This window comes from Priestia sp. FSL H7-0729 (genome assembly GCF_038005685.1).
Classification (GTDB): Bacteria; Bacillota; Bacilli; order Paenibacillales; family Paenibacillaceae; genus Paenibacillus.
In genome coordinates this window covers 230686-287277 of record NZ_JBBOTQ010000002.1, presented here as the reverse complement: position 1 = coordinate 287277, position 56592 = coordinate 230686, and the positions used below count along the sequence as shown (strand labels likewise).

Here is a 56592-nt window from a genome sequence, read left to right as displayed (position 1 = left end):
CGCTCAAATCGTATAGGTAATGTTCCTACATTGGTTTCAATCGTGATTAACTCTTGGTCACCCAACATACCACGCGTCTTCAAACCATACAGTGATGCCATTGTGGCATGACCACACAGATTAATCTCATGGCCCGGTGTAAAATAACGTAATCGGACGTCAGCTATTTCAGAGTTCAACACAAATACTGTCTCATTAAAACCAACCTGATAAGCGATCTGCTGCATCTCCGCCTCACTGAAATGATCAGCATCAAAGACCACTCCCGCCGGGTTACCTTGGCCGGGAACTGTGGTGAAAGCATCATAATGATAGACCTTAATATTACTCATCACTTGACCCACTTTCTCTGTAATCTACGAGACGCACATTTCCATATAACTCTACGCTTTCACCATCAACTACAAGCCCGCCACCATCTTGGCACGCATAGACCGTTGTACGGTTAACGCGCGTATATTCTTTTAATGAATTCAGGGTATCTTCCGAACCATCCCAATGCGGTGCAAACTCAAAATCAACAAGTCCCAGTGCTTTCATATCTTTTAGATCTACATTGTTTTCATCTGCATCTTCCCCATACCCAGCGATCTCTATGGTAGGTGTCGTCAGAATACTGCCTGCGCTGACCCCGATCAGCATGCCGCCACTCTTCACATAGGAATGCAGCAAACCTAGCACATTTCTCTTCTGTAATAGACTTAGAAAATAAAACGTATTTCCGCCGGATAGATGTATCGCATCACACTCGAAAATAGAGCCAAATGTGCTCTCCTCGTACTCCAGATCAAGATCATAATAGTGAATGTTATCTATTCCTATTTGATTATAGTAACGTCTAGTGTGCTCAAAATACCTTCGCTCCGGGTCGGAACATGAAGGAATATAGCCAATGGATGGCTGTTCACTGTGGAATATGCTTCGTATTTTTTGATTCAATTTATCATTAGATTCGAAGACCAAATCACTTAGCAGAACCAACGTAGTCATCTTATTTCCTCCCGTACCAATTAGACTGTCTTAAACTCTCTATCCAAAATTGAGAAAAAATATTGGTCTGTCCACTGATTGTTCCACCATAGTTCTTCCTGGAAGACGGCCTCCCGTGTCATACCCATATGCTGCATCAGTGCTGCTGAGCGGACGTTTTGTGAATTACACATGCCGACAACCTTATGAGCTTGTAACCCTTGAAACGCAAAGTGTAACAAAAGACGTGTAGCCTCGCTCCCATATCCGTTGCCTGCATATTCTGAAAGTACTGCGAATCCAAGTTCCCAGCTTTTTCGGTGATCCACGTAACTCCACATCTGAACAATACCAATGGGTGTATCTTCCGGATCATTCAAACGGCGTATAACAAAATCATAGGCATACGGTTTCTCATCTGCGACAGCAAAATGGCTGCGATATTTCTCACGGACCTTTTCCTCATCCGTCTCAACAGTCTCCTCAAAACTCCATATGCTTGCATCACATTCCAGTTGCCCTATGAAGTCGAGGTCTTGTTCTGTAACTGTTGTTATTTTGATCTTCTGTCCCACAAATTCCATGTGGATTTATCTCCTTTCTTTGGATTATGATCATTGCTTAGGAATCTCCCACTCTGTATGAAGCACCCCTCTACCAATATTCCATTTGGCGAGCAACGCTCTTTGTCTATTTTCCAAATCAAGATAGGGAGCCGCAACACAGGATAACGTGTCAAACATATGGATAAAATGAGGCCCTTCCTTGAACCGTCGAAGCCCGCCGTACTCTTCATCATCCGCTGCCCATACAATCTTTTTAATTCCCGACATTAATATGGTACAGGTACACATAGGACAAGGTTCACAGGTAGTATAGAGTGTCAGATCGTTCTTCGTGTATCTCTTCTTCTCCACATCCAGCAAATGTTGTCCAGCCCGACGAATGGCATCCACTTCAGCATGTGCGGTGGGATCACAAGCAGAGTAGACCCGGTTCCTGCCTTTACTCACGACATTCCCATCTACATCAACGATTATCGCACCAATCGGATACGTTCCTTCAATCAGTGATTGCTCTGCTTCTTCCATAGCCAAAGTTAAATATTCATAATCCGATAACTTCATTGAATATCCCCCCCTAAGTACAGTTATAGTCGCTTATACAGCAGATTGCTTCTCCATAAATTGGTTACATCCGGTTTAGCAAAGTGTTCATACACAACCTTTCGGTCCGCAATGGTTAACTCCCGAAGGTGCAATCGTTCAGTCTCTATACTAGGAAAATAAGTCATGACCGGATCTCCTTCACTCGTTAAACGTTCCTCATTGTGTACTGACCTGCTTCACCAAGAAAATCACTTCTGGTTAATCCTATTTCTCCAAGCAACATCCTGTAGCTTGTAATCGTGCCATCGTGGGAAATGATAAACGTATTGCCGCTATGTTGCCTGCACCATTCCAGAAGATGTTCAGCTAATATCTTGAATCGACATGCATCCATCTGATTAATACTTTCTTCCCAACAATCCAGCCCCAACTCAACCATTCTTATGCCAGGATACTTATGGCTGAGTTCTTCCTTGGAATAGATCTGATCGCAGACAAGAGGAACAAACTCTGGATTCTGAGGAAACATTCTTGGGCCAACCAGCGGGCTGAACATTAGATTGGTATTTTGGGCTAAAAGGAGTGCCGTTTCAATCGTACGTTGGGTTGGACTCACCAAAATGACGTCTTCAGGCGCAACAATCACTTGTTTACGCAATCCTATAACCTGACTTTTTCCCAATTCAGTGAGACCAGGATGCAGGAAATTTAATTGATTAGGGTAATCTACCAAGTGTTCACCGTGACCATGCCGAATAAATGTAATGTCCATAAGCCCTCTATTCCTGAAGATGCTCAACCGATATCATTTTTTTCTAAATACTCATCTTGCTGACCATCCCTCAGACACTCCATCTATAAATCCTGTGACGAATGAAAAAATAACGAGTCCGAGCAATAAAATCAAACTGGCTATACCCCATTTAAGCAATAGTTTCCTTTTGCTTTTTGCACCAATCCCTAACAACAGTACTGTTACAACAATCAATGCTACTTCCAACAAAACCATGCAAATAAACCTCCGTTATGTATTATGCTGAGCAGTTTTCATATATGTTCTGACCTGTTCTGCAAACCGAACTGCTTCCGCCTGCGTTTCAAAAGATCGTTTCGGAATCACATGTGCACTTGCCTTATTAATGAAAATAAAGAAATATTGTTTGGTCTCATTGAAGCTCTCCAATCCTTTCCACTGCGTTGCACCTGAAGTCATATCATTGCTCCAGCGAATTTCCTGCTCTGAGATTTCAAGCTGATGATCACCCAGTATGCCCTTGCTCTCACGTGCCAATTTCTTAATTTTCTTTTTGGTTCGTATGTAGGTCATACCATTGGCAAATATACTGCAAAGCAGCGCAGCAATAATAGCTTGTATCCATGAAAAATCAAGTTGTCTAAATATGATTGCAATAGCCACAGGCAGCACACATACAGCGATCAGCACACCTTTCCCATACAGTTTAAACATCGCAAATTTGTTCATTTGCCAGTAATCTTCTTCTGTCAGCTGAATATGCATCATGTTGCTAACTTCCTCCACTCGTTATAATCTAGTCTGATATTACTCATAAATCTTGCCCATATACATGATCTGGGCACATCTCATCCATGGGTTTTCCGGCTTCTGATAATGGATTAATCCTTCTACCGACGCTTGCCCCCACTCCGCTGCTGCTTCCAAAAATGACGCTATTGAATCATTCTGCCATTCATCTGCAAAATCTTTTCGATCCTTGGCTAATTGATGCAGGAAATCCATAAAGGTCACTTCATCTTCGACTTCATTTACAAGTTCAAATAACGTTTTTTTCATGTTGTTTAGTTCACCTGCTCTCGATGATAATTCTCGCACCGTAAGGTTACTTCAGAATCTTTTCTAGTTTCTGTCTACAAACCTCGCGGTCATATTCCGAGTTATCCAGCCATACCTTATCCACTTGAAGTAAGCCATAGATTTCGGACTCCAACCTCTTTCTTTCCTGCAAAACCTGTACCGTACCCTGAACACCATGATAACCTTGCGCTTGCCCAAAACCCTGATTTGTATAATAGTTAATAAAACCTTCTGACCATTCCTTCGGTCTTTCACGAACTGCCTTATCAAAGGTATAGGATATATCTTTCTGGTCGATATAGATGAGAAGCGGATTCAAAGCATGAATGATACGCCCCAATTCCAATACATACTGCACATTCTGCTCTTTGGATTGATTGCACTTTACGAAACCCATGGTTAGTGGATTCTGGATAAAACAACACTCAAATATCGTGATGCACTCATCCTTCGTGCTTAACACGTTTTGGGCAAAATCTTGCCACTTCGCGGTGATCAGCTTCACATTTTGCTCAAAAGGAATTTCGTAAATATCTCGGCTGAAAATATCCTGTACAATGTGATCGGGAAGCTCTATTCCCCACTGTTCTCTCATCTTACGATAAGGAATCAGCAAACCATCGCCATGGGTAGTCGCATTGCTTACCAGAATTTCTCTATACTCTTCATATTTTTTCAATAAAATTTCAAAGTCTCCAGCATAATAAAAAGATACGCCCTCGTAATCAGCAGGGTGATCCAGATTTCCTTCTTGAAATAGTTGTACCTCTTTGCCTTGCCCCTTTAAAATTTCGGATACCATTTGGGCAACTGTTGACTTGCCTGAACCCGGTAATCCTTCAATCAGTATTAATCGCCTTGTCATCATTACATTCCCCTTTATGATGTGTGAAGATATGGATCTCATATGTGTCAGACACTATGTTATTAATCAATATCTGCAATAACCCATTGCGCAGAATCGCCATCTTCTTTCTTTTTCCAAAACACCATCGTATTGCTATACTCTTCGTCGTTCTCATTTAACTCGTTAATCATCACCACTGCCTGATAGAGCTTCCTTTGCTCCTGTATCGTTATGTCGCTATGGAAGTAACCTTGAAAATTTTGTATCTTCCCATACCCAATATAGGAGATTCAGGATCAATCAGACTCATATATGCTGCTTCATCCTTCTCGTATAAATAACGCATGCGGGCATTCATCAGTTTGACAATTTCCAATTGATCCCCGTTATAGTTTGTTTCATCGAGATACTCTGGTGGAGTGTCTTCCTTCTCTTGGGATGTCGATATTTCTTCATTCTGTTGTGTCTCATTTTCTGTGACATTTAAGGTTGAGGAATCTATTGTTTGCTGTGCATCGTCAGTGTTTCCCTGGTTCTGACAAGCCACCAGAAGTAAAAACAATAATGAAACTAGGATTAACTTTTTCATATTCCGTCCTCCAATCAGCAATCGTCTACATAAGAAGACTTCCTATCTATGTAAAATTTTCTCTCAAGGTACATCATAACCCATAATGTGGGATTTGCGAACGAACGAAATTAGCCATTTCTGCACATAAGGCATCTCACGCCAAATCACGCTTCTCTGCACAAGTTACATCATGCATAGAGCGTGGATATCAGCAGAACTTTTTCCTAACTTTTTAACTATCCATAGTGAATCTAACTATCTATTAAATATCATTTTCATTATGCCAACCGCTTCAATCCGGATTTCTTTTTCTTCATGATCCGAGAAAAGATAACTATACGTTGAAAAGATTCCCATATGGCGTATATGTCCACCTTTGTAATGAAGCCTCTTTTCGTCACCGTCGATTGTCTGCGTAAACGTATTGCCTTCATTCACATTATACGAAGCATGGATGCCATGTTCACTTGATAGCCAGGCAACAAAATCCTCTTCGTTTGGATTGGTCATGACTAGAATAACGATCAGAACAACCAACACAACCATGGCCGTTCTTGGTCCTGCGCCCCTCTTTACGCCATGCTGTGAATATTCACGCCTCATCGAATTCACCCCGTTTCTTGCGACTTAACCCATAGGTTTTCCATTTGGTGAAATTATGCTTCCAATATGTGATGAGCACTTCATTATGATTTTGATATCTTCAAAAACAAATGGATAACTCATGAAATATGAACAGTCTACAATCTACAGATTGCTCATTGACTTTTCAACTAACGTTTCCCGTTAATTAAGAAGAGTCAAACTTTATGGTTCTGTATAGTTCCTTTAGAAAAAAGAAAAGTTACCTCTAAATCATTATCCCCTCTAATTTCATCTATAGTTTTTGAAATCATATGGGAGTACCTTTGATATAACCAGTCTGTGGTAAACTGATCTTGACCTGAAATAATGAGGGTGTTGTCAATTTGAATTGCTTTAGTATCTGTAAACCACCTATCAAAGCTTGGCTGAGAGATTTGGTCTTTTATTTTTTCTAGAACTGATTTCCAAATGTCGTCCTTGTTATTAAGTATGTTCTTTCTACTTGTATGAGCATCATTCTCTTCTTGAGTTAGGAAATAATCGACTGTATTATTAAATATCTTGGCTAATTGAACTAATATATCAATATCAGGTAAACATTCACCTCTCTCCCACTTTGAAACAGCCTGATGACTAACTTTTAAAACCTCACCAAGTTGTGTTTGCGTCATGGATAACTCTTTACGGTTCCTTGCTATGATCTCCCCGACCCGCTTAATATTTATCATTGTTTCACCTCCTAAAATGAATAGTAATTCAGGAACTTATTTATGTATATCAAATTGTGGTTGAAAATACTCTTCAAATTGCAACTCATAGTTTCATTAAACTAACCTGCCAGTTAGTTTAATAAAAAAGACAGCCGATTACCTGCAGACTGTCTAAATTTAATTAAGTCGTCCTAATGAGGACTCAAGGCCAACTTATGCTTCCAAATACATTGAAAACACCAACTTAATATAATGTTGTCAGGCAAACTTGGCATAATCCTCTCCTTCCAGTAAGCTGTTTAACTCGTTTATTCTCAGACACCGTAATATCGTTTGTAGTCCAAGACCCATTCTTGAGAAATTAACAAAATCATACGGCTCGCATTGTCTAAGGCACAGCAACTCCTTGTTCGCCTGTTCCCCGTCCATCTTTTCCAGATAAAACAAGGTCTCCTTATATCCTGCACCACATAATAACTGCACATCAATATAACTGCTCGTATCCTGATTCTTTTGTTTGGCCTGCCAGATCAGCGTAGTGTCCTCTACATTCCCAATACAGAACAACATAATGCACAACAGTTTCAGAACTTCGTTATCCTCTGACTGTCGGTTCTCTATCTCTTGGTGTAGCAGCTGTCGGATGTCCTTCCGGTTAAGCTCATCAGGTTCCAATCCGTACAGCTGCAACAGTTCTTCCTCGTTCATACATGCACTCCCTGCCTACTTGAGAATGTTATTTAACTCTTCCGCTTTTTTCCTGCTATCTATTCTAGCATAAAAATAAAAAGCGATGATGTGCAGCACGATGGATAATAACCACATGCCGGGGAACCAGGGAGCGATGAACTGGAACATGTCTACCGAGAATAACCATACCATCGCCATACCTCCTGCAATATTGAATGTGGAAGAGATGACGATATTCCATACCGGTTTTAACGTAAAATGGTTCCATAGTAGGTTATACATCATTCCAAACACTATAGCAGCAATGAAAGCAATACCAGCTATGTTCCATAAATAGGACATCTGAATGGGCAGATCTCCAAAGAATATGGTTGCCAAGAGCGTGACCCATAGCGTCATTATAGTGAATACTTGAAAAAAAGAATGTCTAAGTTGAGTAATCATGATAATTTCCCCCTAAAGTTTTTAATATAAAATCGGCTGACGAAGTAACTGGAGCTATCGCTCAGGTCAACCTTAATTCGGGCATGATCTGTTGCAGAGAATGCGGTGATGTACCGAGTATTGATGATGGTCTGATTATTGATTTTCACAAAATGAACGTCATCCAGATCCTCCTCCACAAATTTCAGACGTTTAGGTAGCAAGTACCTCTCACCTGAGATCACCCGGACACAGCACATCCGATCCTCTGATTCAAAGGCAACCACCGAGCTCAATTGAATCTGTATATTGCGATTATTCTTGGCATGGATGACCGTTAATTGAGTTTCCGATTCGCAGATCGCCTTCTGAATACGATCCCACTTCGACTTCTCCTCTGGATGTGTAATGACCTTGGCTAACCTTTTTTCAACAGCCGTATCCTCTTCAAAAATGACTTTCATGTGTTGGCCCTCCTCTCACAACTCATATTACAAGCATAGTTACAACAATCCCACTGTATTGCGTTTTGTTGCAGGATTTTGCAAGTTTGTTGCATCGGCACTATGTAGACAATAAAAAAACCACTCCGTAGGAGCAGTTCGTCTATGTACTCATCCAGAGTATTCAAGGCATGAGCTATTCTTCTTTTATCAAGGTGCTGCCTTAACCTACTCGATCTCCAAATACATCTCCTGATTTTGCAGGATCATCTCGTTCATGTATGCAATAGCTGCTTGCGCCACGGTCTGATAGTTCGCATACAACACCTCTGTTCTCTGAAGCAAGATCGGGTCCTTCTCCAGATCAGTTGCCAGCACCTCACGCCACGCTTCACCCACTTTGTTTTGGTCCGTAATCAGACATTCAATCTGGTCCAGTACGGTCACCATCTCATCTAAATGAAAAAAGCGCATCCCATTTTTAATCCCATTCCAACTTTTGATCTGAGTGATGTTACACGCCGAAAACCAATAAAATTCTGCCAGACTCTTCGTGTGATTGTGATAGGAATAGAACAGAAATAATGCTTGTTGCCCTTCGTTTAACTGTCGGTATAGTTCTGTTTTTGCTGCCATATCTCTGCCCCGTACCGAAACAAGCATGGGTTCAACACACAGCCAGCTAAGTTGCTTGGAATGTATATCTTCTGGTCGAAGTCCAGCCTTCATAATATGCTCCTCTCTATTCACCACTTTATGGATTCTCTGGTGTTTCCACTGCCGGTTCATTCTCACCGCCCATTCGGCGTCTGGATGTCTCCATTTTCCCTGTCGAAGGCACATGTTCAGACGCTTTAGCTAATCCGAATTCGGGCATGTTGGCGTATATGGTCTCGAAGGAACCCGATTGAGCCTTGTATGTTTCGTGATAGATCCCTACTGTTCCATCGGAACCAATGGAGCGGTTGAATCTTTTCCAGGCTTCCAAGTGCAGTCCGCCCCGTGCGTATTTCTCCAATTCATCATATGACCGCCAATATTGAAGTAACGTCACCCCACGCCAGCTTATAAAATACTCTGTACTCAGAAATCCGGTCTCCGGATTCATATACAGCTCTTTAATCATCGGGCCCATGGACTGTAGAACAGGCAGCCATTTATGTATAGCCCACAGACGATTAATCCTCATTCCGATGATAAAAACAACAAATTCTCCCTCGATCTGAGCTGAATATCTGCCTTTATATATGTTGACCACGTCACTCCTCCTTCTCGTCATAAACTTTCAATTTCATCGGATCTGGACGACCCTTCCTATCCGCTCATAGGCATTCAGAGGGAAATCAAAACTCCACCGTTTGTGATATTCCTCCAGTCCCAATTCCTTCATTTTGCTCAGTTCTCTGTAGAACAGCTTAGTCAACTTGACCAAGGTTAACTCCTCGGACATAAGTAAACGGCCCTTTGTGACGGCTTCCGGGCTAAAATTATCACTCATCTCATACACCATGAATTGAACCATCGTCTGTGATCGTTTCTTAATCCAGAATCGATACTCCCCAGGTTCGGTCTGCATGGTCATGGTTACCTCTGTGGCTCCCTTATGCAATGCAACGAATTGACGTGCTATATCCTCAACCGCATCCGACAAAAAAGACACGGGAATCTCAATCTGTTCTCCTTGATTAGGTTGAATCGTAATATCCAGCCACCCGTGCTGCTCAAGCGTCATAACAATGTCCATAGTCATCCTCCTTGATGTGATTCTATGATGCAAGATTAACTGGAGACGATACCTTTTCATTACATTCTAATTTAAAATTAGGTGAATTGAGGAGCAGGAGACGTGCTTTCAATTTGTGTCCACGTGCCTTATGATCATGTTTGTTTCTCTGCTATAAAAACTCTTACAATGCTGGTCGCGTTGTTAAATTTCATTTTGTTATTCTTCTGTTGGTAGTCCCACCCTTGTCTTATAGCATATTGAATAAGGTTGGATATCAGTTTGGGTTCATAGACAAATATATCCCATGTGTCTTCCCAAGCCACATCGAACTCTATAAAAGTAGATTTAAGCGCATTCGAATAAATCCGAATGATGATATTGTATGCTTGCTCATCCACAACGTACAGGAAGAGTGCATCATTCACTACAATTTTGCGGACTTGTTTCCTGTATACCTTCAGACATACTCCTCCTTACTTGGGCATTGCTGAATAAAGCTTCATACACGTTCCATTCCGTATACAATTGTTTTAGGGCTAATCCTGTTGTATGTATGAACTCTTCCATAGCTTCCATGGATATAATATTGTAGTCACCCGAAGGTTCGTTGTCAGGGTTAGCCAAAAACTCCAGTTTCTCTCCTCTATACTGATACACCTCAGCTTCCAGCAATCCACCTAAATTAAATGCTCTCCCCACGTTCAGCTCATTTAACCAATCGTTAGCCTTGTTCCGATTCCGTAAAATCATAAACTCCAGCTTCTTAACATCCTGTGTATATACGCTTCTTCCATTGGGGTGGACTTCATACGCAGGGTAGATATCGAATGTCCACACGCGATCCGTATAGATGTGGGCGATGTAACCGCACAGATATTGCATGAATTTGGGATCACTACAAGCTAACGGTTTGTTTGACTCAAAAAAGACTCCAAGTTCTTCGTCTGTGGCGAACCTTCCTGCCTCTCGCATGAGATGGGTTTTTGCCTTTTCGGTACGAAGATTGGTTCTTACATGGATGGAATCTGGAGCGAGGCTTCCTAATAACAATTCAGGGGATGGCTCGGAGATCAATTCGGATGCAATTGCAAAATGAACCATAGGCCAAGGCAATATAAAAACTCCTTTCGATATCATGTAAACGACTGTATTAACGCTATCACTCGCGTAATAGTTCAGACTCTCCTTGCTTCAAATCTACAAATATGGGCTTCTGCACATTGTTTATTGTGGAAATGAAATCTCATCAAGATATCTGAAAACAAGCTGTAATGACTCCTTTTGTTCATCTTCAAATAAGAGAGTTACTTGATCATCACAGAGTTTCCCATCCAACTCCGCAATAACGTCAAATAAAAACATTACAAATACTACTTCATTTCCATCCGGATACGTATAGTGCATTCTCTCGCCCGTATAGATGGAGGACAATTTATAAGAAGTCACGTCAAGCCCTGTTTCCTCTTTCACTTCTCTAATCATGGTTTCTTCGATTCGTTCACCTGGCTCCATACCCCCACCTGGTAATCCCCAATCTCCATAATCTGATCTCTTTTGTATTAGAACCCTTCCCATATGATCTCGAATAATAGCTCCACCCGTAACTACAATACGACTAGTCATATCTCTGCCCCTCTCTGTTGAGTTGCTTCTGGTGGTCCCCTTACACGATCACTCCCATTGACTCCTCTTAATTCATCATAACCCATGTATTGGTAAATGAAAATTGAAAAAAATCCTATCTACCTCCCAAATCAGGAGAAGCAAATCGGACCTGAAAAATTCATAACATTTAAAGAACCTTACGTTTTCTCAGAAACTTTGTTCCCTCTTTACGATACATTTCTATAAATTCATTGGTCACATGATCATGCCTCAGTGCCCCCATGTAATCTATTCCAGGTTTCTTCGGTCTATAATCTGAATCCACCGTGTAGATATTGAAGTGCACCTCATCTTCGTCATCTGACACATCTGTATTATCAAAAAGTGAAATCACTTCATCTTTGCCGAGAAACCTAAATGGAGATTCCTGACGCTCTATAATATAAAAAGGAAAGGTGATGTTCCCTATCTGAATGAATTCCTGGTATTTCTTAAGCTCGTCAGGTATTAGATCCATGTACTGTCTAGCTACCTCTTCTGCCTGAAACACACCAGAAATCCACTTCAACTTCCCCTTATTTGCTACGATAATATACAAGCTAATCACCTTCTAAGTTACATATTATTTCGCTCTTCCATGCATAAAAGTTTGGGACAAAATCCGGTGGCTGCCAGCGATGTTGTCAATCTCAATGTTATATTCAGACTCCGTATATTCAATCTGATGATGCTCATAATACTTTTTCCAGAACGAAACTGCTGCCGCATTGTTAGCCAGCTGTTCTACTTTGAATGTACCCTGAAACTGAGCAAAAACCAAGTCAACTGCTTGTGCTGCCAGTCCCTGTCCGCGATACTTTTTGACCAGAAATAGCTCCTGCACGGTATAATCCACATCTTCCGGCACATATGGAGGTGAACACACCAAGACGAATCCAATCACTTTCCCTTCATACTGAATCAAAAACGGATGCAATTCATCGCGTTCCAAATATAGATACGTGTTGGTTGGATCGTATGTACCCTCTGCCAGCAGATCTTCGCCCGAGAATTCGGACAGATCATATAAATACAAGTTGTACAGATTGAGAAACAATTCCTTTTGTTCTGCCAAAATACTCGTAATTTGTACATTCATCTTCATTGCACATCTCCCTTAGTTAATGGGTTAGTTCCAAAGCGCTTGCTCGGTCCTGTTCTCAATATATCGTTTCAACCCCAGCAGATATAGGCAAAGTTTGGTTTTAACCATAGAGTAACCTTACTTTCACAGTGGACATATCTATTAATGAAAAAAAAGACCCCCTAGAGAGTCCGATTATCGTTCTTATCTTTATTTTTGACCAAATATCCAATGGCAAGTGCTGCCGGAGCAACCAAAGGTAAGAAAGTCATCCAATCCATGAAAAGCAGTATGGGCAAGAAAATAAATATTACACTGATGTACATCATCACTGGAGATTTTTTCTTCAATCCTTGTACGCCAAAGACAACTCCTGCCAAAGAGATCAATAAGACAAAAGCAAAATCAGGCACGTTCCATCACCTCCATTTGCATTTAGCCAACACTTAGTGGATTAGATAATCAACTACAGGATATGAGATCACATTGCGGTCTCTGTACGTTGAAGTCACCGCTTCGGGATGTATGCTAAGAATTCCGTTTTGCAACATCACCGGACGAAAGCCTCGCTCCATGGCTCCGTTGTATGTGAATAGAACACATTCCTCTGCGGCAAAACCGGAGATGATCAATAGTTCAATGCCGTGACTCTTCAACACCTGCTCCAGCTCGGTCTGCCAGAAGGCATTGGATGCTTCCTTCGTAACCGTGATATCCTTCTCATTCACATCCACCTCGGGAATAATGCGATACTCATCTGGCGCTGCCTCTTCCATGCCTTCCACATCCTGAACGTGAACAACCTTATGATTATTCGTGCGCAGCACATTAGCCACATGATTAATATACTCACAGGCATGGTCTATCGAAGTCTGGTCCATCTTTTTCCGCACAATACTCTCTTGCATATCAATAATCAGCAAACCTACTTTCATCCAATCTCTCCTCAACAATCAATTTTACGTCACATGGTTTAGTATCTTCCCTTGTTTACACCGATAACTTAACTTAGTCCTTAAAAAGTTCGTTCAGCATCCGGTCGCGGTTCTCCAGAAAACTACGGGTAATCTGATAGTGGTCGGTATCCTCATAGGCTACCTCTTGTATATGGCTATCATCAAAACTTAAAATCTCTGCCCCCGGATATCCGAGCAGAATAGGGGAGTGCGTCGCAATAATGAATTGCGAAGTGCCTGACAGATCATGAAGGATACGCAATAACGAGAGTTGTCTTGCTGGAGATAGAGCGGCTTCGGGCTCGTCGAGCAGATAGATGCCTTTGGAACTGAAGCGGTTGACGAACAGATTGAGAAAAGACTCGCCATGAGATTGTTCATGCAATGAACGCCCTCCATAATATCGAAGTGATTCCGGCATCTCATCGACATGTGATGCAAACTGGTAGAAGGACTCCGAGCGCATGAAGAAGCCATTTGTTATTTTGGGCAACCATGCCAGCCTGAGATAATTCCCGAGCGAGGATTCCGAAGCATGTGTCTCATAGCTATTATTCCTGCCGCCCCCTGCGGTATTGAATCCACATTGATGAGCGATGCCTTCCAGCAGCGTCGATTTCCCTGAACCATTTTCACCTACAAAAAAAGTAATGTTATTCTTGAACTCCAAGCGCTCCAAGGACTGTAGCGAGGGGATGTCAAAAGGATATTGATCTCGATTCTCGATCTTGGCCGACATAAGTTCCACACTTCGAAGATACATAATCATCCTCCCCTATGTGTTCTATTTCAATCTAACGCTCAAATTCATTCCCTTTCCATCGTACCCTATAACGGGGTGCATATGAAACCGTTTCAACAAAAAAGAGCAAGCCATAGGCTTACTCTCTCTTTAGGGTTAATAAACAAACCTACGCTGTGCCCAGTAGCTGAACAGAAAGATGGACACCTCGGTCAACAGCTTCGCTGCGAGCAGTGGGATAATCAGTTTTTCATTATAAAGATACAGTAAACCATAGTTTAATAGCAGCACCAGCAGGACAAGTGAGAAATATTTGGGCAAAGACTGCCGAACCTTCGAGGTTCGTCCTGCGGAGAACACGTATTTCCGATTGATCGTATAGTTGAAGATGGAGCTGCACAATCGTGCTGCAACAACCGACAGAAACAGGTTATGCGTGAAATACTGAATAACGAATAGTAATGCAAAATCAATCAGAGCCGACAGTACCGAAGATGTGCTGAACATCAGAATGGGCATATAGATCCGGAACGAATCAACCAGTGGGCGGAAATGAGAGGACTCATTGTGATCCAGGTACACCGTATCAATAAACTCCTCCGTAATCTCATACCCTTCCTTGTGTGCCGTTAACAGCATGTTCATCTCGTATTCAAACCGATCCCCGGGAATCTGGTTCAGCCAGTCCAGCATGGAGTAGGGAAAACCGCGTAGACCCGTTTGCGTATCATATACCTTGGTACCTGTCGTGAGGGAAAAAACCGACCGTGTGACTGTGTTACCGAAACGGCTGCGTACTGGAATCTTACCACTGAATCGACGACTGCCGAGTACAATTCCGGGTGTCGTTTGTGCGAGCAATACTTCGAAGATACGCTTAATATCATGTGGCAGATGCTGCCCGTCACTGTCTGCACACACTACACCGCCCTGAGGTCCGTACTCTTTAATATACTGAAATCCTGTCTTCAAAGCCCTGCCCTTACCCAGATTGACGGGATGTGTCAGGAGCGTACATCCATAGGCTTCTGCCGTTTCAAAAATTCCTCGGTAACCGGGTCCACTACCATCGTCTACGATCACAATGGGTCCAAGTTTAAATGTCTGTAACTGCAGAATGAGATTCAGTAAACGCACGTCGGGTTCATATGATGGAATTAATATCGTCATGATGCTTGTCCCTCCGTCAGATATAGAATGTCACTTACGCCACGTTCCTGGTTACGCCCCAGCGGATTATTAACGACTCGCCCCATAAAATACATTGTGGATGAACCGCCGCCGTCCAGATTGTAGGCTTCTGTTGCTCCGAGGCCTTTCATAACATCGGCCAGTTCTGCCAGGGTCATGCCACGGCTGTTGTCCTGCCGTCCGTCCACCACCACAAATACGTAATGATTAGGAGCAATCATGCCGATCGCTGTTCTTGGATTTGCGTCTTGAATGGAGCGGTTACCGAAGTTGTTATCGATTTTCACACTGCTAAAATCACTGACAATCTCGCCATCCTGAATCAGAACGGGTCCAAAGGATAATGTATTGGTGGCACCTTCGGTCAGCAGTTCCGAGGAAGATATCTCGTTCTCGTTATATGTTTTCATCGTTCCGTCGTTGAACAGAGCCAGTGCATCCCGTGTTGGGCTGTCCCGGTACAATGTTCCATTTCGAATAATGACACCATCCTCGCGGAATCCATAGTAATCACCATTAATGGCAAAGATCGCATTGTTGGCTGCGGCAATCTCTGATGTATTCTCGGTAATGTTCGTTCCAAAGCTGTTATCCGCCAGCGCGGTTCGCAGGCTACTCGCATCCGTCAGCTGAACATCGGCGACATAATACGTAATCTGATCGGAGCCGGAACCGGTCTGTACCTTTTCGATCTGGACCTTCATATCATCACTCGAATAATTCCAATCATCTGACGTTGCATTCACTTCAGTTGCGGTGGCCGGAGTACTGCTAGAATCATTCGTGTTACCTGTTACTGCCGTTGCCGTGTTCTCATCCGCTACAACGACCTGCACATGCCGGATCAGGTAACGGTCAGCCAGGCTGTACAGGATTCCACCTACCGCAAGTACGATGACAAGTGTGATGATGAACCATCTGCGCTTTCTTGGGGAGATCGGTCTTTTATGTGGGTCTTTCCGGTTTGGTTTCTGATACATCTTCATCATGTGAAGCTCACCTCTTCATCTAAGTTCTTAAGGCCATATTAGGCCGGGTAGCTTAAATGAATCTGAAACCAATTAGAACTAAAGAAAATTCCCCCTGACACTGTGATGACAGAACAACCTTCCCATCGCTGTTATTGTGTGAATGAATAATTCCATAAAAAAAGGCCATCCGTTTTCCCAATTGAGGAAATCAGATCACCTTAATTTTCAATCTATATAGCCCTAAAGGTCACTAATATCGTGTACATGTTTCGTTCAGCTTACATATCAAAACATCTTCAACAGGTCTTCCTGTTATGCGTCTGCAAAAAGAGCATCATATGCGGGACAAGGCCGCTTTTCCAAGAATTCCGTTAACGCCGGTGGCTGTTGGGCATAGATATCCTTCAACGACGTTCCGTTATAGATGTTGCCAATCACGACAGGATGGCATAACTCACAGATGAGAATATCTCCGTTGCCGTGCAAGTGAAGTTGTTTCGTGCCATCCACGCAATTAGAGAAATACACGCCCGGCTGTTCCCGCAAATTCAACTGTTCAGCGAACCGATCCATACAGGTAAAATAGAGAGTAGTATCTGGCTTTTTATGTTCAATTAATCCCGTTACAGATCGAACGAGGGACTCTCTGGATACAATCTGGCTCCAATCGGTATGCGGCATCTTAATGCTGTTCTGGATCTCATGGATGCGCACACCCAGATCATACACCTTATCGCTAATGGCCTGCATGTTCGCTTGGTTACCTTCAAACAGTAACGTTTCCAGTACCGTCTCCAGACCGGCTTCCGTACACATACGGATATTCTGCTCCAGTCTTTCATACATCTGAGGATGCACACGGTAGTACGCAGCATAGGCCTCTGCATCCGTATAGTTGAACGAGATATGGATGTTGGACAATCCTGCATCACGCAATGCAAGAATCCGTTCTTCTGTCAGCAGACTGGCATTACTGTTCAATTGTGTATCGATGCCATGTGCCGCACAGTACGTCACGATCTCCAAGCAATCCTGGTATTTCAGGGTAACTTCTCCCCCGGACAACCGCACGCGCTTGAGACGAGGAAGCTCACTAATAATACGGATGACTTCCTGACTATCAATGCATGCTCCATCATCCCGATTGTAGGCGCAGCAGTAGTCGCATTTATAATTGCAGTTCGATGTCACTCCCACCTCAAGTCCTTCCAGCTCATACACACCGGGTGTTTCCAGTTCGAGTGATTTATATTTGTTTTTGGCTGTCAATTCGTTGTACCTCCTAGTTCCTTCAATCTTCCAAGTTATAATAACTTGAAGATTATAGCGAAAGGCATCAGGTTCACGATATGACATTATGTACGTTGGTTGTTAAAAATAATAAAACCCATTTCCTTAACAAGCAGGAATGGGCCAAAACTTTTCATATGATTATTGGATTAGACAATATAGAATACGATAGCTTGACCTTTTGATACAGTAAGGCTGTATAATTTCTGAATTTCAGTGAGATGTGATGTAGGGTAATCCCAGAATCCCTCAGCATCTGCCTCTTTATTTTTCTTGTTGAGAGTAGAAATCTTCTTTTACGATGGCATACATCTTCAAATCCTGAAGTTCATTTTTCACCCTCATGTACTTCCTCAACACACCTTCGAATTGCATGCCTGCCTTCTCCATTACTTTCGCGGAGCCCGTGTTCTTCACTAAACATTGAGCCTGAATTCGTTCTAATCCCACTTCCTCAAATCCAAATTGGATGATTCGTTTCACCACTTCGGTCATGTAGCCTTGATTCCAATATTGATCAGATAACACATATCCCAACTCGACTCTCCTGTTATCGCTGTCACACCCTAGATAGTTACAACTCCCAATCAGCCGCTTGGTTTGTTTATCTTCAATGCCCCATGGGCCTATTAAATTCACATCATACCGGCTCATGACAAAATCCAAAAAAGCTTTGGTATCTTCTTTGCTCTTGTGCGCGTCCCAGGTAGTGAACTCCGAGACAGCAGGTACAACACAATAACTATACATATCATCCAGATCATCATAGGTAAGGGGACGGAGCAACGTTCTTTCAGTTTCTAATATCGGAAATGGGGCAAAATAACTTTCGATCGGTTTCATAGATTCACCCTCCCAGAGATTGTTAGGACTAAAATATTCACAGTAGTTCGGTCAAAATTGCCTAACTCATCTGTTGTAAAATCATACTTTCTATAACTTTAATCTAATATACGCAGCGATTGCCGTAACTCCTAATGCTACAGTGGATCTAATTTTTAATTCTGCTAATTCCAAACCATCTGTTGGTAGATGAACAAGCATAATATACAAATAATAGAAAGAAACAAGAATTGAGACGACTAACACTACATTTGTAATTCTTTTTATTAACAATAAAATAATCCTTTTCCTCCTTATTCTCAAGGGTGTTCTTCAATCCACAAATCCCGTGATCCAGAGATTCATCCAAGTTTTCTCCAAGGTAAAACAACTAGTCTAGATGACTTAATACATTTGCGCTTCTAAGTTTCCAACCCTGTGCTCCCTTTTCAACGGTATGTACACTGGTGTTGTCCATGGGATAAAAGCTGGACTGATTGCTCCATTCCCTCTTCTCAAGCAGATAATACAGAATGTTAATCACTCCGCCATGAGTAATTAACAGAACATTGGATTGGACTGTGTGTTCCTCTATATCTCTAAGAAGACGCTCGAAAGATGTGCTTATCCGGTTATAAAAATTCCTTGGACTTTCTCCTCCCGGAAAAGGCGAATCCATCTCAAGGGTATTGAAATATACTCCTGGGTAATACTCTTCAGCATCCTTATGAAGCATACCTGCCAACTCTCCGTTATTCATCTCCCGCCAATCTTTCATAAAGCTAGCACGCATGTTTAATCTCTTCTCAATTTCCTGTGTTGTCTGCACTGCACGAGGAAGATCACTGCTCATGATGGTATGTATGTCATACTCCTCAGCATGAAGATGCAAATACTCTCCCAGTCTCTTGGATTGATTGATCCCCTGTTCCGTGAGTCCACGCTCACTCCATCCGCCTCGATAGCCTTCCTCATCCATCCCGTGCCTCACCAGATAAATTTTCAAGCTCTCTCCTCCTTTTCAGATTCCACTGCACAGATTCCTTAACATATATCGATACTTTTACAGCTGCTCTCCATGGAATCAAATAAACCCGACCTTAGATAGCTTCTATCCAAAATCGGGCATTTCCTGCAACCCATTTATCTTACAAATGTATTATGAACTCGTTCCGACTTGATAAAGTAAGGAATCCAGATGGCACAAGTGATGACAGATTTAGCAATATCTCTGATTGAGCTTCCATCTTCCAATTCTTTTGCCAATGGAATCTGGAGTAATAACAGGTAATCAATAATTCCAACAATCAGACTGAGACCATAGAAGATAATCATCAGACGGGGCAATATAGCTTTCTTGCTATAAAACGCAAAAATGGTATAGACACTGAATAATAAAAACAGCGTATTGTACACCATCTCAAAAATAAGTACTGGGCCCCATAGCGGGTGATAATAATCTGATTGTTTGAAAGTTAGCATTTCCCAAGTCTCAGTTGTGAATGTGGGTATGATCTGTTGAAATAATTGCACTGCAAGCAGAATTACTGTAAGAAATAATCCAATCTGGATGAGAATCAGCCAACCACCCAATCCCGACACACCTAGTGGACGGTAATCTGTTTTTTGCTCTGGAATATGTGGTTCCACTTGGTAACACTTCCTTATACATTTTAGTTTTTCAGAGATAAGTCTTCCACGTAATCGTACTCATGCAAATCAAATCTACGGGTACTGCTTTCCCCTTACTACACGTGCGTTGTATGTATACTCACACTTCTTAGAGCTACCTCCCCATCCTCCTCTTATATAGAATTTTACACAACTTCCTTATTGTACTACGTGTGTCAAGGATGAACCCTCCATTTCAGAAACATCGTACTTATACACCGTGAAAGCCAAAGAAGACCTTCGCTATACTTCCGCCATGTTCAGTTTAATACTCGTACGTCATAATCCTCTTATACAGATGCAGATGGTGACTCAGCATTTGACTACAAAGGAGGATATGGATATGTCCAACCCCAAAGTAAACCTTTTGCCTTTTGCCGATATTTCAGATTATGTCGAGGGCTTCGATATCGTTTCCACCCAGTGGGGCGTTGATGGCCTTGTCTATGTGCTGCTGATGAATCAGATTCCCGAAAGAAAACGAGGTATGTTCGTCCAAAGTAAATTGAATCAAAGCTATACGTACAAAGTACTTATTGTGACAGATCAAACTATCGAGGAAGTTGTCATTTTGGGACAAACGTTCAATTATCATTACGTACAACCATTACAAGATCATCTGCTGCTGGTCGGAGCACGCTGTACGAATTACGGCAATGAACATTATGATCTGAACGCCAAAGTATGTGATCTGGACGGAAATACGATCCGTGAGTTTTTGCTAGGAGACGGTATTCAGAGTGTGCAGGTCACAGAGAATGGAACGATCTGGACCAGTTACTTCGATGAAGGGGTATTTGGTAACTATGGATGGAGCGATCCGATTGGATCATATGGTCTGCTGGCTTGGGATAAGCACGGGAATAAACTGTATGAAAATCGTGAAGCTGACATTGCGGATTGTTACGCACTCAATGTGGTGAATGAGAAGCAGGTCTGGTTCTACTTCTATACCGATTTTGAACTCGGTTGTATCTCAGGTGGCACCCATGAACCCAACGTTACATTGATGAATCCAAACATATCCGGTTCCTCCGGCTTCAGTACGGATGGTTATCATTTCTTGTTCGATGCCGGGTACGGTAAACATGGGACGTTTGTACTTAAGAAAATGGAGAAACCCGGTAAATTCAGCAAGGGGCAGAAGATTGATTTGCTAAATGAAGATGGTAAGTCCTTCAAGCAGGCACGGCAGGATTTTCGCCAACATCGTCTGCTACTCAGTGAAGGTAACTTGTTATACCGGGTAACGATGGAGGAGATTATTTCAGCTTCTGGTTTGGATTAATGGAGAGGAGTCAAGAGGGTTATTTCTTAAACAATAATCCCTCTTCTTCCAAGGCGTTTCGCAGTTTAGGCATGGCAGATGGCCCGATTCCGTGCAGTTTCAGGATCTCTTTCTCCGTGTACTCCGCAAGTTGCAGTAGTGTCATAATCCCTTCATTCACCAAGGCGCGTCTGGCAGGAGCTGACAGCAAAGCTAGAAATCCCTCTGTCGGTTTACGTTCAGCTTCGCACGTTGGACAGGTTGGGCAGTCACTTTTTTTATAATACGAATGTCCTTGTTCGCATGTTCTAAGTGTTCCTTTGTCATTTGCCATGTGGGCATCTCTCCTTAGAAATTGTATAATATAACCAAGCCAATCTGAATGATAGTTTAATCATAGGAGCGTGTAGAATGGATTTAAAAGACAAATTAATCTTAATAAAAGAGAATGACTACCAAGCACCTTTAGACATATTTCCATTAGTACAAGAAATGATACATAACATCGGTTCTTTGGATGCCCAACTACGTGATGAATTAATTTACACAACCTTGTCGAATTGGATTCCTGGTAATGCTCTGACTATATACGAACTAGAACAAGTCTTACCCATAGTCTTGGATGAAAACCATTTGTTTTTTGGACTTGGTGAAACAAATTCAGACTCTGTATTCACTCGATCTTTCTCTATGTTGGTTGTATCTCTCTTCTTCACAAGGAATAGAGAATCACCATTTCTCTCAAAAGAACACATTCATCGGATAAAAGAGAGCGTATTCTATAATGTACAAAAAGAGCGTGATTACCGTGGATATGACGAAGTAAAAGGCTGGGCTCATGCCATAGCACATGCAGCAGATGTTTTGGATGATTTGGCTCAATGTACTGAATTAGATGAAATTGACCTCATAACTATTCTCGACCTAGTTTATCAAAAGGCAACCATCACAGATCGCGTTTACTCCGATGGGGAAGATGAAAGAATGGTGAAGTCCATCATTAGTGTCTTAAATAGAAAGATGCTTAGTCAGACTTACATAAAGCAATGGATTCAACGTTTTGGTGATGTCGAGAAAGACCCGGAATTTCTGCCCTCGTTTAGGCAAAAAAATAATATAAAGAACTTTCTAAAGAGCTTATACTTCAGGATTAAATTTCACCAATTGGATGCTGATCTCGGTCTAACTATTGAGCACACATTATATAAAGTAGAACCCGTATATTACTCATGATTATCAGCCCTTCCAAATTAATATCTTTATATCAGAAATATTATCTGGAAAATATCGCAATTGTTATTATTGTTAAATTCAGCTTGTTTTCTTACCATAAAGATCACAATCCATACTCCGCAAAAATGGTTGCATATTTCTTTTCAAATATCGTCCAGCGCTTTTCGGCTCCGTATTTGGCATGTAGTTGCTGTAAATAATACTTGGCTTCTTCCGTATCGCCCGCTTGTAGCAGGAAGCGGAAAGTTTCTTCGCTTAAATGTAGCGCTGTCTTCGCCATATAATAATGGACTATATCTCTGGCCCCTGTTAGCGAGTGTAGGAATGAAATACCCTCTTCCAAATGCGAAACCAGTTCTTTCGATAAAGCGTCCTGATCAGCATCAGGCGTTAGGGAATAGTGGTCCGGAGCGGATGGGACTATTTCCTCGATCCGGCAGATGAAATGCGATTTGTTCTCCAATATGGCCCCACTCGATGCAACGGACTGCAACTCCGCAAGCTCGGTGGAATGGACACTACAGTTAATATAAAACTGCACATGCCTACTGCTGTTATACTTTGATTTTTGAACGTTGAACTTGTATATGAGGTTTTTATCCGCCTTGTAGAAATTCAGATCTTTCTTGGAATAGCCGTGTTTGGTCAATAAGGGTTTGACGTCTGTATTGATGATCTTCTTAAAAAGTTCCTGCATTAGATATCACTCCCAAGGCAAAGTTTATTTAATACGTTGCTACCCTTTTTTGTTCAGAATCATGCTTGTTCTATTTTATAAAAATAAGGACCACACATGGATTCGTGCGTATACACGTAAGTCCATGTAAACGCTCGGTCGAAGATGTAGATATCCTGCTCCGAATCAAAATCCCCTGCAACAATCCGGTTCGCGTTTTCGTATAAGAGCACCCAACCACCATTTTCATACATCACATATACTTCATCTTTCGGCTCGGCATCAAAAGCATCTCGTGCTTCGTCATGTGTCAGACATTTCTGTTGTTCATAACTGAACATATGCCACTTGTACTGGCTATAATGGATAGACTCTTTGACCACATCATCGATATTATTGGCGAATGCTCTGTCCCATTGCTGTACAATCCTTTCGGATTCCTCGTACAGTTCGGAGACAACAACCCCTTTATCCTGCAAATTCTTCTTAAACCTATATTCCTGATGAATACGCTCAATCCCCCAATATGCTCGGTTCAGTTCCAATTCGGGTAAAGTATCCAGCAGCTCGTTAATTTTATCTCGAATCATCATTACCTCCGTATGCTATCTGGATTAAAACACTTGTTCCTTGCCTGCCTATTTAGCTTCTTCTCGCAGCATATGAGCCAGTTTGTACATCTCGGCGATGTCATATCTGTTCTGTGCCTGGAACCTCCGAATCGCTTCATCAATCTCTACCACTTCAACAGCAACCACCTGCTCGCCATCCTCTGGATTCAGCGGATCAGCAACAAGTTCAACGTCTCCATAACCGATGATTCTTACAAAATGGGGGTGCGGGATATGCGGTCGATATGGCTCCAACGCACTGGATGTGCAATAGAATTGACCAAAAATCTGATAGGATCGCATTTCTGCCCCAAGTTCCTCCATCAGTTCGCGCTTCAGTCCGTCCATATACGGCTCACCTGCTTCAAGCGTCCCCCCAGGCAGCTCCCAATCTCCATTATCCAGTTGGAAAACGACACATTGATCCGCGACAAATGGAATGATGCTAATATTGCTCACCAGCTTTTCATCCACGATGTCGTTTAATCTGAACTCTGCCTCAACAATGCCCCAATGAATCGACGTCGTCAGTGCCGGGAATTGTTCTGCATTCAAGCTGCTCATCCGCACCGTTCCTCTCTATGTAAAATAAAATCTCTCATTTATATACTTCTCCCAATTATAGATGAAAATAAAGAAGGAAGGCCACCTTCCCCTTGAGGGAATACATGACCTTCTCGCCCTAAATCACATCAGATCGTTCCATGCCTGACAACTTACCTAATGTCTAATGCTGTACCAGCTTTCCCTTTTCCAAAAAAAGAACTCGGCTACAGAGTGACAAAATCCGCTCATCATGCGTAACCATCACTGCACTCTTGCCCTGCTCTTTCACGAGCCGTGCAATCATGCCGACAATATCCAGCCCGCGCTCCGCATCTAGGCTAGCTGTCGGTTCATCCGCGAGCAGGACAGCCGGATCGTTCATCAACGCCCGTGCAATGGCGACCCGCTGACGTTCCCCGCCAGACAGTTTCTCCGTATATGCCTTCCGTCGATGAGTCAATCCTACCGTATCCAACAGCTCATCCACTCGTTTCTCCGCCTTGTTTTTATCCGTTCCGGCGAGCTTCGCGACCACCATCAGTTGTTCTTCTACTTTCAGATACGGAATGAGGTTGGCACTTTGAAAAATAAAACCAAGCTGCTGAAGCCGCATATCGGATATCTCCTGTTTGCCTTTGCCCATAATAGAGGCCCCATCCAGCAGAACCTGTCCTTCCGTTGGTTCAAGAAGTGCGCCAGCAATGGACAGGAATGTACTTTTGCCAGAGCCGGAAGGTCCCATCACAGCTACAAGTTCCCCTTCGGTCACCTCAAGGTCGAGCTTATCCAGAATCGTTCGTTTGCTGCCACCATCTTCAAAGGTCTGGGTAATTCCCTGTAATACCAATCGATTTCTCATGCTGCAGTCCTCCCAATCGCATCAAGCGCATCAATTTTGGTAACCTTCCACACCGAGAACAATGAACCCGCCACAGACATGAGAATGAACAATACGCAGGTTAAGGCAAGCGTGGATAAACCTAATTGAAATGGCATTGATGCCGGCAGAATGGACTCAAACAGTCGAACCAACAGTACGCTAATGACCAGACTACCAACCGATAGAATGAATACTTGTAAAGAAACACTACCTGCCAGATAACCATTCCGCGTTCCGATCGCTTTCAATATGCCGAACTGACTTGTTTTCTGGATCGTGATGACATAGAAGAATACTGCAAGTACAAACGCTGAGATGACATATAGAAAAGCGATCATCATGAGCAACGATCCCTGCTCTTCTTTATATCCAGGAATGGCGGATACGGCATCCGACTTCGTGATGACTTCCGTATCAGGCATTGCGGCACTTAGTCCGTCTACCTGCTCACCCGCGTCCTTTACCGCAATGGCATTATATATCGGAGCATTGACACTGGTGTCGGCCGAACCTTGTGTAGTTCGTGAACCTCCTTGAAGCGTAAGCCATTCCTGTTCATTCATGAACACCACTGGGGAGTGACTGAAGGACTCATTTTGCACAAATCCACCAACGGTCCACTCCATTCCCGAAGCTTGATCGACGAGAACAGTGCCACTCGTTACGCCAGATTCAGACAGCTTATGATCTACCACAACCTGACCTTTGGTCTGATCCGTAATCGGAGTTCCTTCGGTAACCGCTGGAGCAAGCCAGCCTTCCGGATTCACCATGAACAACGTGACATCAATCTTTTTCGTGTCGCCCATTGGACTGACCGTTGTCATTTTCACACCTAGTGGCTCCGCGTTCTCTTGCCCTACCACGGAGCGAGCTTGATCAAGCTGATCCTGATCCACTTGTGACCGGGTAAACCGATGATTCGAATCCTGTTCCAGTACAAAGTGGGTTGCTGCCATATTTTTGACCGAAGCTGCGTTATCATACGCCAGCCCCTGTGCAAGACCTGTAACAAACAGTACCAGAAATGAAACCAGCACCATGATTGTAGCAATTAAGGCATACCGCCCTTTGGCATACCTCATTTCCCGAATAGCCAAGTACATGTTCTGTGACCTCCCTCTTGATAACCCAAGTATAAGAGGCGAAAATGAACGGGAAATGAATAACAGATTACATCTGCGGAAGTGTCACCGTAAAGACCGTACCTGTTGGCGAACTGGCAACCTCAATTGTACCGTCATGGATTCGGATAATTTTCTGCACAATGGCAAGTCCAAGCCCGGTTCGTCCGGAAGAACGTTCCCGCGCACGGTCCACCCGGTAAAATCGATCGAACAGGAAAGGCAGATGCTCCGCAGCAATCCCGTCCCCTGTATCCCGAATTTGAATCACACACTGGTTATCCATCTGCTCGGCATGAATCTCGATGCTTCTTCCCTGTGGCAGATGATTCACTGCATTACCCAGCAGATTCATCCAGACCTGCATGAGCAGCACTTCATTGCCAATCAGCTGGATGGATTCGGGTACCGAAATCCGAAGCAGCAGTTCTTTTTCTTCCAGTTGCCATTGCAACACCTGAACCGCTTGCCGGAATTGATCCCGCAGAGAGAACTTTACTTTGGACAAATCTTCGTTGCCTTGTTCGAGGGAGGACAGGAGCAGCAGTTGTTTACTGAGTAGGGAGAGATGACGGCTCTCCTCCTCAATGATCGATGCATAGTGCTCCCGTTCCTGTTCAGGCAGATCCCGATCTGCCACCAATTGGGCAAACCCCTGAATGGAGGTCAGTGGCGATTGAATCTCATGAGATACGTTGGATACAAACTGCTGCCGCGCCTGATCCACTCTCTCCAACTCACGACTCATAGTCATGAAATGCTGAGCCAGTTGGCCAATCTCGTCACGCCTTGTAGTAGGCAGTTTCAGATTATATTTTCCTTGGGCAATGCGCTTGGTCGCCTCGGACAGACGTTCAATCGGATTGACCAGATAACGGGTACTGATCAGAAAGAACAGAATACTAATGCCTATCGTAAATGCACCAATCAGTGCAAAAAAGATGCGCAGCTCACCAAATTGCAGGATCACATCCGGACGCATGAAGAGAGCGTAATTCGCATTACGTACCTGTAGATGAACACCTACGGTATTGCTTAATTGATTATCGAAGAAACCGGTAATGAACGGTTTACTTGGAAACTGGGCTACGCCATGGTACACCTCACCCTTCAGCACCCGTTCTACAGCTTGCTTGTCCAGGTCTTTCTCACGGAATTCGCGACCATAAAATTGGTCATTCCCCTTCCCATCCGTCACATAGATTCCATAACCGAGCGCTGCGGCATTGTTCAAATAATGCTCCATCGTACCGGGCTGCTCCTCTACAAACTGCTTCATTTGCGTGGCGATGCCCACCAGCTTCTCATCGTTGAAATCCTTAAGTTTCACATGATAATAGATGTTAGACAAAAGAAAACCAAGCATGCTGCTGACCACAATCACCGCCACCGTAATGAGGAATACCCGGACGTACAAGGTCCTCAAGGTGCTTTCACCTCCATTTTGTAACCAATGCCCCGCACCGTTTGGATCACGAAATCGTCCGTATATTCGGCAAACCGATCACGGAGTCGCTTGATATGCACATCAACAGTGCGGTCATCTCCTTCGTAATCTGCTCCCCAGACAAGTCGAATGAGTTCATCACGAGAGAACAAACGTCCTGGAAACTGAGCAAGCTGTGAGAGTAATTCAAATTCCTTCATTGGTAAAAAGAGAATGGATTGCCCGTCCGTAACCTCCACATTGTTCCGGTCGATCACGATCCGGTTCATACGGATGATATCACTGGACGTGCGATGGTAGCGGCGAAATAATGCCTTTACCCGGTAAACCAGTTCTTCGGGTTCAAACGGCTTGGTCACATACTCATCCGTTCCTTTCAGATAACCGTCTCTCTTGTCAGATAGCTGATCTCGTGCCGTCAGCAACATAATTGGAATGTCGTAATGCTGCCGAATGTAATCACATAACTCCAATCCGTCCATACCTGGCATCATGACATCGAGAATCGCCAGATCGATCGGCGTTTCTTGCATCAGTTTCACTGCTTCCAGTCCATCCTGTGCTTCATGAACCCGATAGCCTTCCTTGGTCATGACATGCCTGAGGAGTGCTCTAATATTCGCATCATCGTCTGCCAGCAGCAGATGTTTCATATCGTTGTCCGCCCTTCTATGTAACAGATACATCTCACTTAGATTCTGCACAGATGGTAGCATAAAAGCAATCTCATTCGCCAGCACATGCATGGAGATACGCTGGACATGTTTATATTTCCTTAAATCTGGTTGACACTACTATGAGGCACAACTATAATAAAAGCATAACATATGAACAAACGCTCATATATTCATTTGTTAGTGAGTAACCATTGCTAAAGCTTTATTTATAGCCATACAAGAAATCATATTACATAACGGAGCCTCGCTCCAAAGGAGAGGATTTATATGTCTGGACATCAACACAGTCATAACCATGGGCACGATCATGGACACAACCACGCTCACACCACCAATAACAAAAAAGTATTGTTGTTTTCCTTCATTATTATTACCGTCTATATGATCGTTGAAGCCTTTGGCGGATTCATTACCAACAGTCTCGCACTTATTTCGGATGCAGGCCATATGTTATCAGATTCCATTGCGCTCGGAATCGCTTTGCTGGCGTTCACGTTTGGTGAAAAAGCCGTGAATACAGGCAAAACGTACGGATACAGAAGATTTGAAATTCTGGCTGCCACGTTAAACGGAATCACGTTAATCGCCATTGCGCTCTACATTTTCTACGAAGCCATTGGTCGATTCATTAACCCGCCAGAAGTTGCAACCGTAGGCATGCTAATTATCAGCGTCATTGGACTGCTCGTCAATATTCTGGTGGCTTGGATCATGATGCGTGGTAGTGATACGGAGAATAATTTGAATATGCGCGGTGCTTATCTGCATGTTATCAGTGATATGCTCGGATCGGTTGGAGCCATTGCGGCGGCCTTGCTGATGATGTTCTTCGGCTGGGGTTGGGCCGATCCACTGGCGAGTGTCATTGTCGCGGCACTGGTATTGCGTAGTGGGTTCTATGTCACCAAATCATCTCTGCATATCTTGATGGAAGGTACTCCGGCCAATGTGGATGTGAATGAGCTGGTGCAGACCATCAAACAAGTGGACGGCGTCAAAGGCGTTCATGATGTGCATGTCTGGTCCATTACCAGTAACCTGAATGCACTGACCGCACATATCGTGGTGGATGGAACGATGGATGTCTATGCATCCGAGATCCTGGTTCAGAAGATTGAACACATGCTGGAGCATAAAGAGATCAAACATGTGACGCTCCAAGTGGAGTCCGAGAAACATCTGCATGATACCTCGGTACTATGTACCGTCAAAGGCGACGCACCAGATGCTCACGCACATCATCACCATTGAGATGGTATAACATTATAGTTGTTTCTAAATGAAAAGAGGGCAGATCCCCCGGTGAAGGGAACGCCCTGTTTTTATTTGCCTAAGTTCAGCTTTTTGGTATGAGTAGAAAATGAATAGCCTTTACCTTATAGCAGCGAGCTTTGGACTACTTGTATCTGGAGAGTAACTTCTCTTTCTTTTGATCGAATTCATATTCCGATATGATATTTTTCTCTTTTAATTCACCCAACTGTAGCAGTTGTTCATGCTACTTCCGCACCATCTTGCGAACCATCTAAAAAAAAGACTATTAATAAAAAATTAAGTACGAACCCAATAAGACTGACGATCGATAATGCTTTCAATGAATTTATTCCTCCTACTTGTTATGTATGTTTTTATTCAACACCAGGAAAGGTCGGTCCGAAGACTAAACATCTGCATCAATTAAACTATAGTCATGGTCAAATTTTGCATGAATCCGATGTCCACCAAATAAATCTCCATCTGAACATTCACAGTATATATGGTCCACTCGTAATTCAATGTCTAGCAACGTTATGACTCTTTCAAAGTCTTCTGTGCTTACATCATATTTCCCAGCATCTACATCATCCCAATTTAAATTCTCATCATCTTCATCGTATTCAGGCCAAAAATCATTTTTATAAACAATTAAATGCTGTGCGATCTGTGTCTTAGCCCTTTTTTCAAATTCATCAAACTGACAGAATAGTTTTTCTGCTCTACTCATCAATGCATCTACATTAGTGCTTTCATTCTCAAGCTTTAAACTGTAATATATTTTCCCTTCAGTATGTTCATAGGAGTTAAATTCTTCATTGTACATAAAAGAGCCTATTATTTTACTTCTAATTATCTTTTCCATAGATGTTTACCTTTCTCTTAAGTGTATCAAATTCAATATTCCATCTCCATAATCTTACCTCACCAATATCCTATTACCTATAAAGTACCCGAGCTTGATCACAGTTCAACGGTTCGGTGAAAGGTACTTTCAAGAAGTATTCCAGCTGCCACTGCTGCGTTTTTTGAGCCTGCTTACTTGTTGGATTGTCCCAAGGCGGATATACACGTATGGCGCGTTTGCCACCTTTGCCATGATCCGATACGATATCTCGCGCTAACAATACATGCTTCGGAAATACAAATTGACCAAAGTGGCCACCTGTGCGCGCACTAATGACATACATATCTGCTGGATCTGATCCATCATATGGCCGTGTCAATCCATCCTCACTCCGCTGCCACAGAGTAACGAATTGTCCAATCTTGGTTGGCGTGCTTTTGGCGACGCGAAATCGAATGGAGAGAGAATCTAAGGTGAACACATACGCCCCATATTCAGCATTCTGTGCTTCTTCGTGTGGTTGTGAGCAGATAAAGCCACACTTGTCATAGATCAGTTCTTTACTGGTAACTAAGTCGCCATGAAGTATATCAGGAGTAGTCCAAATATTCGGACTGTTCAAACTACTTTTGCTATCCAACTTGTGATATCTCTCCTGTCTTATATAGTCTGAACTAAGGCATTTACGATAGCTGTTAAAACTTTGCTAGATCAAAGTTCCTCACATAATCGCTTCCATTCCTGCCATGCCTTCAAGTATTCAGGCAGATCATCCGGATGATGCTTGTTACTCAGCCCAATTCGGCAATAGAGATGAACCAGAGCTTCCTCGATCAATCTGGATTTGTCCATATCCACTTGCTCTAACAGATCGAACGCAGCAAATAAGGTTTCGGTGTTGATATCATCTGGCGAAGAGCTAAACGCATACAAGAAATCATAGAGGATAGGCCCAACCATTGGAGAGGGATCAATAACGCCGATGAGTTCATTTTGATCGTATACAAAATTATGAACCCCCGTATCGCCATGCAAAAGAAACTTAATCTCTTGCTCTTGAAACAGACAATCCACTTTGGATTGAACCAGATCATAATCACCTGTCGTTAAAATACTTCCGATGTTGATCTTGGCTTCTTGAATGCTAATCTGATTGAATTCTTTCCATGTCCTCTGTGGGAACTCCATCCTGCCCCATGATTTCGTCTCTGTAGAACGCACATATGTATTGAACAGCTCGTTCACCAGACGAGTTAACCAGTCTCTTTTCTGCCCTCGGTTGATATGGGTTGTACCTTCCATATAGGAGTAAATTAGATACGTGTTGTCCGGATCAGTCAACAAAACTTCAGGCAATAACGAAGAATTCTTATACGTGTCCAAAAACTGCTGGGCAATGTGAATCTGTTCAGGTTCATCTGATTTTAAAATATAGTGCTTATTCACACTTGTACTCAACCGATAAACACGTCCAGCAGTGGTACCTGACAAATGTTGAATTTCAGATATTTCTTCGTTGATATGATGCATCTTGAATAAGTTATTGATCTCATCTATCGTTGGATTGATTAACATATAGTTCTCCTCATATAACTAGGATCTTGATTTATTTGGTAAACATAAAGTGAGGTTAGATTCCAGTTGCACAGTGGGTTGAGTTATCTTTCAAAATGTGCCCATTCTTCTTGATTGGAACTAAAAATATAATCTGGATAGTGGTTTGCCATGGGTGGAAGCTGATCCTCGGGGAAAAACTGCAAATCCTTCATCTCTTCATTATCGGACGTGAGTTGACCCGACTTGATCCCGCATTCAAATACAATAGTCAAATATTCGACCTGATGACCGTTACTGTATGTAAAGCGTCTTGCTTCACCTCCGTATACTCCGATAATCTTCTCGGGTTCAACGACCAGACCTGTCTCTTCCAGTGCCTCTCTCACCATCGCTTGCGCCGGTTCCTCACCAAGCTCAATTGCTCCAGCAATTAACCCCCAGGTTGATTCGTTATGTTTACGACCGAACAGGATCTCTCCTTGTTCATTTCGGATAATTCCAGCGACACCTGGCATAAAAATAAGCTCGTTGCCGATCTTTCCCCTGAGGTTTTTGTAATAGTCTGACATGCCCATACACAGTTACCTCCTGTCTTTTATTCTCTGAATTCCTTTCCATGAATGATCCATTGTACGGCATCCCAAATATCTTCTGCGATATAATCAGGTTTGGTCTCCGCCCATTTGTCTCTGAATTTCGTTAATGAAGACTCTCCCCAGCCTGTTCTCACCATGATCTTAGTCGCTCCTACGGCATGGGCAGCAAGCATGTCTGTATCTCCCACATCTCCAATAACGATGCATTTGGATAAATCCAGACCGTGTTCCTCGGAAGCTTGCAGTAACATTCCGGGTTTCGGCTTTCGGCAACTGCATTCTTGCTCATGTGGACATATATAGGATTGATCGAATCCATACTCGCGAAATTGCGCTTCAAAATCCTGAACACTTGCTTCTCCACGTGAGATTCGATATTGATTCGTAAACGCCAGTACCCTAATTCCTTCTCTTTTCAAACGCATAATGGCTTCTTGAGCATTGGGGTATAATCTGAAATCTCTTGGATGAATAAAATGACCTGTACCACCGATGGTTCCATCTCTGTCTATAAAAACAGCTTGTACATTCCCATTTGCTTTCATCATGGTCTGTTCCTTTCCGAGAACATATTATTGTATCTCTCGCCTCGATCTAAAATCGTTTCCCTATACTTTCTCGTCAAAAATATGCTTGCTGTCAGCTTGCTGCTTATGGTGTTGCTGTTTTTTGATTTCAGTTTTAAGATAGTGCACTTCTTTGATGAGTAGATCCAGCTTTTGGGATGTTTTGGATGAATCTATGGCATAACGAATGATTGCCGCAAAGATAAGAACTACAATAATACTTATAAGTGGTACGATTAAAGCCCAGAATAACTCCATATTGTTGTTCAACTCCTTGCTGTCAAAAAACTAAATTGTAAAACTCTTCTGAAAACCAAAACCATATAAACCCCAGGATCACCATAATGGTGCCTAGGACTTTCAATATTATTTCGATATGTTTAGGGATATCACTATGAGGTGGGTTATCTTCGAACTCCCAATTCGGTTTAATTCCTCGATATCTCATCAGAACAAATATTTTGTATAGAAAATCGGGAAAGAAGTAAAACGCAATTCCTATGAAGAATACGGGAATTGATAAATAACCAAAGGTACTGGTGTCCCATTCTATCTCTATTTCCTTCATCCTCCTCTTGGGCTCTCTCTCATTCTTCTTCTACAAGAATGTCAGCACAACGAACAATTAGCTCAGGCATATTCTCTCCATCAAATAGAACATGAAGCTCATATCCATTATCGATCCGATACAGCTCTTGATACAACCAGTAAGTGCCTATAATCCCAACGTCTTGCTTGATGATTTCGGGTGCAACCAGCGTAAGTTTGTTTATATTGGTGAAGCCCCCGCGGGTGTCAAAACGAATGAGCACTTCATCACCTGTCAGTAGTTCTGTTACCGTACAATCATGAAACTGAACCCGGTTACGAATTTCATCGGAAATACCCTGCGCTATAATAACTTCCCGGTACTCATTCGATACACGCTCCATCTCTCTCCTATTTTCTGCACTCAGTTTCTTTAGCTGTGGCATAACCTCTTTCGTACAGTAGCCCAACGTAAACACACGGATATCCGCAATCTGTTCAACGATTTCTTTGGTTAAACGCTCTTTATGGTAATTGCACTCCCATTCTAGGTTGCTTTTAAACTCTTCCTTGTAACTCGACTCGTCAAAAGGAGGCCGTATATCATAATCTGCGATTAATTTCTCAATTCGCTCTCTTTCCTCAGCAGGCATCTGATATACTTTTTTATCATCTTCCGATATTTCATTCCCACTAATAAACTTTTCGGCAGGTACTAAAACATGGCCATTTTGCTCCAGCAAAAAACGAGGATCTGTATTGTACATCTCACGCTGAAGCTCTATATACTCTTTTTCTTTTCTTTTATACCGCCGTAGGAAAAGTGCTTCGTTTAACTCGGAAGTTCCTCTATGTACCCTCATCCCAAAATGAAGCCCTGTTCGTTGACACAGCTCATACCATTCTTTCGTTAAATATCTCATATGCACCTCTCCTGCTGATTTTAGAATCTACTTTGCGATTGAAGCGTAAAGCTTTTTAATTTGTGACGAGAATCTAGCTGCACCTGGAATATGTGTGCGTTTAAAAAACGCTGTTAATTGTTTAGGATGGTTTTTGACCATATCATATTCAATGATGGTGTTAGCGATAACAGATCTCGTAAAACCTAATACCTCGACCACTTCAGATCGATCTCCTGCCTCAAGCTCCTCGCCTTCTGGAAACTCTCCATCTGGATCATCTTCCAATTGTTCACTGAATGTTAATCGAGCTAGAACATAGGACATGATGTGGTCCTTGTCTACGTCCAGCTGCTCCATGATCCACTGTATACACTCTTCTTCGGTTGGAGCCGAAACACCAAAACCCTCTAGTACATATTTCCGTTCTTTAAATGAGTCCATCAGCAACGATGCTTCAAAACTGGCATGCTCGACAAATTGGACCTGAGGTTTAAGCTGAATGATTTCCGCTGTTACCTGTTTATACCAATCACTCGTTAGAAACTGCTCTATGGTTTGCATTACTACGCCTCCCCTATCTTCAGCCTTAACAATTCCTTATACTCAACAGACGCACGGGTCTACGCCAAGGTTTGAAAAAATCTGTGTTTTATTTCTTTGTCGTTTCGCGCCGCCCATTCATGCACAGCTTCTACCCCTGCGGACTCCTGGCCTCTTTGAAAATAAAAACATAGATCCATCGGCACCAACCGTTTACCATAGAGTTTGATGCCAATCCGTCTGTAATTCACATAAATACACTCAATCTGAGATGCATCATATCTCTGATGTTTCGTAGAAATCACATGATCGCTTGCCAGCGTAATACTGGGTTTAGTGAAAAAAAACCGCCAGATCAGGAAAACGATATAAACCAGAATATAGGTCAATAGAGCGATCAGGGAGTACTTCCAAATCCCATTTTTATCGTAAATACCATCCTTGAGGAGTATTGCTTCAATGACCAACATACATAGTAGGCTCAACCATGCTCTTGGATAAATCGTCTTGTATGTGATGAGTTCCACCTCCTAATCATTCTCTTCATGAATTCGAAGCCACTTGGAAGGGGCTTTTCTGGCAAAATGCTTTTCAACAAAATGCAAAATGTCATCAATTCCGGGCAATGCCGCATTGTCTTTGGCTTCGTCAAACGTCATCCATTGGTACTCGGTATGTTCATGATTTAACCGGACAGGCTGGCTTTCATCCACGTATCCTACAAATACGGGCGCGGTATAGATATACTCCTCCTTGGGTGAATAATATTGTTCAAATTGATTGGCAGAATACAACCGGACTTTCGTAATGCCTGTTTCCTCGTAAACTTCTCTCAGTGCAGCTTCCCATGCCTTCTCGCCCTTCTCTATCCCGCCGCCAACATAACACCATTCATTATGCAACATACGACCCGCCCGCTTTAGCATCAGTACACGGTATTGATCGAGGCTCTTCTTCAACAGAACTACAGCCACGCCTTCACATCGAATGGGCACTGCCTGTTTCGCGTGCTCCGCACCATTCATCTTCCCGACCCCTTCTCTTCGGAATCAAAGTCCTCCAAAACTTTAAATTTATCCCCGTAGATTTTGTCGAGATGATCTTCTCCCCAATAACACAGATAGTCAAGCGCAGGCTTGAGTCCCCAGCCGTAGTCCGTTAACTCATACTCCACTTTGGGTGGAACCTCCGAATATACCTTGCGCTGCACAATCTCGTCCTGTTCCAGACCTCTGAGCTGTGTTGTCAGCATCTTCTGCGTAATGTCGGGTATCAATCGTCGAAGCTCTGACGTGCGTTTACGTCCGGTCATCAAGTGATAAATAATCAAAGGCTTCCACTTCCCACCCATCACTTCCAAAGCAGCTTCCACGCCTACTTTATATTTCTTTGGAGCACTTGTTTCTCCATGTTCCGTCATTTTTGAACCCCTCCATAATCAGGCTGTATCCAAGGTGAAATTATAATCTTCTTGCTGCTCTTTTTTCTATTATTAAGCTCATTTTGAGGCATCTATTTAGGGTACTTTAATGTTCCTATGGCACTTCATTCTTCCTATAGAACAACAAAGTGCGTACTTCCAGATGTTCTCATACCTGTTTATAATAGCATCAGCCATTGATTTATGGCTACAAGACCGCAATCCAGAAAGGTAGTGAAAGATAAGATGAACGTACTCGTTGTAGTATCCCACCCGCGTAAAGATTCGTTGACCTTCCAGGTAGCTGAACGTTTTGCAAAAGGGCTTACCGAGGCTGGTCACGGTTATGAAATATTGGATTTGCATGGAATTGGATTCGACCCGATTCTTCGTGAGATGGATGAACCAGACTATACCCAAGAGAATCAAGTGTTCTCACCTGAGGTTGAAACCGAGATGGAGCGTTTGAAGAAACACGATGCTGTGGCTTTTGTGTTTCCTCTCTGGTGGTGGCATCTGCCAGCCATGTTGAAAGGTTATGTAGATCGTGTCATGAACAACGGATTTGCCTATGGCGCGAATAAGCTCCCTCATCAGCAGATATTGTGGATCGCTCTTTCGGGTGTGACGGAAGAACAGGTGCAGAAGCGCAACTATGGTCAATCGATCGCCAACCTGCTCAATGTGGGGATTGCCGATTATTGCGGCGTGTCCCAATCGAGAGTTGAGTTTTTATATGAAACGTTGGAATCCAAGCCTGAGCATTATGAGGCATTGCTGAACCATGCACATCACTTGGGACTGAACTATGCCAACGATATTCCGACTCCATGATCGTATGAGAAAAAAGGGATGACCCGAATATGTATTCTGAAGTTTTGTGGTACGTTCAATGGCGAATCACAACGCTTGAACACGCAAAAAGGTCGCTCCGAAGAGCGACCCTGCTTGTGTGTCTTGCATTATTTTACTGTCGAGAGAAGAAACTTCTCCAGCATAGTGATATCAGTGATGCTATGGTTGCAAGCTGTGTTATCCATGCATACATACTGGGCAACGGAAGAAATATTATCCGGCGTATGGCTCTTGGTCTTCACGTTGAAGAATCCGAGCTCCTGATGACGATGACAGAACATGCAGTACCCTTTCTTGTTCGTAGCTGTAAGCCGTCCCTCAATACCGAGCAATTTGCCCTCATGCGGGTACACGATGAACAGACGATTGGTTGCAATGTCGGTCCATCTCAGGTAGGTTGTACGTGCGTAATCGATGGATTCGAGATCAGGCATTTTGAGCTTCTTCGCCTTCGGGTACAGCTTCTGAATCTGCTTCGCGGATACTTGTGGAAACGGAATCAGATATGCTTCCAGCTGGTTTAGATACGTCTGCAACTCATGTATCGTCTCATACGTGGATAACTGCTCCAGCAATTGCTTTTGTTCCGGCGTCAGTTCATTGAAGATGCTCACCGCATTGGTGCCGACCGTATAACGGACGGTTTCCAATACTTTGAGATCTACAACAGAGCGTAGCGTTTTCAGCAGGAAATCAGCTTGTTTTTGAATATAATTAAATTGATGATTTTGAATAAATGGTGTTTGCATGGCTTTCAGCCCCTTATATTTATTAAGAAAATAAAGTAAGGTGCAAAGCCTGCGGGATGTAACATTATGTTGATGTTGATTCCAGGGCAAACAATCTCATTTTGTCGCGCCCTACACAAAGTCCGCCCCTATTCAGGCTTTGCATAAGGCTTTCTAGCGAACGAGCAATCCGGCATCATCCATATTGCCACGTCATAACCCCCAATACGATAGATATATCGGAATTATAACAGGGCAGCATAGTGTAGGCAACGGGCTTCGATCCAATTTCCTCTTTTCAAGAAATATAATTACATCTTAGGCTTTCTTCCCATTTTCCACGAAATGATCTATTGCTGACTGCTCAATGGCCAGCCCTTCCGTGTAACGCTCCATGAACAAGGCAAATCCATTCACATCCGTGCTATTTGGAGAAACCTCTTGTCCTTCTGTATCAATAAACACCTTAGTAGTAAGGTACTCCGCTAAACCCTCGTGCTGCTGCTTATTAACCATGTAGGAAGCCAAAATAGCCATTCCCCATGCGCCGCCTTCACCAGCGGTAGACATGACCGACACGGGAATATTCAGTGCGGATGCGCACATTTTTTGAGCGACTCGTGGGGTTTTGAACAATCCGCCATGCGCCCAAATGTGCTCAATCGTTACGTGCTCCTTCTGTGTAAGAATATCCAGCCCAAGCCTTAGTGCAGCAAACGCAGCAAACAGATGGACTCTCATAAAGTTTGCCAGATTGAAGCGGCTCTCTGGAGAACGTACGAACAACGGACGACCTTTTGCAATTCCTGTAATGTTCTCGCCCGAATAGTAGCCATAGCTCAGTAAGCCACCGCCATCAGCGTCAGCTTTCAGCGCTTCATTGAACAAGACGCTGAATAACTGATTCATATCAGGCTTCTGTCCCATCGCCTCATAAAACTCACGGAACAAGTCGACCCAGGCATTAATATCGCTGGAGCAGTTATTCGCAAGAACCATAGCCACAGGATTGCCTTCAGGTGTAGTCACGATGTCAATCTCAGGGTATACCGTAGACAGGTTTTTATCTAATACAATCATGGCAAAAATCGATGTACCTACGGAAATGTTACCCGTACGTTTTTGAACACTATTCGTAGCGACCATGCCTGTTCCAGCATCGCCTTCCGGAGGGCACAGTGGAATATTGGATTCCAAGTTACCTGATGGATCTAACAGTCGTGCACCAGCTTCACTAAGATATCCGGCATGTTCACCGGCAGTGTACACTTTAGGTAAAATATCTTTAAGATGCCACGGGTAGCTTTTGTCGGCAATTAAATCGTCAAACTTTTTTACCATTTCTTCATGATATCCCAGTGTGGATTCATCAATTGGGAACATACCGGAGGCATCCCCTATACCTATAGCTTTACTGCCAGTCAACAGCCGATGTATGTAACCTGATAGTGTCGTAATATAATTGATGTTCGTAACATGCTCTTCTCCGTTCAAAATCGCTTGATACAAATGTGCGATGCTCCAGCGCTCTGGAATTTTAAACTGGAATTTCTCGGTTAGCTCTGATGCAGCCTTCCCCGTTGTGGCATTGCGCCATGTACGAAACGGAACCAATAACTCCCCTGTTTGATCAAGTGCAATGTAACCCTGCATCATAGCAGAACATCCGATCGAGCCAATTTTTTGTATCGTTACACCATAATTTTTTTTCAATCTCTTGCTTTAATTGATGATAGGTTTGTTGCAACCCATGAATCATTTCATCCATATGGTAAGTCCAGTAACCGCCAATCAATTGATTTTCCCACTCATAACTGCTGGAACAGATGGTATTAAAATGGTGATCAATAAGTACAGCTTTGATTCGTGTGGATCCAAATTCAATGCCTAGCGAAGTTTCTCCCCTGACTATTGCTTGTTTCAAGATTTGATCCATCATCGTATTCATCCTCTCTGAATTTGGAATCCACCTGATTCGGGAATAGTTGAGTTGAATAGCCAAATCAAGGTGTGAGTTTCATGAAGCAAGAGCAGGATTGGAGCTGTAACGGACAATCACAAGGTTAATACCGCCTGTACTTCGCCACATGCCAATATTTCACCGGTTTGAATAAAGCCAAGAGAGTCATAAATTTTCTTCGCAACTACATTTTCAGGTTTGTAGGTGAGTTCTACAACTTTGGCTTTTCCTCGTGGAAAAGTCCTCGCATACTCAATTGCTTTTACTACCATTTCTTTACCATATCCCTTACCTTGGTATCGCTGGTCAATCATCATCTTAAAGATGCCATAACTGCTATAATCAAAATTTCCATCCCCGTCATCATAGTACATCGAAATAAAACCTACCATATTGTCTTCCTTATAGACTGCAAAAGTAATAATAATCTGCCCCTCATCTGAGGCAACGTACGCTTCAGCAAGTGCATGTTGGTTCGAGGATATAAATCTTTGTTGGTCTGGAGTGACTTTAAGTTCAATACATTCGATAAAATTATCCCAAGTTATTCTTCTAAATTCCATTTTGAATTCCCTCCTGCACTTATTATCATTACTATTTTCTTCTCTATCTCACTGCACTCGTAAAACTCGCTTTAAAAATAAGATCATACACATTCGTGTAAGAATCGTAATACTCAAGTGCCTGTTTTCTCTCTTCGTAAAACGACTTCAACCTCTCTTTGTCTCCAGTATCGACATAAGCGATTAACTCACGACTTGCTTTTTTGTATGCTTCTACACTTCGTCTCGCAGATCCAAAATCAAAGGAATTATAGTCTAGCACGGGAGTAAAGTTCTCCGGTCGGATTCCCGCATTTGATTCAGCTTCCGCTATGAACTCGTGTAATTTCGAGAAATCTACCGGCTCTTCCAGCAGCACATTGCCCAAAATGTGAACCACTTCCTGATCCATCTTGTTGAATCGCGTTGTAAAGACATGATTAAACACATGCATCTCCATCAAATTTCTGGTGTACAGAAAATAGCTATTAACCAAATGCAGCGTAGAGTTTTTATACTCTACCGAGAATCTCGCACCTCGAAGAATATTAGCCGGGATATATACTCGGCCGTCTATCATTTTTGCTTCAGCTCCTGCCTGTGTTTGGAGTTCCTTTTCATTAAAAATCACGCTGATTTTCTTAGGTGCACTTGAAACGGTATGAGCCATGGAGCAGCTTAATAACGTTACAGCAAGTGTCAACATCATCATCTTTTTCACTATGTACAACTCCTCGATAGGAATAATCAGGATATACTTGCATTTCATTTTTCTTACTGTACCATTTTATTCAAATAAAGGTAATACACTACATATGCGCAACGTTCTTTTTCCACAAAAAGAAGCCACCTCCCTGGCCTTCCCCAGTTCAGTGACTCCATTTTGCAATCCTATTCATTTCCTACATTCAACTACTCTTTAACAGCTCCAACCACAATCCCCGTTACAAAATAACGTTGCAGGAACGGATACACAAGCAGGATCGGCAGCGCACTGATAAAGATCTGCGAAGCCCGAATGGTCCGTTGGGACAGATTCTTCACCGCTTCTGGATCAAGCTTCGACATGTCGGCCTGCACGATGATCGTCTGCATGAATGTAGCGAGTGGCAGCTTTTCCGCATCACGGATGTAGATGATCCCGTCAAAATATGCGTTCCAATGCCCAACCATCATGAAGAGCGAAACCGTTGCAATAACCGGTACGGAGACAGGCAGATAGATTTTGATAAATGTCTGCAAGTGCCCTGCGCCATCGATAAATGCAGCTTCCTCCAGATCCTTCGGAACGGTACGGAAGAAATTGAGCAGCAGAATGATGTTAAACACCGCAACCAATCCTGGCAGGATCAAGGCCAGCAATGTGTTCATAAGTCCCAGCTTCAGAATCAGGATATATCCCGGAATGAGGCCACCGCTGAACAGCATCGTGATGACAAAATACCACAGATAGATGTTACGTGCGCGGAACACCCGCGTCTCTTTGGAAAGCGCATAGGCTGCAAGCGTATTAACAATTAACGCAAGTCCAGTACCGAGTACCGTCCGCTCCACAGATACCCATAAGGAGGAGAGGAAGTTTGTATTGGCAAATGTCTTCGCATACGCCTCCAGTGTGAATCCAATCGGCCAAAATGTTACGAGACCCGCATTTGCAGGTGCAGATGCGCTAAGTGATACCATGAGTAAGTGATACAAAGGCAGCAAGCAGAGCAGTGAAAGGATGGTCAGGAACACATTGTTGAATATGCTGAATATGCGGTAAGGCATCGTTTTATGATACATTCATTTGTCATCCTTTCTAGAAAATTCGATATCCGGCGAATCGGTAAGCCAGTCGGTACGAGATCACAATCAGGATCAGGCTGATGACCGATTTGAACAGATTCACAGCGGTAGCGAAACTGAACTGCCCACTAAGCAGACCTTCTCTATACACAAACGTATCGATAATATCTCCTTGTTGGTAAATTAACGGACTATATAAGTTAAAGATTTGGTCAAAGTTGGCGTTGAGTACATTACCCAGTGCCAGTGTTGCGATTACGATCCCAATGGGAATCAGTGCCGGGATGGTAATATACATCGTTTGCTTCCAGCGTCCTGCTCCATCCACTTCAGCTGCTTCATAGAGTGCAGGGTTAATGCCGGACAGTGCCGCGAGGAAGATGATTGTGTTGAATCCAAACTCTTTCCAGACATCACTCGCTATAATCGTGAACCGGAACCAGCTTCCATCCCCCAGGAAGAAGATCGGCTTGATACCAAATACGGAAACCAGGAACTGATTGACAATACCCGTCTGGGCCAGAATGTCGATCAGAATGCCTGATAGCGTAACCCAAGACAGAAAGTGAGGAAGATACACGAGCGTTTGAATCGTTCTTTTCAGCGCCATCTTCCGTACCTCGTTAAGCAATAAGGCAAAGATAAACGGAATGATCAGATTCATGACGATCTTCGTACAGGCAAAAAATAGCGTGTTCCACGTAATTTGCAGGAAATAATCATTTTCCCACATATACCTGAAGTGCTTCAGTCCTACCCATTCGGAATTGAAAAATCCCAGTGCAGGTTTATAATCTTGAAATGCCATCAAAATCCCGGACATCGGAATGTATGAAAATATAAAGACCATAATAGCCGCCGGCAACACCATGAAGTGCAGAATCCATGGCTGTTTGTAGCGTTTTTTTCTCTTTTTATCCAGCTTGTTCCCAACGTTTGCCTGCGGGATCCGCTTACCCTCCAATTTAGCCTCCATAGCGCTTCTCCTGTTCCCAAAAAAAGTTTTTGTGTGTGATCGGGTTCTCTGATATAAATAGTATCAAGCCGTTCTGAGGTCTGACTATATAACATTGTTAGGCTTGATAGTGTTTTGTTAGGGTATCATCGGAAGAGGTTGTTTACACACGAATTAGAAGGAGACTTTTCATGCATATATGGAAGCGCTTAATGCCTTTTCAAGGTACTACCAGATCCCGATTCAGTCTTTTTGCCAAAATAAACTTGTTAATTGTGGTCTTGTTCATCCCCATTCTGATCATGTACACCTACTCGAATAACGTCACCTATGATGTCGTCAGCAAAGAACTGCAGATCTCCAACACCAAACAGCTCACGTTTCTGTCCAGTCAGATCGACTCCCGCATCAATCAGATGATGGATTTCAGCCTGATTCTCTCCCGAGATCCCAATGTCAGAGCATTCAACGGCCTCAACATGTGGGATGATCGATATGACCGGATGCAGACCCGTTATGTGATACAAGAGAAGATGACGCTGCAAACCGGCGTTACGGATATATGGCCCACCCGATATGCGGTGTATTCACAGCAGAATAAGGATGTCATCGCCAACTACAACCAAACGACAGGATATGATGAAGCGTATTTGAAAAAAAATATGAGTGGACGATGGACCTATGGGGATCAGGGAGCCGCATCACAGGACGAACTAAATTCCTTCTATTGGTTTTATACCGATTCCTTGGCACAGCCGGGGATGCTTACGGGAAGTAATCTCGTGATTGAAGCCAGCTTCAGTTATGAGAATATTCAAAATATGCTGGATACGTATAAAGCGGGCGGACAAGGCGATCCTTTCTTGTATCACAAAGGAAATTCCCCCATTCTCAATCGCAGCGCGGACAAGCAATTATCCGCAGAACTCATTCAGTATCTGGATACGCATTCCCCAGAAGATACTACCCAAGATGTCGTGAAGCTGAACGGGAAGAAATATCTGGTTAGCTCTGTGAAGTCCACTTATCTGGATTGGCATCTGGTGGACGTGATCCCGTTGTATCAGATTTTGAAACCCATCTCGCTGAGTCAGAATCTATTCTACACTTGTATGATATTGCTGCTGGTGGTAGGCATCTCTGCGTCAATCCTGCTGTACCGGAATGTGCAATATCCGATCAAACAGCTGATCAAAGGCTTACGCCGCGTAGAGCAAGGGGATTATTCTGTCCGACTGCATAGCAAAAACCAGAATGAGTTCTCATTCCTGTTCCGCCGATTCAACGATATGTCCCATCAGATTCAGGATCTGATCGAGAATGTATTCCATGAGAAAATTAGAGCCAGGGAAGCTACGCTGAAGCAATTACAAGCGCAGATCAATCCGCATTTCCTATATAATTGTCTTGGTTATATCATTAACATGGCCCAGATGAAGGACGAGCAAGCCGTCGTCTCCATGGCGCATAACCTAAGTGCGTATTATCGCTACACCACCCGTATGGAACGGGAGACGTCGTCGCTACAAGAAGAGATCAAGCTGCTGATCAACTATCTGGATATCCAGAAGCTGCGCAATGGTCGCATTGAGTATCACATTGATATCCCTGAGGATATGCTCTCCCAGTCGGTACCGCGATTAATGCTTCAACCGATGGTTGAGAATTCCGTGATTCACGGCGTGGCGAAGTCGTATTCATCCGGGGAAATCCGAATTACCGGGGAGCGCTTGAATGGTTTTGGCAGAATATACATCGACGACGATGGTCCTGGCTTAAGCCCAGAACAGTACGAAGCGCTGAACTTGAAGATGCAAGAACCATTACAGGAAGAAATGGGCTGCGGCCTTTGGAATACGCATCAACGAATCACGCACCTGTTCGGTAGTCATTCCTACCTCCTATTCGGCCCATCCCCACTTGGCGGGTTCCGAACCGAAATCATCTGGGAGATACCAAAAGAGGACACAAATTCCGATAAAGGAAATACCGATACAAATTGATACGTTATTAACGATAAGTTGACTATTTGATTTTGAACGAACCATTTACACATGAACATTTATATAAGGCCTTGTTTAAAATAAATGATTAGATTTTACGTGAACTCAAGCGAAGGATTGAAGGGATTCTGGAGAAGCGAAGCGTTCGCCTTTCAAGCACCATTTTAACCATCCAATCTTCCAATTCAGAAAATGGGGCTTGAACAGCGATCGAAAGAACCCTTCAAATCCGTAGCGATTTTGTTCACTTCACGTATCCTTTGATTTTGATTATTGGCCTTATATACCAACCACCAAGGGAGACATTATAATGCAAATGATGATCGTAGACGATGAAGCACACTGGGTCGATAACCTGTCCATGACCAAGCCATGGCACACGCTGGGAATCGAACATGTGCATAAAGCATACTCGGCACACGAAGCACTACAAATGATCGACACCCACCCCATCGATATCGTGATCTCGGACATCCAGATGCCGGAAATGACAGGCATTGAACTGATCGAACGCATCCGTATCCGGGACAAAAAAATAAAATGCATCCTGTTATCCGGGTATTCCGAATTTGATTACGCCAAAAAAGCCATCCAATTCGAGGCCGTAGACTATCTGCTCAAGCCGCCCACAGACGATGAATTAATGGGTGCTGTCCAGAAGTCCATCGATCAATTGAACAATGAATGGGAACTTGTCAGTTCATTGACACGAACGCAGTTTACGTTGCGAGAGAATCTCCCCCATTTGCGGGGACGATTGCTCCTAGGGGCTTTACAGGGACAACGAATCGCCGCTGCGGAATGGGATCGGAAGCTCGCCAATTACGACCTGCCCTTTCACACCGGGGATGCCGCATTAATGTTGGTTCGTTTGGAAGAAGAATTCGGACACTATGACAGCAATGATCAGACCCTGATCGAATATGCGATTATCAATATGGCGGAAGAGATTATGGGTGAGTTTATGGAAGTGTGGGGCGTCAAGGAGGAGCACGGATATCTGGTGTTTTTGCTTCAGTTGAAAGATCGGAAAGGCGATATTGGCAAAGAAACCATTCTGGAGAAGCTGTCCATTCAGCTCCAATCCAAAGTAAAACAGTTTCTGAAAGGCTCCCTCTCCATCGTTATCACCGAGTGGTTCACCTTTCCGGATCAGCTTTACGATCGTTTCCGTCAGGCTTCCGCCTATTTCCGGCAGATCGTTGGCGATGAACGCGAATTCGTCATGCGTGTCAGCGATGTAGAGACACCTGCGGCACAAGTTCCCTTGGACGTGCTGTACACCCCGCCAACGTTTATTAGTCTGCTAGAGAGCGGACAGTGGGATGCCGCCGAAGAGAAAATCCTCGCGGTCTGCGCTGAGCTGGATGAAAAATGGTCGGAATCATGGGAGCACTGCATGGAGGCTGGTTTTCTCATTACGGCTTCATTTACCAATATTGCCCACCGGAACAAGCTGACTCTGACCACTTTAATGGGAAATGATGTTGAGGATTTGCAAAGTGGAGAAGTTTTCGCTACCATCAGCAAATTGCGAAAATGGTCGCTCAGTGTGCTGGGCAAACTCAAGGAAGGCACGTCCAACGAGATCAAGGACATCCGTTCCGAGTATGTGAAGAAGATTCAGGATTTTACAGATAAGAACTTGCATCTGGATGTGTCATTACGTGTGCTCGCTGACCATGTCAATCTGCACCCGACACATTTGTCCAAGATCTATAAGATCGAAACGGGCGAAGGCATCAGTGATTATATCTCGCGCCTGCGTATGGATCGAGCCTGTCACAAGCTGGTGACGACCACCAAAAAAGTATATGAAATCAGCATGGAGATTGGCTATATGGACCCGGCTTATTTTATCAAAGTGTTCAAACGCCAGTTTGGCGTTACGCCGCAGGAATACAGAGACCAGCATAAATAACATGACAGAAATCCGTCCTTTTGGAACATTCACTAATAGAGTCCTATCGAAACTAACAAACTCATATAGATGCCCTCCCGCCCAAATTGGTACAGTTACATTGTAGAGGTTGTTCAAAAAGTCCGCTTTTGATTACGAAGGATGCCTAGCGGCATCATCAGCATCGAATATGGAATTCAGCCGAAATGTCCGTTGCTCACGTAGCTCTATCTACGCTCCGCTACTCCATTTCTAGCTTCATCCCATCTTCTCGGTACTGAAAACCGGCCTTTTTGAACACGCATTTGTAAAGATCATACACCGTAGGGGGATTGAACAATGATCAAATTCAAAACATGGTCGTCACTGCTCATGGTTATCGCGCTCATCACGATCACTGCGTGCGGCAGTGGCGAGACAGCCAGTGACAATGGTAGCGATAATACGCCAGGAACTGTCGGCTCAGCGGAAGCAGAAGCTGCTTTTGCTAAAGGAAAATATGACCCACCGATCGAGTTCAGTTCGGTATTGATGCCGAAGAAATACGTGCAAGGGGACACCAAAGAAAATAACGTGCACGATCGCTGGATGCTCGAAACGCTGGGTATGAAGCATAAAGATACTTGGTATCCGGCCAATGACGATCAATACAGACAAAAACTGCAACTGGCTATCGCCTCTGGCGAAAAGCTGCCTGATTTTGTATCCGTACCCACCAATGCGGTACTGACCAATCAGCTGATCGACTCCGGTCAATTCATCGCCATCGATGAGCTGTTCGACAAGTACGCGAGTCAGACCCTGAAAGATCACGCAGCAGCACATCCTGAACTGTGGTATCCGTTCACCAAGGACGGCAAGAAATACAACATGCCGATCATGGAGTACACCGATAACGACGATACACTGCTCTGGCTCCGCGAGGACTGGATGGAGAAGCTGAACCTGGAAGCTCCGAAAACCATTGCAGACCTTGAGAACATCATGGACAAATTCAAGAACGAGAACCCGGACGGTCTGTCTCCAGACAAAGTATTCCCGCTGGCGATCTCGCTGAAAAATAACACCAACACCTGGATGGGTCAGCTCGACTGGTTGTTCGGTGCATACGGCACAATCGAGGAGCAATGGAACAAAGACGCAAACGGCAACCTCGAGTACGGCTCCGTTAACCCGGGTGCCAAACAAGCCCTTGCCAAGCTGGCTGAATGGATGGATAAAGGTTATATCCACGCTGACTCCGCTCTGTGGGACGAAGGCAAATCCGCTGAAAGCTGGACAGCTGGCAAAGCGGGCATTCTGCCTGGCGCAAACTGGGTACCGGACTGGCCTGCACCCGACCTGCTGAAGAACGTACCTGGCTCTAAGTATAAAGCTTACCCTGTTCCAGCTGGCCCAGACGGCAAGATCGGTACGAAGTGGCAGAACTCTGGTGTCAACGCAAGTATCATGATTAACAAGGATGCGAAGCATCCAGAAGCCATCTTCCTGTACTACAACTACTTGCTCGATAACCTGGCTAACCCGGCTGCGGGCAGTGAGTATGAATACGGCTTCGCCAAAGGTTACGACTGGGATATCATTGACGGACAACCGACCAGTGACAAAGAGAAGATCAAAGACTTCTCCAACGAATTCCCTTTCCTGACCGGCCCAGCACGTATCCCGGATCTGTACATGAAAACCCTCGTGAAGCTGGCCAATGGCGAGAAGCCTGAAACACCTTACGAGAAACAAATGGCCGAATTCCGCAAACCGGAAAACTGGTATGCAGGTAAAGTCGTTATGTCCCAGATCGACGTCCGTAAACAAAACTATTTCACTGGCGCTGCAACACCAACCATGGTATCCAAATGGAACCTGCTCCGTCAGTCCGAGATGGAAACCTTCAATAAAATCATCTACGGCAATCTGCCAATTGATGCCTTTGACCAATTCGTCGCCAACTGGAAATCCAATGGCGGAGATCAGATCACGCAAGAAGTGAATGATTGGTTTAAGTCGGTAAGTGGGAAGTAAGAATTGGATTTGGGAAAAGTAGAGATTATAAAAAAAGCCGAAGCGATTGTTACACGCTTCGGCTTTTTTTAGGTAGAGATTGAGATCGCTCCCCTTAACTTATGGGTTCGCGTTAGAGGGTTGAGGAGCCTTTGTATTGCTATCCTCTAGCATCGACTTGCCCAGCAAGGAAACCGTGAGCTGAATGCCGTCTCTTAGCCCTTGCATGTACAACCGTTCATTCTCTATGCCTTTGCTGACAATATAACGATTCTCCCATTCGATATACTCCGCTGTCTGCTCGACATCCTCCCCTCCAAACAATGCTCTGAACGCTTCGTCTGTTTTCCCACATATGCTACTTAATTCAGGGTCTTGTTCGATTCGGACAGATACTTCATCTAACCTTACGTGAATCGCTTGTTGAAACCATGGTGGAAAATTCATTGCTTCTCCTCCCCTACGCATTATGTACCTCACTCATCATCGTACAACTCGGTTATGCCTCGCCTTCATTTCACTCACTCGGGTCACCAGTTCATCAACCCTTCGGCTCTGTTCCTGAACCTCAGGGTTGTCCCACAACGGAATCGCTAGCTTCAAGGATGCCTCTCCAAGCTGATTAAGCTTGCGCCGTTCCTCTTCCAATAAGTCAAGCAACCGGCTCATACATCCACCTCTCTGATGGGTCTAAACTGCGCCATGTCTTGTTAATGGTAAACACGGTCACTTTAAGGCGATGGCTACTGACAGGAAGTTCATTTCTCTTCTTATTCGAATTGTAATATAAAATATGATCGTTATAATGCGGATATCGAATAAAATCTAAAAACATTAATTAGATAATGGCATGGAGTGCGCTTCTTGTATAAGCATATAATAGTCGGGCTATACCTCAATTGTTTGACTCTCACACAAATTAATAAAATTGTGAATTGGTCTAAAATAAAGTGTTTAGAAAAACATCATGAAGGCTAAGTTCTGTGGATCCGCCGTTTTTATCAATTAATGAAATCGTATGACTCCAAATCCAACGGATTTACTAACACTAATTATATGATTTGTTAGATGTGTATTTTAATATCATTAATATAGAATATGCTGAATTTTATTCTGAACAAGGAACGGGCTTGTAAAGTTAAAAACCTGCATATCTTCTTTTTTATGTTCATTCTTTTTCAAGAATAGTTTCACAAAGTCTAAATCATGTGTAGAAAAAATAATTTGCTTATCCAGCTGACCTAACACATCACAAATGGAATACTGATTTACATCATCCATATTTTGAATAGGATCATCAATTGCAATAAAGTCAAGAGCATTAATATTTTGAGCTTCATTAATTGCCAAAAAAATAGAGATTGCCAGGACGTTTAGTTGCCCAGAACTCAATATATTTTGTGCATTATTTTCTTCAAAACCATCCTCGAAAACAACTTTAATAGACAATTTTTCATCTGATCCGTCGAACTGAATCAGATTGTTAGATGGAAGTGGATTCAGATACCTGTAGTACTTTTGTATAGGAGAATTATTGTCGTTTAAATAATCCCTTGTGTCTGAATCGAAGAAGTCAAATAACTGCATAATATATTTCTTTAAAGAATCAGCAATCTGATCAATTTCAGTTTTCTTGTTATCAAGATCCTCAATTGTTTTTTTGACTTCTTGAATTTGATTTTGAATTTCCTGATTGTGCTTAATTGTATATTGCACTTGACTTACATCTGTCAGTCTGCTTATCTTTCGTTCATTACTGGAAATCAAATCTTTATTTTTAGAAATTAACGATTGGAGTGGAATATCGTACTGTTCCGGGTTTAGAAATGGATGTAGACGCTTTAAAATAATTTGGTTATCCTGAATATCAGAGTACAGTTGTTTAATATTGCTCTCAATTTGGTTCTGATGCTTTACTATTTTGCCACTCGCCCTTCTCATTCGTTGAATCGACTGTTCTATCTCATTCTCCGTTTTTATTATCTTTGAAGAAGTTTCATTTCCAAAATCCTTCAATTCATCTTTTAGTTTTTCAAGTGAAATTTTCAATTCAATGTTTTTTTGCTGCAAGATAATTTCTTCTCTCACCTTGCTTAACTCATCGTTTAATTCAGAAACCGCAGCTTGACTTAGCTCTTCAGAAAACAAATCGTTATTTCTGTAGGTATTGTACTCCTCTTTCAAACGTTCCAATTCTAAATTCATTTTTGTGATGTTATTGTTCGTTTCGTTTATTCTCTCATCCGTTTTAGCCAACTTATTCGAGATCTTACTTCTTAATGAAATAGCTTTACTAACGTAAGAAGTATCCTCTTCTAACTTTGTTGTATATGAAAGAATGTTATGATCAATGCAAGTCTCCAAGTTTTCTTCGGGGATAGAAGAGCATACTGGGCATCTCTCCAAGTTATTTACAGCGACATAACCTTTTATATCTTTTATGTTTGCAATAAGTTGAAGAAGTAAATTGTCCTTGTTTTCTTGTATAACCAGAGATAGTTTTTTCGTCAAATTAACTAACTTTTCTTTTCTTCTTCTAAGAGTAGCTTCCATTTTTATAGAAAGTTTCCTGTTAGCTGGTAGGTTTTTTTGTTGCTCTAAATTTTGTGCGATTGTAGGTTGGAAAGACAGCACAAATTCTAAGGAAGAGGCCTTCATTCTAGTAACATTTAGTTTCTCCCTGACCTTATCTAAGCCCACAGAATTCATGTCGTATAAGGCTAACTCTTGTTCCTTTTCTTGAATGGTTTTTCGCGTTTGATTGTACTTCTGAATATTCTCCCTTTCTTTTATAAGGGAATCCGTTCTCTGGTTTATTCTCTTCAATAATTCTTTTACTTCTTCCCCTCGGGTCTTCAAATTTTCATGAATTGATTCTTTTTCTGAAATTTGATTTACAATAATTCTCACTGTTTCAAAACGCTCTAAATTTATCTCTTCGTAAAGTTCTAAAAACTTCTCGGCATTAACCTTATCTGAAAGTGCCTGCTTGTGAGATTCATTAATTTGAGTATCTATATTACTATCAAACTCTTTAAAACCAATATCGAGTAGCTTCTTATTAAACTCAAAAATATTGACTTCCTTTTTCACCTCCTCCTTTCCCTTCATTGAATTCTCCTGAGAGGTAATTTTATTACTTATAGCCTCAGATTGCTTGATCAAAGACGTGTGTATTTTTTTCATATTATCTGACTCATTTAGTAAGGCCCTGAATCCCATAATATCCGCCAGCGCTCTGAATCGTTCAGAAGGTTCTTCCGATGTAACAAAATCCGCGACCTGGCTTTGCGATAATATAAATGTCTGTTTAATAAGTTGTCCATAACTGCCGCGTCCAAAGCTTGTCTGATCTAAAGTTCCTTGTTTCAAGAATGTTTCAACGTCCACTTGTCCCCGATAAGATTTTCCATCGCTACTATTTAAGACAACCTTCGTATTTCCATAGTCGTTTCCATGTCCATTTCCAGTAACACTGAACCAACGGGTTAATGTGTTTCCATCAAATTCAATAGAAACTGATAAAACCTCATTCTCTTGGAATTTACAACGTTTATTAAAAATGTCCCTTTTTATTTCTGCATCAGTGCCATACATACGCGAAATCTTACTTGTAAAGCACCATTCAATGGCATCAAAAAAAGAGCTTTTTCCAAACCCATTATCTCCATGCAGAATGGTTATTTTTCTCGTCAAATCAAATGAAACTTCTCCATAATAGTTCCTAAAATTTTTAAGAGTTATTTTGTCTATTTTCATAGCGCAGCTCCACCATCTTTAGTATTTTATTCATAAGTGCATTTACCTGATCAACAGTCAATTTATTCTGTCTTCCGTCACTCTCTTGAAGAAAATGAATGATTTCTTTCAGGTACTCATTTCCATCTCCCAAATCCACATCGTTCTTAGTTGGCTTTTTTATCTCTCTATATTCGTCTAAAAAAGGAACACGGTTCAGATCTAATTCACTACAAATAGCGTATTTGCGTAACGACTTAGTATCACGTTCGATCTTATAGTTTGTTTCGAAATCAATTTCATCATCTACACAGAATAAAACATATGTATTCCAGATATTCTCCTTACCTTCCATTAATATAGATCTTAAATCCACTGAAAATGTTTTTATTAAACTTAACTCTTCTTCATAGTGAAGTTTTTTTAATACCACATTATTTATAGATGACTTATAAAATGAGGCACCCAAAGCTTCAATTTCTTTACTGTAGTACACGCCAAAACCATTATCAAGCAATCGGTTATGTGTTGTGTTAAAAATATCCATCAGCTCACCTCACTGCAGTACTTTTCCCAAATCTCTTGCATGTTATCTCGAAAACAATCTTGCTCATTCAAAGCTTCTAAAAAGTCTAATTTCATCTCTACTCCTGGAATGATGTCAACAAGATACGTAACCTTATTAAGAGGTTGCTCATCATCAAATCCTTCTACTTGAATGTCTGAGGAGCTTTTTATTTCATGACGAACGGTCCCCGTAAAAGTTCTATCTGTATAATTTTGAAATACTATCCTTAGCGTTTTATCCAACATATTTATATGATCATTTGTGTCTGATTGTTGAATGATTGATTCAAGTTTCTGTATACCTGCTTGTAAGTTATTTCTTGATTCCAAACTTAAAAAAGAGAATAGCAGGTTAGATACCGTACATTTTTTTGTTAGTAAACTATTCGAATCAGTGAATTCAAGAAAGGAGTCTTTGACAATCATCATAATGAAAACAATATTGAAAAAATCAAGCATTTTTTGCTCCCTATTTAATTCCTGTAAGTTAGCGTAAGCAGAGCTTTTAATTGTGCCATCCACATATCGCTCGATTAAAGCCCTGATGTTTCCTCCATTATCAATCCATTGTTTTAGATAATCACGATAGGTGTATAATTTATCTTTAAATGCAGATGCGTGCGCGCAGGTTTCAATTTCACTCACTATGGAATCAATAGTTTTAGAAACAGCTGACATATTTCCATGTTTCTCAGAAGTATGCTCCACCGAGTCTAAGCACCTTGCTCTAATTTCATCCAAAATCGCCCCCAATTTCTCCCTAGTGATAAGTAACCTTTCTGTATTATCTCTGTATGTACATCTCGTGCATAAGTGACCAATTAAAGTGTTTAAATCGTTGGGGTGAACCCTCACCCTATCCCCAACATCACGGAATAACCACTCACTAAGTTTCATACACAAGTGATCCTCAAACACCTCTAATTTATGAAGACTCGTACCCGTATGCATATAGAATCTTCTTAAAAGTTCCTCGGGTTTCTCTCCACATTTTATTTCATAATCATAACGTTCTCCATTTTTATCACAAGCGGGAGCACTAAGTTTTAATAGCAAATGATCCGTATTGGCTATATCCATATCGTAATTAGAGTTTCCTGTATACACATCAAAATCAAAACCCTTAGTTTTTATATAATGGTAACTTGAATATAATTGGAATTGCGTGATGTACCCGTCTTTCTGTTGGAGCAGTTCTGCTTTAGAAACCAACTTATCTATCCAACTGTTGTTTTTCTTTTCTATTCTACCTGCAATGGGTGCACGATAGTACAAACCCGACGCAGGACTAGAAGTAGCCTCTATTATTACTTTCTCGCTGGTTTTAACTTGAATGAACCTTATTAAGTTATCTTTCCCAACCACGATGTCATCGAGGTGCTCTATAAATATGTAATCCCATTTGCCATTGAGCATATCTATCATATACTCAATTGCGACTAAAAATTGATAATGAAATCCCGATATTGCAACAATTCCTCCCGTTTCTTCGGGTGCAATTTTTGAAATTAAAGCAGCTATATCATTACTAGACTTACCTAACACATTCTCTTGTAGGAATGCCACATTTTTGGCGTTCTTATCTTCCTTGTTGTCAATATAGTACTGGATGATTTCTTCTAATTTATCCATAATAAAGTAAACTCCTCAAATATTATAATCATCTCGTAATTGTATTTCTTTTTCTGTTAATATCTTTATAATTTTAGGACTCACCTAGATATTGTATCATTGAAAAGAGGAACCAGTTCTAACACTCAATTTTAAAATATTTAATCAATTTCTCTTCTTTAGGATAGTAAATATATAAAGGTAAATCTAAAGAAGATCTGGTTGATAATGTACTAAATACATGCCTTTCATCATCCAGCATAAATTCAAATTTAAGGAATTTTAATTCTTCATTAATTTTGGAAGATTCAATTGACTCAATTTGATATATTTTTTTCTTCGGTTTGCTAAGATTTCTATATACAATACTATATAGTTGAAAAAGAGAAAGAACAAAAAACGTACAACCCATATAGACAAACAAAAGTTCTGAATTTTGATGATCAATTAATAATTGATTCATTTCCTTGTATAATACAGTAAAAATAAGAGCCATTAGTGATACAATTGATATAAAGTTACCTAAAACACTAAAATCAATTAATTTTTTTTTATCACTCATATCTTTCCAATTATTAACAATCAACATAACTAATACTGTAATTCCTGTAGCAATTACTATAACTAAATCAATAATAAAAAGAATATTGATAACTTGATCCGAAAGAGGAGATTTAATAAATCCCGGAACAGATATTCCCGCTGTAACTATAAATGAAAGTACAACAAGTTCGTAAAACCCTTCCCAATGTTTCTTAATATTTGGTGTTAGAATTATTTCAATAATTGATTTGTTCATAGTAGTAATCATAAATCTTGCAATAGCAATTGCAGCAACAATCAGTGGCATAATTTTTATCATTACATCAATGAAATCCCACATGATATTCCTCCTTCATAAATAAACTCCATAGAAAATCTCATTGTTCATCAACCTAACTGGTTTTTATGTCGAAATGTCTCCTTATCTCTTCATTCAGACCAAAGCTCAATGA

Annotated in this window: 70 protein-coding genes and 1 pseudogene (1 of these 71 only partly in view); 7 read left to right on the top strand and 64 right to left on the bottom strand. The window is 42.3% G+C overall.

Translation table 11 applies throughout. The features are described 5' to 3' along the window. The 32 genes from MHH93_RS07740 to MHH93_RS07585 form a co-directional block, all read right to left on the bottom strand. Window positions 1–332 carry the beginning of a PhzF family phenazine biosynthesis protein gene (locus tag MHH93_RS07740; protein WP_500053560.1) on the bottom strand. Its footprint begins 562 nt before the window's first position, so only the first 332 of its 894 coding nucleotides appear in the window; the start codon lies at window positions 330–332; its stop codon lies beyond the left edge, outside the window. Then, on the bottom strand, window positions 325–990 hold the full coding sequence (locus MHH93_RS07735; RefSeq protein WP_500053559.1) for a Type 1 glutamine amidotransferase-like domain-containing protein: 666 nt from the start codon (window positions 988–990) through the stop codon (window positions 325–327). The genes MHH93_RS07740 and MHH93_RS07735 overlap by 8 nt, the downstream gene beginning before the upstream one ends. Before the next feature lie 20 nt (window positions 991–1010). Further along, complete coding sequence (locus MHH93_RS07730) at window positions 1011–1553, bottom strand: GNAT family N-acetyltransferase (RefSeq protein WP_500053558.1); 543 nt, start codon at window positions 1551–1553, stop codon at window positions 1011–1013. Between the two features lie 30 nt (window positions 1554–1583). After that, on the bottom strand, window positions 1584–2096 hold the full coding sequence (locus tag MHH93_RS07725) for a nucleoside deaminase (protein WP_500053557.1): 513 nt from the start codon (window positions 2094–2096) through the stop codon (window positions 1584–1586). Between the two features lie 23 nt (window positions 2097–2119). Next, complete coding sequence (locus tag MHH93_RS07720; protein WP_500053556.1) at window positions 2120–2263, bottom strand: hypothetical protein; 144 nt, start codon at window positions 2261–2263, stop codon at window positions 2120–2122. Between the two features lie 20 nt (window positions 2264–2283). After that, window positions 2284–2850 carry a histidine phosphatase family protein gene (locus tag MHH93_RS07715; RefSeq protein WP_500053555.1) on the bottom strand — a complete coding sequence of 189 codons (567 nt, stop codon included), beginning with the start codon at window positions 2848–2850 and terminating at the stop codon, window positions 2284–2286. Between the two features lie 51 nt (window positions 2851–2901). Further along, on the bottom strand, window positions 2902–3087 hold the full coding sequence (locus MHH93_RS07710; protein WP_500053554.1) for a hypothetical protein: 186 nt from the start codon (window positions 3085–3087) through the stop codon (window positions 2902–2904). 15 nt (window positions 3088–3102) lie between these two features. Next, window positions 3103–3600, bottom strand: a complete 498-nt coding sequence (locus MHH93_RS07705) for a YcxB family protein (protein WP_500053553.1) — start codon at window positions 3598–3600, stop codon at window positions 3103–3105. Window positions 3601–3639: 39 nt separating this feature from the next. After that, a complete protein-coding gene (locus MHH93_RS07700) occupies window positions 3640–3891 on the bottom strand; it encodes a DUF7660 family protein (RefSeq protein ID WP_500053552.1) in 252 nt (83 codons plus the stop codon). Between the two features lie 46 nt (window positions 3892–3937). Next, the gene (locus MHH93_RS07695; protein ID WP_500053551.1) at window positions 3938–4780 is read right to left on the bottom strand and encodes a P-loop NTPase family protein; all 843 of its coding nucleotides are present in this window, start codon (window positions 4778–4780) and stop codon (window positions 3938–3940) included. Between the two features lie 208 nt (window positions 4781–4988). Next, window positions 4989–5348: a hypothetical protein gene (locus MHH93_RS07690; protein ID WP_500053550.1), complete on the bottom strand. Its 360-nt coding sequence runs from the start codon at window positions 5346–5348 to the stop codon at window positions 4989–4991. Window positions 5349–5585: 237 nt separating this feature from the next. After that, complete coding sequence (locus MHH93_RS07685) at window positions 5586–5933, bottom strand: hypothetical protein (protein WP_500053549.1); 348 nt, start codon at window positions 5931–5933, stop codon at window positions 5586–5588. A gap of 197 nt (window positions 5934–6130) precedes the next feature. After that, complete coding sequence (locus MHH93_RS07680; RefSeq protein ID WP_500053548.1) at window positions 6131–6643, bottom strand: helix-turn-helix domain-containing protein; 513 nt, start codon at window positions 6641–6643, stop codon at window positions 6131–6133. Between the two features lie 240 nt (window positions 6644–6883). Further along, on the bottom strand, window positions 6884–7333 hold the full coding sequence (locus MHH93_RS07675) for a hypothetical protein (protein WP_500053547.1): 450 nt from the start codon (window positions 7331–7333) through the stop codon (window positions 6884–6886). Between the two features lie 15 nt (window positions 7334–7348). Further along, window positions 7349–7759 carry a hypothetical protein gene (locus MHH93_RS07670; RefSeq protein WP_500053546.1) on the bottom strand — a complete coding sequence of 137 codons (411 nt, stop codon included), beginning with the start codon at window positions 7757–7759 and terminating at the stop codon, window positions 7349–7351. Then, on the bottom strand, window positions 7756–8202 hold the full coding sequence (locus MHH93_RS07665) for a LytTR family DNA-binding domain-containing protein (protein WP_500053545.1): 447 nt from the start codon (window positions 8200–8202) through the stop codon (window positions 7756–7758). The genes MHH93_RS07670 and MHH93_RS07665 overlap by 4 nt, the downstream gene beginning before the upstream one ends. 207 nt (window positions 8203–8409) lie before the next feature. After that, window positions 8410–8910, bottom strand: a complete 501-nt coding sequence (locus tag MHH93_RS07660; RefSeq protein WP_500053543.1) for a hypothetical protein — start codon at window positions 8908–8910, stop codon at window positions 8410–8412. Between the two features lie 25 nt (window positions 8911–8935). Beyond that, window positions 8936–9439 carry a DUF4188 domain-containing protein gene (locus tag MHH93_RS07655; RefSeq protein ID WP_500053542.1) on the bottom strand — a complete coding sequence of 168 codons (504 nt, stop codon included), beginning with the start codon at window positions 9437–9439 and terminating at the stop codon, window positions 8936–8938. 33 nt (window positions 9440–9472) lie between these two features. After that, window positions 9473–9925 carry a hypothetical protein gene (locus MHH93_RS07650; protein WP_500053541.1) on the bottom strand — a complete coding sequence of 151 codons (453 nt, stop codon included), beginning with the start codon at window positions 9923–9925 and terminating at the stop codon, window positions 9473–9475. Between the two features lie 399 nt (window positions 9926–10324). Next, window positions 10325–11020 (bottom strand): hypothetical protein, encoded by a 696-nt coding sequence (locus MHH93_RS07645; protein WP_500053540.1) that lies wholly within the window; start codon window positions 11018–11020, stop codon window positions 10325–10327. 111 nt (window positions 11021–11131) lie between these two features. After that, window positions 11132–11530, bottom strand: coding sequence for an NUDIX domain-containing protein (locus MHH93_RS07640; RefSeq protein WP_500053539.1), 399 nt, complete (start codon window positions 11528–11530; stop codon window positions 11132–11134). A 169-nt stretch (window positions 11531–11699) separates the two neighbouring features. Beyond that, on the bottom strand, window positions 11700–12110 hold the full coding sequence (locus MHH93_RS07635) for a hypothetical protein (protein ID WP_500053538.1): 411 nt from the start codon (window positions 12108–12110) through the stop codon (window positions 11700–11702). Window positions 12111–12134: 24 nt separating this feature from the next. Beyond that, window positions 12135–12656, bottom strand: a complete 522-nt coding sequence (locus MHH93_RS07630; RefSeq protein WP_500053537.1) for a GNAT family N-acetyltransferase — start codon at window positions 12654–12656, stop codon at window positions 12135–12137. Window positions 12657–12817: 161 nt separating this feature from the next. Beyond that, window positions 12818–13048, bottom strand: coding sequence for a hypothetical protein (locus tag MHH93_RS07625; RefSeq protein ID WP_500053536.1), 231 nt, complete (start codon window positions 13046–13048; stop codon window positions 12818–12820). A gap of 33 nt (window positions 13049–13081) precedes the next feature. Beyond that, window positions 13082–13570: a cysteine hydrolase family protein gene (locus MHH93_RS07620; RefSeq protein ID WP_500053535.1), complete on the bottom strand. Its 489-nt coding sequence runs from the start codon at window positions 13568–13570 to the stop codon at window positions 13082–13084. Between the two features lie 73 nt (window positions 13571–13643). Further along, on the bottom strand, window positions 13644–14354 hold the full coding sequence (locus tag MHH93_RS07615) for an AAA family ATPase (protein ID WP_500053534.1): 711 nt from the start codon (window positions 14352–14354) through the stop codon (window positions 13644–13646). A gap of 135 nt (window positions 14355–14489) precedes the next feature. Beyond that, window positions 14490–15503, bottom strand: a complete 1014-nt coding sequence (locus MHH93_RS07610) for a GtrA family protein (RefSeq protein ID WP_500053533.1) — start codon at window positions 15501–15503, stop codon at window positions 14490–14492. After that, window positions 15500–16513, bottom strand: coding sequence for a phosphodiester glycosidase family protein (locus MHH93_RS07605; RefSeq protein ID WP_500053532.1), 1014 nt, complete (start codon window positions 16511–16513; stop codon window positions 15500–15502). The genes MHH93_RS07610 and MHH93_RS07605 overlap by 4 nt, the downstream gene beginning before the upstream one ends. Window positions 16514–16807: 294 nt before the next feature. Next, window positions 16808–17764: a radical SAM protein gene (locus MHH93_RS07600; RefSeq protein ID WP_500053531.1), complete on the bottom strand. Its 957-nt coding sequence runs from the start codon at window positions 17762–17764 to the stop codon at window positions 16808–16810. A gap of 285 nt (window positions 17765–18049) precedes the next feature. Further along, on the bottom strand, window positions 18050–18628 hold the full coding sequence (locus tag MHH93_RS07595; protein WP_500053530.1) for a GNAT family N-acetyltransferase: 579 nt from the start codon (window positions 18626–18628) through the stop codon (window positions 18050–18052). Between the two features lie 370 nt (window positions 18629–18998). Continuing rightward, window positions 18999–19613, bottom strand: a complete 615-nt coding sequence (locus MHH93_RS07590) for a histidine phosphatase family protein (RefSeq protein ID WP_500053529.1) — start codon at window positions 19611–19613, stop codon at window positions 18999–19001. A 137-nt stretch (window positions 19614–19750) separates the two neighbouring features. Beyond that, window positions 19751–20257, bottom strand: coding sequence for a DUF2569 domain-containing protein (locus MHH93_RS07585; RefSeq protein ID WP_500053528.1), 507 nt, complete (start codon window positions 20255–20257; stop codon window positions 19751–19753). Window positions 20258–20621: 364 nt separating this feature from the next. Between MHH93_RS07585 and MHH93_RS07580 the strand changes: the two genes are divergently transcribed. Beyond that, window positions 20622–21566 (top strand): hypothetical protein, encoded by a 945-nt coding sequence (locus MHH93_RS07580; protein WP_500053527.1) that lies wholly within the window; start codon window positions 20622–20624, stop codon window positions 21564–21566. A gap of 19 nt (window positions 21567–21585) precedes the next feature. On the opposite strand, the gene MHH93_RS07575 is transcribed toward MHH93_RS07580, so the two are convergent. Then, on the bottom strand, window positions 21586–21879 hold the full coding sequence (locus MHH93_RS07575) for an RNA polymerase alpha subunit C-terminal domain-containing protein (protein ID WP_500053526.1): 294 nt from the start codon (window positions 21877–21879) through the stop codon (window positions 21586–21588). Between the two features lie 77 nt (window positions 21880–21956). On the opposite strand from MHH93_RS07575, the gene MHH93_RS07570 reads away from it, so the two are divergent. Then, on the top strand, window positions 21957–22778 hold the full coding sequence (locus MHH93_RS07570) for a DUF2785 domain-containing protein (RefSeq protein ID WP_500053525.1): 822 nt from the start codon (window positions 21957–21959) through the stop codon (window positions 22776–22778). A gap of 103 nt (window positions 22779–22881) precedes the next feature. Here MHH93_RS07570 and MHH93_RS07565 read toward each other — a convergent pair whose 3' ends face one another. From MHH93_RS07565 to MHH93_RS07535, 7 genes are all read right to left on the bottom strand, one after another. Then, the gene (locus tag MHH93_RS07565; RefSeq protein ID WP_500053524.1) at window positions 22882–23475 is read right to left on the bottom strand and encodes a DUF4304 domain-containing protein; all 594 of its coding nucleotides are present in this window, start codon (window positions 23473–23475) and stop codon (window positions 22882–22884) included. 59 nt (window positions 23476–23534) lie between these two features. Further along, complete coding sequence (locus MHH93_RS07560; RefSeq protein WP_500053523.1) at window positions 23535–24047, bottom strand: DUF4275 family protein; 513 nt, start codon at window positions 24045–24047, stop codon at window positions 23535–23537. Window positions 24048–24092: 45 nt separating this feature from the next. Further along, window positions 24093–24629 (bottom strand): NUDIX domain-containing protein, encoded by a 537-nt coding sequence (locus MHH93_RS07555; protein WP_500053522.1) that lies wholly within the window; start codon window positions 24627–24629, stop codon window positions 24093–24095. A gap of 163 nt (window positions 24630–24792) precedes the next feature. Continuing rightward, window positions 24793–25470 (bottom strand): ABC transporter ATP-binding protein, encoded by a 678-nt coding sequence (locus MHH93_RS07550; protein ID WP_500053521.1) that lies wholly within the window; start codon window positions 25468–25470, stop codon window positions 24793–24795. Further along, entirely contained in the window at window positions 25467–26597 is a 1131-nt protein-coding gene (locus MHH93_RS07545) for an ABC transporter permease (RefSeq protein ID WP_500053520.1), read from the bottom strand. Before MHH93_RS07545 ends, MHH93_RS07550 begins: the two co-directional genes overlap by 4 nt. A gap of 67 nt (window positions 26598–26664) precedes the next feature. Further along, on the bottom strand, window positions 26665–28041 hold the full coding sequence (locus MHH93_RS07540; protein WP_500053519.1) for a sensor histidine kinase: 1377 nt from the start codon (window positions 28039–28041) through the stop codon (window positions 26665–26667). Beyond that, window positions 28038–28715, bottom strand: a complete 678-nt coding sequence (locus MHH93_RS07535) for a response regulator transcription factor (RefSeq protein WP_341131745.1) — start codon at window positions 28713–28715, stop codon at window positions 28038–28040. Before MHH93_RS07535 ends, MHH93_RS07540 begins: the two co-directional genes overlap by 4 nt. Window positions 28716–29006: 291 nt before the next feature. Here MHH93_RS07535 and MHH93_RS07530 point away from each other — a divergent pair, with 291 nt between their 5' ends. Continuing rightward, a complete protein-coding gene (locus tag MHH93_RS07530; protein ID WP_500053518.1) occupies window positions 29007–29990 on the top strand; it encodes a cation diffusion facilitator family transporter in 984 nt (327 codons plus the stop codon). A gap of 145 nt (window positions 29991–30135) precedes the next feature. Here the strand turns inward: MHH93_RS07530 and MHH93_RS07525 are convergent, their stop codons facing one another. The 12 genes from MHH93_RS07525 to MHH93_RS07470 form a co-directional block, all read right to left on the bottom strand. Continuing rightward, a complete protein-coding gene (locus MHH93_RS07525; RefSeq protein ID WP_500053765.1) occupies window positions 30136–30228 on the bottom strand; it encodes an SHOCT domain-containing protein in 93 nt (30 codons plus the stop codon). A 171-nt stretch (window positions 30229–30399) separates the two neighbouring features. Then, window positions 30400–30858: a DUF2262 domain-containing protein gene (locus MHH93_RS07520; RefSeq protein ID WP_500053517.1), complete on the bottom strand. Its 459-nt coding sequence runs from the start codon at window positions 30856–30858 to the stop codon at window positions 30400–30402. A 73-nt stretch (window positions 30859–30931) separates the two neighbouring features. After that, window positions 30932–31480: a MepB family protein gene (locus MHH93_RS07515; RefSeq protein ID WP_500053516.1), complete on the bottom strand. Its 549-nt coding sequence runs from the start codon at window positions 31478–31480 to the stop codon at window positions 30932–30934. Between the two features lie 71 nt (window positions 31481–31551). Beyond that, window positions 31552–32415, bottom strand: coding sequence for a phosphotransferase (locus MHH93_RS07510; RefSeq protein WP_500053515.1), 864 nt, complete (start codon window positions 32413–32415; stop codon window positions 31552–31554). Window positions 32416–32498: 83 nt separating this feature from the next. After that, a complete protein-coding gene (locus MHH93_RS07505; protein WP_500053514.1) occupies window positions 32499–32972 on the bottom strand; it encodes an NUDIX domain-containing protein in 474 nt (157 codons plus the stop codon). 20 nt (window positions 32973–32992) lie between these two features. Then, window positions 32993–33541: an HAD-IIIA family hydrolase gene (locus MHH93_RS07500; protein ID WP_500053513.1), complete on the bottom strand. Its 549-nt coding sequence runs from the start codon at window positions 33539–33541 to the stop codon at window positions 32993–32995. Window positions 33542–33601: 60 nt separating this feature from the next. Beyond that, a complete protein-coding gene (locus tag MHH93_RS07495; protein WP_500053512.1) occupies window positions 33602–33817 on the bottom strand; it encodes a hypothetical protein in 216 nt (71 codons plus the stop codon). A 329-nt stretch (window positions 33818–34146) separates the two neighbouring features. Next, window positions 34147–35010: a DUF4085 family protein gene (locus MHH93_RS07490; RefSeq protein ID WP_500053511.1), complete on the bottom strand. Its 864-nt coding sequence runs from the start codon at window positions 35008–35010 to the stop codon at window positions 34147–34149. Between the two features lie 27 nt (window positions 35011–35037). Beyond that, window positions 35038–35553, bottom strand: a complete 516-nt coding sequence (locus MHH93_RS07485) for a hypothetical protein (protein WP_500053510.1) — start codon at window positions 35551–35553, stop codon at window positions 35038–35040. 59 nt (window positions 35554–35612) lie between these two features. Then, a complete protein-coding gene (locus MHH93_RS07480) occupies window positions 35613–36002 on the bottom strand; it encodes a hypothetical protein (RefSeq protein WP_500053509.1) in 390 nt (129 codons plus the stop codon). A 60-nt stretch (window positions 36003–36062) separates the two neighbouring features. Next, window positions 36063–36557 (bottom strand): NUDIX hydrolase, encoded by a 495-nt coding sequence (locus MHH93_RS07475; protein WP_500053508.1) that lies wholly within the window; start codon window positions 36555–36557, stop codon window positions 36063–36065. After that, window positions 36554–36952 carry a winged helix-turn-helix transcriptional regulator gene (locus MHH93_RS07470; protein ID WP_500053507.1) on the bottom strand — a complete coding sequence of 133 codons (399 nt, stop codon included), beginning with the start codon at window positions 36950–36952 and terminating at the stop codon, window positions 36554–36556. The genes MHH93_RS07475 and MHH93_RS07470 overlap by 4 nt, the downstream gene beginning before the upstream one ends. Before the next feature lie 246 nt (window positions 36953–37198). Here MHH93_RS07470 and MHH93_RS07465 point away from each other — a divergent pair, with 246 nt between their 5' ends. Beyond that, window positions 37199–37786, top strand: a complete 588-nt coding sequence (locus MHH93_RS07465; protein ID WP_500053764.1) for an NAD(P)H oxidoreductase — start codon at window positions 37199–37201, stop codon at window positions 37784–37786. A 128-nt stretch (window positions 37787–37914) separates the two neighbouring features. Here MHH93_RS07465 and MHH93_RS07460 read toward each other — a convergent pair whose 3' ends face one another. The 6 genes and pseudogenes from MHH93_RS07460 to MHH93_RS07435 all read right to left on the bottom strand — a co-directional run bounded on the left by MHH93_RS07460 (window position 37915) and on the right by MHH93_RS07435 (window position 43801). Continuing rightward, window positions 37915–38556, bottom strand: coding sequence for a FusB/FusC family EF-G-binding protein (locus tag MHH93_RS07460; RefSeq protein ID WP_500053506.1), 642 nt, complete (start codon window positions 38554–38556; stop codon window positions 37915–37917). A gap of 297 nt (window positions 38557–38853) precedes the next feature. Then, window positions 38854–40471: pseudogene (locus MHH93_RS07455) on the bottom strand (xylulokinase). 119 nt (window positions 40472–40590) lie between these two features. Beyond that, window positions 40591–41058, bottom strand: a complete 468-nt coding sequence (locus MHH93_RS07450) for a GNAT family N-acetyltransferase (RefSeq protein WP_076252701.1) — start codon at window positions 41056–41058, stop codon at window positions 40591–40593. 43 nt (window positions 41059–41101) lie between these two features. Then, window positions 41102–41758, bottom strand: coding sequence for a hypothetical protein (locus MHH93_RS07445; RefSeq protein WP_500053505.1), 657 nt, complete (start codon window positions 41756–41758; stop codon window positions 41102–41104). 191 nt (window positions 41759–41949) lie between these two features. Continuing rightward, complete coding sequence (locus tag MHH93_RS07440) at window positions 41950–42822, bottom strand: carbohydrate ABC transporter permease (RefSeq protein ID WP_047842119.1); 873 nt, start codon at window positions 42820–42822, stop codon at window positions 41950–41952. Between the two features lie 16 nt (window positions 42823–42838). Continuing rightward, window positions 42839–43801, bottom strand: coding sequence for an ABC transporter permease (locus MHH93_RS07435; RefSeq protein ID WP_370511435.1), 963 nt, complete (start codon window positions 43799–43801; stop codon window positions 42839–42841). Window positions 43802–43971: 170 nt separating this feature from the next. On the opposite strand from MHH93_RS07435, the gene MHH93_RS07430 reads away from it, so the two are divergent. The 3 genes from MHH93_RS07430 to MHH93_RS07420 all read left to right on the top strand — a co-directional run bounded on the left by MHH93_RS07430 (window position 43972) and on the right by MHH93_RS07420 (window position 49702). Continuing rightward, entirely contained in the window at window positions 43972–45783 is a 1812-nt protein-coding gene (locus tag MHH93_RS07430) for a sensor histidine kinase (RefSeq protein WP_500053504.1), read from the top strand. A 310-nt stretch (window positions 45784–46093) separates the two neighbouring features. Further along, a complete protein-coding gene (locus tag MHH93_RS07425; RefSeq protein WP_500053503.1) occupies window positions 46094–47704 on the top strand; it encodes a response regulator transcription factor in 1611 nt (536 codons plus the stop codon). A 318-nt stretch (window positions 47705–48022) separates the two neighbouring features. Further along, entirely contained in the window at window positions 48023–49702 is a 1680-nt protein-coding gene (locus MHH93_RS07420) for a type 2 periplasmic-binding domain-containing protein (protein WP_500053502.1), read from the top strand. 99 nt (window positions 49703–49801) lie between these two features. Here the strand turns inward: MHH93_RS07420 and MHH93_RS07415 are convergent, their stop codons facing one another. The 6 genes from MHH93_RS07415 to MHH93_RS07390 all read right to left on the bottom strand — a co-directional run bounded on the left by MHH93_RS07415 (window position 49802) and on the right by MHH93_RS07390 (window position 56480). Then, window positions 49802–50128: a hypothetical protein gene (locus MHH93_RS07415; protein WP_500053501.1), complete on the bottom strand. Its 327-nt coding sequence runs from the start codon at window positions 50126–50128 to the stop codon at window positions 49802–49804. A 36-nt stretch (window positions 50129–50164) separates the two neighbouring features. Continuing rightward, the gene (locus MHH93_RS07410; RefSeq protein WP_500053500.1) at window positions 50165–50350 is read right to left on the bottom strand and encodes an aspartyl-phosphate phosphatase Spo0E family protein; all 186 of its coding nucleotides are present in this window, start codon (window positions 50348–50350) and stop codon (window positions 50165–50167) included. A 417-nt stretch (window positions 50351–50767) separates the two neighbouring features. Further along, the gene (locus MHH93_RS07405; protein WP_500053499.1) at window positions 50768–53440 is read right to left on the bottom strand and encodes an AAA family ATPase; all 2673 of its coding nucleotides are present in this window, start codon (window positions 53438–53440) and stop codon (window positions 50768–50770) included. Then, window positions 53415–53966 (bottom strand): ABC-three component system middle component 1, encoded by a 552-nt coding sequence (locus MHH93_RS07400; protein ID WP_339785291.1) that lies wholly within the window; start codon window positions 53964–53966, stop codon window positions 53415–53417. Before MHH93_RS07400 ends, MHH93_RS07405 begins: the two co-directional genes overlap by 26 nt. Further along, window positions 53966–55618, bottom strand: coding sequence for a dsDNA nuclease domain-containing protein (locus tag MHH93_RS07395; RefSeq protein WP_500053498.1), 1653 nt, complete (start codon window positions 55616–55618; stop codon window positions 53966–53968). The genes MHH93_RS07400 and MHH93_RS07395 overlap by 1 nt, the downstream gene beginning before the upstream one ends. 118 nt (window positions 55619–55736) lie before the next feature. Further along, on the bottom strand, window positions 55737–56480 hold the full coding sequence (locus MHH93_RS07390; RefSeq protein ID WP_339785297.1) for a hypothetical protein: 744 nt from the start codon (window positions 56478–56480) through the stop codon (window positions 55737–55739). Window positions 56481–56592: the final 112 nt, after the last annotated feature.

Excerpts from the sequence above, each read along its gene's own strand:
- MHH93_RS07640 (WP_500053539.1), bottom strand. The coding sequence starts at position 11,530 with ATGACTAGTCGTATTGTAGTTACGGGTGGAGCTATTATTCGAGATCAT.
- MHH93_RS07425 (WP_500053503.1), top strand. The coding sequence starts at position 46,094 with ATGCAAATGATGATCGTAGACGATGAAGCACACTGGGTCGATAACCTG.
- MHH93_RS07490 (WP_500053511.1), bottom strand. The coding sequence starts at position 35,010 with ATGAGATATTTAACGAAAGAATGGTATGAGCTGTGTCAACGAACAGGG.
- MHH93_RS07400 (WP_339785291.1), bottom strand. The coding sequence starts at position 53,966 with ATGGATATTTTTAACACAACACATAACCGATTGCTTGATAATGGTTTT.
- MHH93_RS07735 (WP_500053559.1), bottom strand. The coding sequence starts at position 990 with ATGACTACGTTGGTTCTGCTAAGTGATTTGGTCTTCGAATCTAATGAT.
- MHH93_RS07430 (WP_500053504.1), top strand. The coding sequence starts at position 43,972 with ATGCATATATGGAAGCGCTTAATGCCTTTTCAAGGTACTACCAGATCC.
- MHH93_RS07660 (WP_500053543.1), bottom strand. The coding sequence starts at position 8,910 with ATGAAGGCTGGACTTCGACCAGAAGATATACATTCCAAGCAACTTAGC.
- MHH93_RS07565 (WP_500053524.1), bottom strand. The coding sequence starts at position 23,475 with ATGCAGGAACTTTTTAAGAAGATCATCAATACAGACGTCAAACCCTTA.
- MHH93_RS07725 (WP_500053557.1), bottom strand. The coding sequence starts at position 2,096 with ATGAAGTTATCGGATTATGAATATTTAACTTTGGCTATGGAAGAAGCA.
- MHH93_RS07495 (WP_500053512.1), bottom strand. The coding sequence starts at position 33,817 with ATGGAGTTATTCTGGGCTTTAATCGTACCACTTATAAGTATTATTGTA.
- MHH93_RS07595 (WP_500053530.1), bottom strand. The coding sequence starts at position 18,628 with ATGAAACCGATCGAAAGTTATTTTGCCCCATTTCCGATATTAGAAACT.
- MHH93_RS07610 (WP_500053533.1), bottom strand. The coding sequence starts at position 15,503 with ATGACGATATTAATTCCATCATATGAACCCGACGTGCGTTTACTGAAT.
- MHH93_RS07535 (WP_341131745.1), bottom strand. The coding sequence starts at position 28,715 with ATGAAACATCTGCTGCTGGCAGACGATGATGCGAATATTAGAGCACTC.
- MHH93_RS07730 (WP_500053558.1), bottom strand. The coding sequence starts at position 1,553 with ATGGAATTTGTGGGACAGAAGATCAAAATAACAACAGTTACAGAACAA.
- MHH93_RS07395 (WP_500053498.1), bottom strand. The coding sequence starts at position 55,618 with ATGGATAAATTAGAAGAAATCATCCAGTACTATATTGACAACAAGGAA.
- MHH93_RS07675 (WP_500053547.1), bottom strand. The coding sequence starts at position 7,333 with ATGAACGAGGAAGAACTGTTGCAGCTGTACGGATTGGAACCTGATGAG.
- MHH93_RS07520 (WP_500053517.1), bottom strand. The coding sequence starts at position 30,858 with ATGGAAAAGATAATTAGAAGTAAAATAATAGGCTCTTTTATGTACAAT.
- MHH93_RS07465 (WP_500053764.1), top strand. The coding sequence starts at position 37,199 with ATGAACGTACTCGTTGTAGTATCCCACCCGCGTAAAGATTCGTTGACC.
- MHH93_RS07405 (WP_500053499.1), bottom strand. The coding sequence starts at position 53,440 with ATGAAAATAGACAAAATAACTCTTAAAAATTTTAGGAACTATTATGGA.
- MHH93_RS07710 (WP_500053554.1), bottom strand. The coding sequence starts at position 3,087 with ATGGTTTTGTTGGAAGTAGCATTGATTGTTGTAACAGTACTGTTGTTA.
- MHH93_RS07680 (WP_500053548.1), bottom strand. The coding sequence starts at position 6,643 with ATGATAAATATTAAGCGGGTCGGGGAGATCATAGCAAGGAACCGTAAA.
- MHH93_RS07630 (WP_500053537.1), bottom strand. The coding sequence starts at position 12,656 with ATGAAGATGAATGTACAAATTACGAGTATTTTGGCAGAACAAAAGGAA.
- MHH93_RS07500 (WP_500053513.1), bottom strand. The coding sequence starts at position 33,541 with ATGATGAAAGCAAATGGGAATGTACAAGCTGTTTTTATAGACAGAGAT.
- MHH93_RS07470 (WP_500053507.1), bottom strand. The coding sequence starts at position 36,952 with ATGACGGAACATGGAGAAACAAGTGCTCCAAAGAAATATAAAGTAGGC.
- MHH93_RS07560 (WP_500053523.1), bottom strand. The coding sequence starts at position 24,047 with ATGATGATTCGAGATAAAATTAACGAGCTGCTGGATACTTTACCCGAA.
- MHH93_RS07545 (WP_500053520.1), bottom strand. The coding sequence starts at position 26,597 with ATGTACTTGGCTATTCGGGAAATGAGGTATGCCAAAGGGCGGTATGCC.
- MHH93_RS07690 (WP_500053550.1), bottom strand. The coding sequence starts at position 5,348 with ATGAAAAAGTTAATCCTAGTTTCATTATTGTTTTTACTTCTGGTGGCT.
- MHH93_RS07510 (WP_500053515.1), bottom strand. The coding sequence starts at position 32,415 with ATGTTAATCAATCCAACGATAGATGAGATCAATAACTTATTCAAGATG.
- MHH93_RS07450 (WP_076252701.1), bottom strand. The coding sequence starts at position 41,058 with ATGGAATTTAGAAGAATAACTTGGGATAATTTTATCGAATGTATTGAA.
- MHH93_RS07700 (WP_500053552.1), bottom strand. The coding sequence starts at position 3,891 with ATGAAAAAAACGTTATTTGAACTTGTAAATGAAGTCGAAGATGAAGTG.
- MHH93_RS07460 (WP_500053506.1), bottom strand. The coding sequence starts at position 38,556 with ATGCAAACACCATTTATTCAAAATCATCAATTTAATTATATTCAAAAA.
- MHH93_RS07410 (WP_500053500.1), bottom strand. The coding sequence starts at position 50,350 with ATGAGCCGGTTGCTTGACTTATTGGAAGAGGAACGGCGCAAGCTTAAT.
- MHH93_RS07505 (WP_500053514.1), bottom strand. The coding sequence starts at position 32,972 with ATGGGCATGTCAGACTATTACAAAAACCTCAGGGGAAAGATCGGCAAC.
- MHH93_RS07415 (WP_500053501.1), bottom strand. The coding sequence starts at position 50,128 with ATGAATTTTCCACCATGGTTTCAACAAGCGATTCACGTAAGGTTAGAT.
- MHH93_RS07530 (WP_500053518.1), top strand. The coding sequence starts at position 29,007 with ATGTCTGGACATCAACACAGTCATAACCATGGGCACGATCATGGACAC.
- MHH93_RS07620 (WP_500053535.1), bottom strand. The coding sequence starts at position 13,570 with ATGAAAGTAGGTTTGCTGATTATTGATATGCAAGAGAGTATTGTGCGG.
- MHH93_RS07420 (WP_500053502.1), top strand. The coding sequence starts at position 48,023 with ATGATCAAATTCAAAACATGGTCGTCACTGCTCATGGTTATCGCGCTC.
- MHH93_RS07440 (WP_047842119.1), bottom strand. The coding sequence starts at position 42,822 with ATGTATCATAAAACGATGCCTTACCGCATATTCAGCATATTCAACAAT.
- MHH93_RS07695 (WP_500053551.1), bottom strand. The coding sequence starts at position 4,780 with ATGATGACAAGGCGATTAATACTGATTGAAGGATTACCGGGTTCAGGC.
- MHH93_RS07720 (WP_500053556.1), bottom strand. The coding sequence starts at position 2,263 with ATGACTTATTTTCCTAGTATAGAGACTGAACGATTGCACCTTCGGGAG.
- MHH93_RS07485 (WP_500053510.1), bottom strand. The coding sequence starts at position 35,553 with ATGCAAACCATAGAGCAGTTTCTAACGAGTGATTGGTATAAACAGGTA.
- MHH93_RS07670 (WP_500053546.1), bottom strand. The coding sequence starts at position 7,759 with ATGATTACTCAACTTAGACATTCTTTTTTTCAAGTATTCACTATAATG.
- MHH93_RS07685 (WP_500053549.1), bottom strand. The coding sequence starts at position 5,933 with ATGAGGCGTGAATATTCACAGCATGGCGTAAAGAGGGGCGCAGGACCA.
- MHH93_RS07390 (WP_339785297.1), bottom strand. The coding sequence starts at position 56,480 with ATGTGGGATTTCATTGATGTAATGATAAAAATTATGCCACTGATTGTT.
- MHH93_RS07615 (WP_500053534.1), bottom strand. The coding sequence starts at position 14,354 with ATGTATCTTCGAAGTGTGGAACTTATGTCGGCCAAGATCGAGAATCGA.
- MHH93_RS07605 (WP_500053532.1), bottom strand. The coding sequence starts at position 16,513 with ATGATGAAGATGTATCAGAAACCAAACCGGAAAGACCCACATAAAAGA.
- MHH93_RS07705 (WP_500053553.1), bottom strand. The coding sequence starts at position 3,600 with ATGATGCATATTCAGCTGACAGAAGAAGATTACTGGCAAATGAACAAA.
- MHH93_RS07580 (WP_500053527.1), top strand. The coding sequence starts at position 20,622 with ATGTCCAACCCCAAAGTAAACCTTTTGCCTTTTGCCGATATTTCAGAT.
- MHH93_RS07665 (WP_500053545.1), bottom strand. The coding sequence starts at position 8,202 with ATGAAAGTCATTTTTGAAGAGGATACGGCTGTTGAAAAAAGGTTAGCC.
- MHH93_RS07570 (WP_500053525.1), top strand. The coding sequence starts at position 21,957 with ATGGATTTAAAAGACAAATTAATCTTAATAAAAGAGAATGACTACCAA.
- MHH93_RS07575 (WP_500053526.1), bottom strand. The coding sequence starts at position 21,879 with ATGGCAAATGACAAAGGAACACTTAGAACATGCGAACAAGGACATTCG.
- MHH93_RS07650 (WP_500053541.1), bottom strand. The coding sequence starts at position 9,925 with ATGGACATTGTTATGACGCTTGAGCAGCACGGGTGGCTGGATATTACG.
- MHH93_RS07475 (WP_500053508.1), bottom strand. The coding sequence starts at position 36,557 with ATGAATGGTGCGGAGCACGCGAAACAGGCAGTGCCCATTCGATGTGAA.
- MHH93_RS07555 (WP_500053522.1), bottom strand. The coding sequence starts at position 24,629 with ATGAGCAGCTTGAATGCAGAACAATTCCCGGCACTGACGACGTCGATT.
- MHH93_RS07480 (WP_500053509.1), bottom strand. The coding sequence starts at position 36,002 with ATGTTGGTCATTGAAGCAATACTCCTCAAGGATGGTATTTACGATAAA.
- MHH93_RS07715 (WP_500053555.1), bottom strand. The coding sequence starts at position 2,850 with ATGGACATTACATTTATTCGGCATGGTCACGGTGAACACTTGGTAGAT.
- MHH93_RS07435 (WP_370511435.1), bottom strand. The coding sequence starts at position 43,801 with ATGGAGGCTAAATTGGAGGGTAAGCGGATCCCGCAGGCAAACGTTGGG.
- MHH93_RS07550 (WP_500053521.1), bottom strand. The coding sequence starts at position 25,470 with ATGAGAAATCGATTGGTATTACAGGGAATTACCCAGACCTTTGAAGAT.